63 protein-coding genes and 1 tRNA gene (2 of these 64 only partly in view) are annotated in these 53,616 nt (G+C 64.5%); 33 read left to right on the top strand and 31 right to left on the bottom strand.

Annotated elements, in window-relative coordinates; translation table 11 throughout:
- A protein-coding gene (locus F8R15_RS11660) for a YggT family protein (RefSeq protein WP_075775346.1) crosses the window boundary here: on the bottom strand, positions 1-24 show its start. Its footprint begins 276 nt before the window's first position; only the first 24 of its 300 coding nucleotides appear in the window; it begins with the start codon at positions 22-24; its stop codon lies off the left edge, out of view.
- 127 nt (positions 25-151) lie between these two features.
- On the opposite strand from F8R15_RS11660, the gene F8R15_RS11655 reads away from it, so the two are divergent.
- The 9 genes from F8R15_RS11655 (at position 152) to dxs (ending at position 8,574) form a co-directional block, all read left to right on the top strand.
- Positions 152-685, top strand: a complete 534-nt coding sequence (locus F8R15_RS11655; RefSeq protein WP_152844679.1) for an acyl-CoA thioesterase — start codon at positions 152-154, stop codon at positions 683-685.
- A gap of 103 nt (positions 686-788) precedes the next feature.
- Positions 789-2,144, top strand: a complete 1,356-nt coding sequence (locus F8R15_RS11650; protein WP_078541654.1) for an MFS transporter — start codon at positions 789-791, stop codon at positions 2,142-2,144.
- Positions 2,141-3,037: a penicillin-insensitive murein endopeptidase gene (mepA, locus tag F8R15_RS11645; protein ID WP_078550882.1), complete on the top strand. Its 897-nt coding sequence runs from the start codon at positions 2,141-2,143 to the stop codon at positions 3,035-3,037. The genes F8R15_RS11650 and mepA overlap by 4 nt, the downstream gene beginning before the upstream one ends.
- Positions 3,010-3,939: an esterase-like activity of phytase family protein gene (locus tag F8R15_RS11640; protein WP_152844678.1), complete on the top strand. Its 930-nt coding sequence runs from the start codon at positions 3,010-3,012 to the stop codon at positions 3,937-3,939. Before mepA ends, F8R15_RS11640 begins: the two co-directional genes overlap by 28 nt.
- A gap of 86 nt (positions 3,940-4,025) precedes the next feature.
- On the top strand, positions 4,026-4,658 hold the full coding sequence (locus F8R15_RS11635) for a queuosine precursor transporter (protein WP_152844677.1): 633 nt from the start codon (positions 4,026-4,028) through the stop codon (positions 4,656-4,658).
- Positions 4,659-5,007: 349 nt separating this feature from the next.
- A complete protein-coding gene (locus F8R15_RS11630) occupies positions 5,008-5,403 on the top strand; it encodes a c-type cytochrome (RefSeq protein ID WP_152844676.1) in 396 nt (131 codons plus the stop codon).
- Positions 5,404-5,528: 125 nt separating this feature from the next.
- The gene (locus F8R15_RS11625; RefSeq protein WP_078522293.1) at positions 5,529-5,765 is read left to right on the top strand and encodes an exodeoxyribonuclease VII small subunit; all 237 of its coding nucleotides are present in this window, start codon (positions 5,529-5,531) and stop codon (positions 5,763-5,765) included.
- A complete protein-coding gene (locus F8R15_RS11620; RefSeq protein ID WP_152844675.1) occupies positions 5,766-6,632 on the top strand; it encodes a polyprenyl synthetase family protein in 867 nt (288 codons plus the stop codon). It begins immediately after the preceding gene.
- Between the two features lie 19 nt (positions 6,633-6,651).
- Positions 6,652-8,574 (top strand): 1-deoxy-D-xylulose-5-phosphate synthase, encoded by a 1,923-nt coding sequence (gene dxs, locus F8R15_RS11615; RefSeq protein ID WP_152844674.1) that lies wholly within the window; start codon positions 6,652-6,654, stop codon positions 8,572-8,574.
- A gap of 42 nt (positions 8,575-8,616) precedes the next feature.
- Here dxs and F8R15_RS11610 read toward each other — a convergent pair whose 3' ends face one another.
- The 5 genes from F8R15_RS11610 to mbfA form a co-directional block, all read right to left on the bottom strand.
- Entirely contained in the window at positions 8,617-9,234 is a 618-nt protein-coding gene (locus F8R15_RS11610; RefSeq protein ID WP_152844673.1) for an HAD family phosphatase, read from the bottom strand.
- Positions 9,227-9,685, bottom strand: coding sequence for a YaiI/YqxD family protein (locus tag F8R15_RS11605; protein ID WP_078522289.1), 459 nt, complete (start codon positions 9,683-9,685; stop codon positions 9,227-9,229). The genes F8R15_RS11610 and F8R15_RS11605 overlap by 8 nt, the downstream gene beginning before the upstream one ends.
- Positions 9,682-10,512: an S-formylglutathione hydrolase gene (gene fghA / locus F8R15_RS11600; protein ID WP_098409679.1), complete on the bottom strand. Its 831-nt coding sequence runs from the start codon at positions 10,510-10,512 to the stop codon at positions 9,682-9,684. Before fghA ends, F8R15_RS11605 begins: the two co-directional genes overlap by 4 nt.
- Before the next feature lie 10 nt (positions 10,513-10,522).
- The gene (locus F8R15_RS11595; RefSeq protein WP_078550887.1) at positions 10,523-11,440 is read right to left on the bottom strand and encodes an AEC family transporter; all 918 of its coding nucleotides are present in this window, start codon (positions 11,438-11,440) and stop codon (positions 10,523-10,525) included.
- Between the two features lie 126 nt (positions 11,441-11,566).
- The gene (gene mbfA, locus F8R15_RS11590; protein ID WP_078541645.1) at positions 11,567-12,544 is read right to left on the bottom strand and encodes an iron exporter MbfA; all 978 of its coding nucleotides are present in this window, start codon (positions 12,542-12,544) and stop codon (positions 11,567-11,569) included.
- A gap of 155 nt (positions 12,545-12,699) precedes the next feature.
- Here mbfA and F8R15_RS21460 point away from each other — a divergent pair, with 155 nt between their 5' ends.
- A complete protein-coding gene (locus F8R15_RS21460) occupies positions 12,700-12,864 on the top strand; it encodes a hypothetical protein (RefSeq protein ID WP_157771528.1) in 165 nt (54 codons plus the stop codon).
- Here F8R15_RS21460 and F8R15_RS11585 read toward each other — a convergent pair.
- A complete protein-coding gene (locus F8R15_RS11585; protein ID WP_152844671.1) occupies positions 12,861-13,766 on the bottom strand; it encodes a rhodanese-related sulfurtransferase in 906 nt (301 codons plus the stop codon). The two genes, F8R15_RS21460 and F8R15_RS11585, sit on opposite strands and share 4 nt — an antisense overlap.
- A gap of 115 nt (positions 13,767-13,881) precedes the next feature.
- Here F8R15_RS11585 and pncA point away from each other — a divergent pair, with 115 nt between their 5' ends.
- The gene (pncA, locus tag F8R15_RS11580) at positions 13,882-14,481 is read left to right on the top strand and encodes a bifunctional nicotinamidase/pyrazinamidase (protein ID WP_152844670.1); all 600 of its coding nucleotides are present in this window, start codon (positions 13,882-13,884) and stop codon (positions 14,479-14,481) included.
- A gap of 3 nt (positions 14,482-14,484) precedes the next feature.
- Positions 14,485-15,792, top strand: coding sequence for a nicotinate phosphoribosyltransferase (gene pncB / locus F8R15_RS11575; protein WP_152844669.1), 1,308 nt, complete (start codon positions 14,485-14,487; stop codon positions 15,790-15,792).
- A 4-nt stretch (positions 15,793-15,796) separates the two neighbouring features.
- Here the strand turns inward: pncB and F8R15_RS11570 are convergent, their stop codons facing one another.
- The 7 genes from F8R15_RS11570 to dapF form a co-directional block, all read right to left on the bottom strand.
- A complete protein-coding gene (locus F8R15_RS11570; RefSeq protein ID WP_368731040.1) occupies positions 15,797-17,278 on the bottom strand; it encodes an inorganic phosphate transporter in 1,482 nt (493 codons plus the stop codon).
- An 87-nt stretch (positions 17,279-17,365) separates the two neighbouring features.
- Positions 17,366-17,809, bottom strand: a complete 444-nt coding sequence (locus F8R15_RS11565) for an NUDIX hydrolase (protein WP_143593872.1) — start codon at positions 17,807-17,809, stop codon at positions 17,366-17,368.
- Complete coding sequence (locus F8R15_RS11560) at positions 17,806-18,783, bottom strand: phosphotransferase enzyme family protein (protein ID WP_152844668.1); 978 nt, start codon at positions 18,781-18,783, stop codon at positions 17,806-17,808. The genes F8R15_RS11565 and F8R15_RS11560 overlap by 4 nt, the downstream gene beginning before the upstream one ends.
- A complete protein-coding gene (locus tag F8R15_RS11555) occupies positions 18,780-20,042 on the bottom strand; it encodes an aspartate aminotransferase family protein (protein WP_152844667.1) in 1,263 nt (420 codons plus the stop codon). The genes F8R15_RS11560 and F8R15_RS11555 overlap by 4 nt, the downstream gene beginning before the upstream one ends.
- The gene (gene arfB, locus F8R15_RS11550) at positions 20,032-20,454 is read right to left on the bottom strand and encodes an alternative ribosome rescue aminoacyl-tRNA hydrolase ArfB (protein ID WP_075775325.1); all 423 of its coding nucleotides are present in this window, start codon (positions 20,452-20,454) and stop codon (positions 20,032-20,034) included. Before arfB ends, F8R15_RS11555 begins: the two co-directional genes overlap by 11 nt.
- Before the next feature lie 42 nt (positions 20,455-20,496).
- Positions 20,497-21,759 (bottom strand): tRNA (N(6)-L-threonylcarbamoyladenosine(37)-C(2))-methylthiotransferase MtaB, encoded by a 1,263-nt coding sequence (gene mtaB / locus F8R15_RS11545; protein ID WP_152844666.1) that lies wholly within the window; start codon positions 21,757-21,759, stop codon positions 20,497-20,499.
- Complete coding sequence (gene dapF / locus F8R15_RS11540) at positions 21,756-22,556, bottom strand: diaminopimelate epimerase (protein WP_253732536.1); 801 nt, start codon at positions 22,554-22,556, stop codon at positions 21,756-21,758. The genes mtaB and dapF overlap by 4 nt, the downstream gene beginning before the upstream one ends.
- A gap of 142 nt (positions 22,557-22,698) precedes the next feature.
- Between dapF and F8R15_RS11535 the strand changes: the two genes are divergently transcribed.
- Positions 22,699-22,774, top strand: a tRNA-Lys gene (locus tag F8R15_RS11535).
- Positions 22,775-22,849: 75 nt separating this feature from the next.
- On the opposite strand, the gene fliP is transcribed toward F8R15_RS11535, so the two are convergent.
- The 4 genes from fliP to fliF are packed head-to-tail and all read right to left on the bottom strand — an operon-like array spanning position 22,850 to position 26,120.
- Entirely contained in the window at positions 22,850-23,590 is a 741-nt protein-coding gene (gene fliP, locus F8R15_RS11530) for a flagellar type III secretion system pore protein FliP (RefSeq protein ID WP_152844763.1), read from the bottom strand.
- 37 nt (positions 23,591-23,627) lie between these two features.
- Entirely contained in the window at positions 23,628-23,906 is a 279-nt protein-coding gene (locus F8R15_RS11525; RefSeq protein ID WP_078522277.1) for a FliM/FliN family flagellar motor C-terminal domain-containing protein, read from the bottom strand.
- Positions 23,899-24,498 (bottom strand): flagellar biosynthesis protein, encoded by a 600-nt coding sequence (locus F8R15_RS11520; RefSeq protein WP_152844664.1) that lies wholly within the window; start codon positions 24,496-24,498, stop codon positions 23,899-23,901. The genes F8R15_RS11525 and F8R15_RS11520 overlap by 8 nt, the downstream gene beginning before the upstream one ends.
- The gene (gene fliF, locus F8R15_RS11515; RefSeq protein WP_152844663.1) at positions 24,495-26,120 is read right to left on the bottom strand and encodes a flagellar basal-body MS-ring/collar protein FliF; all 1,626 of its coding nucleotides are present in this window, start codon (positions 26,118-26,120) and stop codon (positions 24,495-24,497) included. The genes F8R15_RS11520 and fliF overlap by 4 nt, the downstream gene beginning before the upstream one ends.
- Before the next feature lie 122 nt (positions 26,121-26,242).
- On the opposite strand from fliF, the gene fliL reads away from it, so the two are divergent.
- The 10 genes from fliL to F8R15_RS11465 all read left to right on the top strand — a co-directional run bounded on the left by fliL (position 26,243) and on the right by F8R15_RS11465 (position 36,095).
- Complete coding sequence (gene fliL / locus F8R15_RS11510) at positions 26,243-26,734, top strand: flagellar basal body-associated protein FliL (RefSeq protein WP_152844662.1); 492 nt, start codon at positions 26,243-26,245, stop codon at positions 26,732-26,734.
- Between the two features lie 11 nt (positions 26,735-26,745).
- Positions 26,746-27,099 (top strand): hypothetical protein, encoded by a 354-nt coding sequence (locus F8R15_RS11505; RefSeq protein ID WP_083076450.1) that lies wholly within the window; start codon positions 26,746-26,748, stop codon positions 27,097-27,099.
- Positions 27,096-27,698, top strand: coding sequence for a MotE family protein (locus F8R15_RS11500; protein ID WP_152844661.1), 603 nt, complete (start codon positions 27,096-27,098; stop codon positions 27,696-27,698). Before F8R15_RS11505 ends, F8R15_RS11500 begins: the two co-directional genes overlap by 4 nt.
- Positions 27,699-27,775: 77 nt before the next feature.
- Complete coding sequence (gene motA / locus F8R15_RS11495) at positions 27,776-28,645, top strand: flagellar motor stator protein MotA (RefSeq protein ID WP_078522271.1); 870 nt, start codon at positions 27,776-27,778, stop codon at positions 28,643-28,645.
- Complete coding sequence (locus F8R15_RS11490) at positions 28,642-30,951, top strand: hypothetical protein (RefSeq protein ID WP_152844660.1); 2,310 nt, start codon at positions 28,642-28,644, stop codon at positions 30,949-30,951. The genes motA and F8R15_RS11490 overlap by 4 nt, the downstream gene beginning before the upstream one ends.
- Before the next feature lie 219 nt (positions 30,952-31,170).
- Positions 31,171-31,782, top strand: coding sequence for a transglycosylase SLT domain-containing protein (locus F8R15_RS11485; RefSeq protein WP_253732534.1), 612 nt, complete (start codon positions 31,171-31,173; stop codon positions 31,780-31,782).
- Positions 31,782-33,866, top strand: a complete 2,085-nt coding sequence (flhA, locus tag F8R15_RS11480) for a flagellar biosynthesis protein FlhA (protein ID WP_152844658.1) — start codon at positions 31,782-31,784, stop codon at positions 33,864-33,866. Before F8R15_RS11485 ends, flhA begins: the two co-directional genes overlap by 1 nt.
- Positions 33,863-34,651 carry a flagellar biosynthetic protein FliR gene (locus F8R15_RS11475; RefSeq protein WP_152844657.1) on the top strand — a complete coding sequence of 263 codons (789 nt, stop codon included), beginning with the start codon at positions 33,863-33,865 and terminating at the stop codon, positions 34,649-34,651. Before flhA ends, F8R15_RS11475 begins: the two co-directional genes overlap by 4 nt.
- Positions 34,648-35,739: a flagellar biosynthesis protein FlhB gene (locus tag F8R15_RS11470; RefSeq protein ID WP_152844656.1), complete on the top strand. Its 1,092-nt coding sequence runs from the start codon at positions 34,648-34,650 to the stop codon at positions 35,737-35,739. Before F8R15_RS11475 ends, F8R15_RS11470 begins: the two co-directional genes overlap by 4 nt.
- Complete coding sequence (locus tag F8R15_RS11465) at positions 35,727-36,095, top strand: hypothetical protein (RefSeq protein WP_078541625.1); 369 nt, start codon at positions 35,727-35,729, stop codon at positions 36,093-36,095. Before F8R15_RS11470 ends, F8R15_RS11465 begins: the two co-directional genes overlap by 13 nt.
- Positions 36,096-36,137: 42 nt before the next feature.
- On the opposite strand, the gene F8R15_RS11460 is transcribed toward F8R15_RS11465, so the two are convergent.
- Genes F8R15_RS11460 through F8R15_RS11420 form a run of 9 tightly spaced genes read right to left on the bottom strand, consistent with a single transcriptional unit; the run spans position 36,138 to position 40,717 of the window.
- A complete protein-coding gene (locus tag F8R15_RS11460) occupies positions 36,138-36,671 on the bottom strand; it encodes a flagellar basal body-associated FliL family protein (protein WP_152844655.1) in 534 nt (177 codons plus the stop codon).
- 9 nt (positions 36,672-36,680) lie between these two features.
- Positions 36,681-37,406: a flagellar basal body L-ring protein FlgH gene (gene flgH / locus F8R15_RS11455; RefSeq protein WP_152844654.1), complete on the bottom strand. Its 726-nt coding sequence runs from the start codon at positions 37,404-37,406 to the stop codon at positions 36,681-36,683.
- Positions 37,407-37,416: 10 nt separating this feature from the next.
- A complete protein-coding gene (gene flgA, locus F8R15_RS11450; RefSeq protein ID WP_306461397.1) occupies positions 37,417-37,788 on the bottom strand; it encodes a flagellar basal body P-ring formation chaperone FlgA in 372 nt (123 codons plus the stop codon).
- Between the two features lie 53 nt (positions 37,789-37,841).
- Positions 37,842-38,627, bottom strand: a complete 786-nt coding sequence (gene flgG / locus F8R15_RS11445; RefSeq protein ID WP_078541622.1) for a flagellar basal-body rod protein FlgG — start codon at positions 38,625-38,627, stop codon at positions 37,842-37,844.
- A 15-nt stretch (positions 38,628-38,642) separates the two neighbouring features.
- On the bottom strand, positions 38,643-39,359 hold the full coding sequence (locus tag F8R15_RS11440) for a flagellar hook-basal body complex protein (protein WP_152844652.1): 717 nt from the start codon (positions 39,357-39,359) through the stop codon (positions 38,643-38,645).
- Position 39,360: 1 nt separating this feature from the next.
- On the bottom strand, positions 39,361-39,627 hold the full coding sequence (locus F8R15_RS11435) for a flagellar biosynthetic protein FliQ (protein WP_078522260.1): 267 nt from the start codon (positions 39,625-39,627) through the stop codon (positions 39,361-39,363).
- Entirely contained in the window at positions 39,627-39,917 is a 291-nt protein-coding gene (fliE, locus tag F8R15_RS11430; RefSeq protein WP_152844651.1) for a flagellar hook-basal body complex protein FliE, read from the bottom strand. Before fliE ends, F8R15_RS11435 begins: the two co-directional genes overlap by 1 nt.
- Before the next feature lie 18 nt (positions 39,918-39,935).
- Positions 39,936-40,328 carry a flagellar basal body rod protein FlgC gene (gene flgC / locus F8R15_RS11425; protein ID WP_152844650.1) on the bottom strand — a complete coding sequence of 131 codons (393 nt, stop codon included), beginning with the start codon at positions 40,326-40,328 and terminating at the stop codon, positions 39,936-39,938.
- 2 nt (positions 40,329-40,330) lie between these two features.
- On the bottom strand, positions 40,331-40,717 hold the full coding sequence (locus F8R15_RS11420; protein ID WP_152844649.1) for a FlgB family protein: 387 nt from the start codon (positions 40,715-40,717) through the stop codon (positions 40,331-40,333).
- Positions 40,718-40,797: 80 nt separating this feature from the next.
- On the opposite strand from F8R15_RS11420, the gene F8R15_RS11415 reads away from it, so the two are divergent.
- A complete protein-coding gene (locus tag F8R15_RS11415) occupies positions 40,798-42,123 on the top strand; it encodes a FliI/YscN family ATPase (protein ID WP_152844648.1) in 1,326 nt (441 codons plus the stop codon).
- Positions 42,124-42,126: 3 nt separating this feature from the next.
- Here the strand turns inward: F8R15_RS11415 and F8R15_RS11410 are convergent, their stop codons facing one another.
- A complete protein-coding gene (locus tag F8R15_RS11410; RefSeq protein WP_075775250.1) occupies positions 42,127-42,885 on the bottom strand; it encodes a TSUP family transporter in 759 nt (252 codons plus the stop codon).
- Positions 42,886-43,053: 168 nt separating this feature from the next.
- Here F8R15_RS11410 and F8R15_RS11405 point away from each other — a divergent pair, with 168 nt between their 5' ends.
- The 4 genes from F8R15_RS11405 (at position 43,054) to F8R15_RS11390 (ending at position 47,436) form a co-directional block, all read left to right on the top strand.
- Positions 43,054-43,947: a type II CAAX endopeptidase family protein gene (locus tag F8R15_RS11405; RefSeq protein WP_152844647.1), complete on the top strand. Its 894-nt coding sequence runs from the start codon at positions 43,054-43,056 to the stop codon at positions 43,945-43,947.
- A 66-nt stretch (positions 43,948-44,013) separates the two neighbouring features.
- Entirely contained in the window at positions 44,014-44,958 is a 945-nt protein-coding gene (gene accD / locus F8R15_RS11400) for an acetyl-CoA carboxylase, carboxyltransferase subunit beta (protein WP_152844646.1), read from the top strand.
- A 91-nt stretch (positions 44,959-45,049) separates the two neighbouring features.
- Positions 45,050-46,321: a folylpolyglutamate synthase/dihydrofolate synthase family protein gene (locus F8R15_RS11395; protein ID WP_152844645.1), complete on the top strand. Its 1,272-nt coding sequence runs from the start codon at positions 45,050-45,052 to the stop codon at positions 46,319-46,321.
- A 92-nt stretch (positions 46,322-46,413) separates the two neighbouring features.
- Entirely contained in the window at positions 46,414-47,436 is a 1,023-nt protein-coding gene (locus F8R15_RS11390; RefSeq protein ID WP_152844644.1) for an LLM class flavin-dependent oxidoreductase, read from the top strand.
- Here the strand turns inward: F8R15_RS11390 and zapE are convergent.
- Positions 47,433-48,524, bottom strand: a complete 1,092-nt coding sequence (gene zapE / locus F8R15_RS11385) for a cell division protein ZapE (protein ID WP_078570839.1) — start codon at positions 48,522-48,524, stop codon at positions 47,433-47,435. The two genes, F8R15_RS11390 and zapE, sit on opposite strands and share 4 nt — an antisense overlap.
- A gap of 77 nt (positions 48,525-48,601) precedes the next feature.
- On the opposite strand from zapE, the gene F8R15_RS11380 reads away from it, so the two are divergent.
- From F8R15_RS11380 to lpxK, 4 genes are all read left to right on the top strand, one after another.
- Positions 48,602-49,423, top strand: coding sequence for a sugar phosphate isomerase/epimerase (locus F8R15_RS11380; protein WP_152844643.1), 822 nt, complete (start codon positions 48,602-48,604; stop codon positions 49,421-49,423).
- Positions 49,424-49,510: 87 nt separating this feature from the next.
- Positions 49,511-49,768: a DUF4170 domain-containing protein gene (locus F8R15_RS11375; RefSeq protein WP_078522252.1), complete on the top strand. Its 258-nt coding sequence runs from the start codon at positions 49,511-49,513 to the stop codon at positions 49,766-49,768.
- A 7-nt stretch (positions 49,769-49,775) separates the two neighbouring features.
- Positions 49,776-51,014 carry a 3-deoxy-D-manno-octulosonic acid transferase gene (locus F8R15_RS11370; RefSeq protein ID WP_152844642.1) on the top strand — a complete coding sequence of 413 codons (1,239 nt, stop codon included), beginning with the start codon at positions 49,776-49,778 and terminating at the stop codon, positions 51,012-51,014.
- On the top strand, positions 51,014-52,003 hold the full coding sequence (gene lpxK / locus F8R15_RS11365; RefSeq protein WP_152844641.1) for a tetraacyldisaccharide 4'-kinase: 990 nt from the start codon (positions 51,014-51,016) through the stop codon (positions 52,001-52,003). Before F8R15_RS11370 ends, lpxK begins: the two co-directional genes overlap by 1 nt.
- Positions 52,004-52,051: 48 nt before the next feature.
- Here the strand turns inward: lpxK and F8R15_RS11360 are convergent, their stop codons facing one another.
- Positions 52,052-52,729, bottom strand: a complete 678-nt coding sequence (locus F8R15_RS11360) for a DsbA family protein (RefSeq protein ID WP_152844640.1) — start codon at positions 52,727-52,729, stop codon at positions 52,052-52,054.
- Positions 52,730-53,239, bottom strand: coding sequence for a DUF721 domain-containing protein (locus tag F8R15_RS11355; RefSeq protein ID WP_253732531.1), 510 nt, complete (start codon positions 53,237-53,239; stop codon positions 52,730-52,732).
- Between the two features lie 123 nt (positions 53,240-53,362).
- Between F8R15_RS11355 and mutY the strand changes: the two genes are divergently transcribed.
- On the top strand, positions 53,363-53,616 hold the start of the coding sequence (gene mutY, locus F8R15_RS11350) for an A/G-specific adenine glycosylase (protein WP_152844639.1). It continues 799 nt past the right edge of the window; the window shows 254 of its 1,053 coding nt (coding positions 1-254); the start codon lies at positions 53,363-53,365; the stop codon falls past the right edge of the window.

Genomic DNA, 53,616 nt, shown 5'->3' with positions numbered 1-53,616 from the left:
CAGGGCCTGAAAGAGCGTGACCATCGAAACCTCCGCTTTGGATCGCAAAGACAGGTAAGCGAGGCGCAGCCCCATTGCAACCGCAGGCTGGCGCGCATTTTCCGTAACGTCTCTCTTGACCGCCCCGCTGCGGCGCAGCACCTCTGGGCGCATGTATCCCGTTATCCGCATGGCCAAAGAGATCGTGAAGTTCCGCAACGCCCCGGCGTTGCCGATCACGGGCACCCATGTCAGCCAGCACATCTGCTGGCCGTGGGACATCGACCTGTGGATGGAGCTCAACAACGGGCGCACGCTGACGCTTTTCGATCTGGGGCGGATTCCGCTCGCGATCCGCACCGGACTCTGGGGCGCGCTCAAGCGCAACAAATGGGGCATCGTGGTCGCCGGGAACACCACGCGGTATCGCCGCCGGGTGCAGGCGTTCCAGAAATTCGAGATGCGCTCGCGTTGCCTCGGCTGGGACGATCGCTGGATCTGGCTCGAGCATGCGATGTTCACGAAGGACGGAGACTGCACCTCGCATGTGCTGATCCGCGGGGCGGTAACCTCCAAGAAAGGTATGATCCCGCCCGCGCAGGTTCTGGCCGAGATGGGGCAGGACGCGACCTCGCCACCACTTCCCGAATTCGTGACCGCCTGGGCCGAGGCCGATCACAAGCGCCCCTGGCCGCCGCAGATGTAACACTGCCGCCAGCGCGGCCTGCCTAACCCGTCGAAACCCTTGCCAGATCGTCCCTTTTCGGGCTTGATCGCCGCAATTACTGGCGCGGCGGGGAGAGGGCGACATGATCACGGCGAAGAAACGCATCTGGGGCTGGTGGTTCTTCGACTGGGCGAGCCAACCCTATAACACGCTGCTGGTCACCTTCATCTTCGCGCCCTTCGTAAAAGACCTGATGGGCTCGGGCACGGCGGCGCAGACCGTCTGGGGCTACGGCGTCGGCATCGCCGGGATCCTGATCGCGCTCGGCTCGCCCTTCCTCGGCGCGGTCGCCGACCGCTCGGGACGGCGAATGCCGTTCATCTGGGTCTTCTCGGTGATGTATGTGCTGGGCGCGTGGGGGCTGTGGTACGCGGTGCCGGGCGATTTCAAGCTGATGGCGATCATGATCAGCTTCGCCATCGGCATGATCGGCATGGAATTCGCGACCACCTTCACCAATGCGATCCTGCCTGACCTCGGGCCCCGCGAAGAGATCGGGCGCATCTCCGGCTCGGGCTGGGCGTTCGGCTATATCGGCGGGATGATCACGCTGTTCATCATGCTTCTGCTGCTGCAGGCGAGCCCGACGACCGGCAAGACGATGCTGGGGATCGACCCGCTCTTCGGCCTCGACGTCGCCACGCGCGAGGATACCCGCGCGGTCGGGCCGCTCACCGCGATCTGGTACGCTGTCTTCATGATCCCCTTCTTCTTCTGGGTGCGCGAGCCGCGCAAACCGGACGCGCTGCCCATCGGCACGGCGCTGCGCGGCGCTTGGCCGGAACTGCGCGCGACACTGAAGGCGCTGCCGCGTCGGCGTTCGCTGACCTCGTTCCTGCTCAGCTCGATGTTCTACCGCGACGCGCTCAACGGCATCTACACCTTCGGCGGGCTCTATGCGGCGGGCGTGTTGAACTGGTCGATCACGCTGATCGGCCTGTTCGGCATCCTCGGCACGATCACCGGGGCGACCTTCGCGTGGCTCGGCGGCAAGGCCGATGACCGCTGGGGCCCGCGCACGGTGATCATCACCTCGCTGGTCGTGCTGACGCTGGTGGTGATCGGCATCGTGATGATCTCGCGCGAAAGCGTCTTCGGCATGGCCGTCACCCCCGACAGCAAACTGCCCGACATCGCCTTCATGGTGCTGGGCGGGATGATCGGGGCCTGCGGCGGCGCGCTGCAATCGGCCTCGCGCACGATGATGGTCCGCCAAGCCGACCCGGAAAAGATCACCGAGCATTTCGGCCTCTACGCGCTTTCGGGCAAGGCCACCGCCTTCATCGCCCCGCTCGCGATCGGGATCACGACGCAGATAAGCGGAAATCAGTCGACGGGCATCACACCGATCATCGTTCTTTTGCTTTTGGGGCTGGTCCTGCTAGGATTCGTGAGAAGTCACGGAGACCCTGCGCCCGAAGGACCCCCCTCATCATGATCGCGAAATTTCTCGTCGCCGCTCTTTCTTTCAGCCTCATTTCTGCGCCCACATTCGCCGAACCGCTCGCCCGCCAACTTTTCGGCTCCAAGGCGAACGCGTCGGCGCAGGCGCCTTCGGCCATCGGGTTTTACTCGCGTGGCTGCGCCGCAGGCCTGCAGCGCATGCCCGAGAGCGGGCCGACTTGGCAGGCGATGCGGCTGTCGCGCAACCGCAACTGGGGTCAGCCCGCGATGCTGACCTACCTGCAGGATCTGTCGCGCTACGCGGCCTCGCTGCCGGGCTGGAACGGGCTCTATATCGGTGACATTTCACAGCCGCGCGGCGGTCCCATGACGGGCGGCCATGCGAGCCACCAGATCGGGCTGGATGCCGATATCTGGATGCTGCCCGCGACGAACCTGAATCTCAGCCGCACCCAGCGGGAGAAAATCTCCTCGATTTCGGTGCGCACCGCCGATCAGCGCCACACCAATTCCAACTGGACGCCGCAGCATCTCGCGCTGATGCGCCACGCCGCTGCCGATCCGCGCGTGGATCGCATCTTCGTCGCCGCCGCCGTGAAGATCGCGATGTGCAACACGGTGCCGCGCAACGATCGCGCATGGCTGCAGAAGATCCGCCCGATGTATGGCCACAACACGCATTTCCACGTCCGCCTGAAATGCCCGCCCGGTGCGCGCTATTGCGAGACGCAGAAGCCGACCGTGGCGCAGCTGTCGAAAGGCGGCGATGGCTGTGACGACACGCTGAACTGGTGGGTGACCGATTATCTCAACCCTCCGAAGACCGCGGCCAAGCCCAAGCCGAAAGGGCCGCCGAAGAAAAACGCCAAAACCTACGTCATGTCTGACCTTCCCAACCAATGCCGCGCCGTCCTTACCTCGCGCTGATTGCAGGAGCGGGGCTGGCCATTCTCGGAGGGCTCGCGCCCGCCGGGCCGCATCCCCGCGCGCAATTCCTGCAAAGCTATCACTGGACCATGCCGGGCGTATTCGTCTTCGGCGGGTTTTCAGGGCTTGAGCTGGGGCCGGACGGAGGCGATTTCGTCACCCAGTCGGATCGCACGACCATCTGGCGCGGGCATCTCGATCGCGACGCAGCCGGCCAGATCAAGGACGTGAGGGTCACCCAAGGGCCGAACTGGCTTCATAGCTCCAAGGGCGCGGCGTTGACCCGTCATCTGGGTGACAGCGAAGGCTTGGCGCTGGCGCCGGACGGTTCGGTCTATATCTCCTTCGAGGGGCTCGCGCGGGTGTCGCATTTTCCGACCGATGGCGGTCCCGCCGAGTTGCTGCCACGCCCGGATGCCTTTGCGAAGATGCAGAACAACTCCTCGCTCGAGGCGCTGGCGATCGACGATCAGGGCACGCTCTACACAATGCCCGAACGCTCGGGCGCGAAAGACAGGCCCTACCCGGTCTGGCGCTATCGGGACGGCAAATGGGATCAACCCTTCGCCATCCCGCGCTCCGATAACTGGCTGCCGGTCGGTGCGGATTTCGGCCCCGATGGCCGCTTCTACCTGCTGGAGCGCGACTTCTGGGGGCTTCTGGGGTTTCGGACGCGCGTTCAGGTCTTCGACATCAACGGCGACTCGATCTCGGGCGGCGAGGTTCTTCTGGAAACCGGCGCGGGGCGTCACGACAATCTCGAAGGCCTCGCGGTCTGGCGCGACGACAGCGGCGCGATCCGCCTGACGATGATCTCCGACGACAATTTCCGGTTCCTGCAGCGTACCGAGATCGTGGAATACGTCCTGCCTGAGACGCGCCGCACCGCCAAAAAGGATTGACGCAACGCGTTCGAGCGCGTATCGCGCGCCCTTGCCCGGACGGTCCGGGCCATGTCTCCGCTACCATGTAAAAACGGTTGAACATCATGACCCGCTACATTCCTGGCATCATTGCCATGGCCATCATCGTCGTGGCCTCGAACATCCTGGTGCAATTCCTCGTCGGCGACTGGCTGACCTGGGGCGCCTTCACCTACCCCTTCGCCTTCCTCGTGAATGACGTGATGAACCGCGTCTACGGCCCGGGCGCCGCGCGCCGCGTGGTCGCCGCCGGTTTCGTCGTGGGCGTGATCTGCTCGCTCATCGGCAGCCAGATCATGCTGCAGGGCGACGGCTACACCTATCCGGCCGTCACGCTGCGCATCGCACTCGGCTCCGGCGCGGCCTTCCTCGTGGCGCAGATGACCGACATCTTCGTCTTCGACAAGCTGCGCGACGGCGTGTGGTGGCGTGCCCCCGCAGTCTCGACCCTGATCGGCGCGTCGCTCGATACGCTGATCTTCTTCTCGATCGCCTTCTCGAGCGCGCTCATCTTCCTCGAGCCGTCGAATGACGTGTCCTGGGCCAATGAAACCCTGCCCCTGTTGGGCTTCGGGCCGACGGTGCCGCTCTGGGTGTCGCTGGCCACCGCAGACTGGCTTGTCAAACTTGCCCTGACTTTGATCGCACTGCTGCCTTTCAAGGCACTTGTTACGAAACTTTCTCCAAGGATTGCGTAATTTTTCTTGCCACACACAAAATCTGTGGCACGCTGTGGATAACGGCAACGCATGAAAGGAGGTGGTCCAGTGTCTAGAGTGATAGTGGAGAGAGGTGTCGGGACAGTGAGGGGGGCCGTGGCCTGAGGGCAAACCCTGGGGCAAAGAACCCTGACTGGGACGGCTGGATCCTTCGGACCCTAACCGGACCATCTCCGTAGATCTCGGAGGGCCATCTCGAACAGAGATGGCCCTTTTCGTGGGGCGTTCCTTAGCAAAAAGGGGCGCCCTTCGTCATTGACGTCGATCATCGACTCGGCTTCATTTCGCGCCCAACCTTCCTATGCGTCAACTTGTGTGGGAGGACACTATGCGCTTCACTTACCTCATCGCTGCGGCATGTCTCGCCGCGACCCCGGCCATCGCTCAGGACGGCGATGTCGGCAAAGCTCTCTACGGCCAATATTGCGCCAGTTGTCATGGCGACGATGGCACGGGCGCCGGGCCGATGGCCGAATATCTGAACGTGAAACCCGCCGATCTGACCGGTCTTGCCGCCGCCAATGACGGCGAGTTCCCGATGCTTAAGGCGATCCACATCATCGACGGACGCACAGGCGTGCGTGCGCATGGCGGGCCGATGCCGGTCTTCGGCGATGTGTTCATGGAACAGGGCGGGCATGGTGCGCCGTATTACACCGACGTCCTGGCCACGCGCGGGCGCGTCCTTTCACTCGCGACATATCTCGAGTCGCTTCAGAAATAGGCGATAAGACGTTCACGACAGCACCGGTCTCGCGGGGTGATCTCGACTCCGCGAGCCGGATATGGTTTGCAGGAACCTGGGCGTCAGAGCCTTATTGGACGACATATCACCGGGAATGCAGATTGATGAGCGATATTGACGCGTTGAGCTTCGAAGAGGCGATGAAGGCTCTCGAGGAAGTCGTGGGCAAACTGGAACATGGCGACGTGCCCCTGGACGAGTCGATCAAACTCTATGAGCGCGGCGCCAAGCTGAAAGAGCATTGCGCCAAGCTTCTGAAAGAGGCCGAGGCGCGCGTGGAGAAAATCACGCTCAATGCCGACGGCGCTCCGAAAGGCACGACCCCCGCCGAAGGTCTGTAAATGTTCACCTCCCGTTTGAAAGAGGTGCAGACGACCGTTCAGGTCGCGCTCGATGCCGCCGTGGCGCGCCAGCCCGAGGGGCCGCTGCGCGCACCGATGCATTACGCGCTGCAGGGCGGCAAACGTCTGCGCGCCTTCCTCGCAATCGAAAGCGCCGCGATCTTCGGCATCCCGGAGGCGCAGGCGATGCCCGCCGCCGCCGCGGTCGAGGCGCTGCACGCCTATAGCCTCGTGCATGACGACCTGCCCTGCATGGATGACGACGATCTGCGCCGCGGCCAGCCGACGATCCACGTGAAATGGGACGAGGCCACCGCCGTGCTGACCGGCGACGTGTTGCAGACGCTTGCCTTCGAGCTTTGCGCCGACCCCGTCCTCGGCCCGGCAGAGCGGCGCGTCGCCCTCAGCCTTGCGCTCGCGAAAGCCTCCGGCGCGGCTGGCATGGGCCACGGTCAGGCGCTCGACATCGCGGCGGAAAGTGCCACCGATCCGCTCTCGCTCAGCCAGATCACCGCGCTGCAGGCGGGCAAGACCGGGGCGCTGATCTCGTTCGCCTCGCGCACCGGCGCGATCCTCGCGGGCGAGGACGAGGGCCCCCTGAGCGATTTCGCCGATGCGGTCGGTCTGGCCTTTCAAATTCACGATGACATCCTAGATGTGACGGGTTGCGAAAAGGCCGCCGGGAAACGGGTCGGCAAGGATGCCGAGGCCGGCAAAGCCACCTTCGTCTCGCTGCTCGGCCTCGCCGGCGCGCGGCTTCGGGAGGGCGAGCTGATCGAGCAAGCCATAGACGCGCTTTCGCCTTACGGCGAGGAAGCGGAAAACTTGCGGGCCGCTGCGCGTTTCGTTATCTCCCGCGAGATGTAGCGCGCCTAGGGGGCAGCCAATGAGCGATAACCCGAACGACCAAACGGCCACGCCGCTCCTCGACAAGGTGCGACTGCCGTCCGATCTGAAAGGCCTTTCCGATCCCGAGCTGAAAACGCTCGCCACCGAATTGCGCGCCGAGACCATCTCGGCCGTTTCGCAAACCGGCGGGCATCTGGGGGCGGGTCTGGGCGTGGTCGAGCTGACGGTCGCGCTGCATGCCGTGTTCGACGCACCGCGCGACAAGATCGTCTGGGACGTGGGCCACCAGTGCTACCCGCACAAGATCCTCACCGGGCGCCGCGACCGCATCCGCACGCTGCGCACCAAGGGCGGGCTGTCGGGCTTCACCAAGCGCTCCGAGTCGCCCTACGATCCGTTCGGCGCGGGCCATAGCTCCACCTCGATCTCGGCCGCGACCGGCTTCACGATGGGCCGCGAGCTGGGCGCCGAGACCGGCGACGCGATTGCCGTGATCGGTGACGGCGCGATGTCGGGCGGCATGGCTTTCGAGGCGATGAACCACGCGGGTCATCTGGGCAAACGCATGTTCGTCGTGCTCAACGACAACGAGATGTCGATCGCCCCGCCCGTCGGCGCGCTGTCGAGCTACCTCACCCGGCTTTACTCCGAGGCCCCGCTGCAGGACCTGAAATCCGCCGCCAAAGGCGCGGTCGGCCTGCTGCCCGTTCCGTTCCAGGAAGGCGCGCGCCGGGCGAAGGAAATGCTCAAGGGTATCGCCATGGGCGGCACCCTGTTCGAAGAGCTGGGCTTCTCCTATGTCGGCCCGGTCGACGGCCACGACCTCGACCAGCTGCTGCCGCTGCTGCGCACGCTCAAAGCCCGCGCGACCGGCCCGGTCCTGATCCACGCGGTAACGAAGAAGGGCAAGGGCTACGGCCCGGCCGAGAACCGCCCCGATGGCGGCCATGCCACCGCGAAATTCGATCTCAGCACCGGCGAGCAGAAGAAATCGCCCTCCAACGCGCCGAGCTACACCAAGGTCTTCGCCGAAAGCCTGATCAAGGAAGCGGCGAAGGACGAGAAGATCGTCGGCATCACCGCCGCCATGCCCGACGGCACGGGGCTGAAGCAATTCGCGGGCGTTTATCCGCGCCGCTGTTTCGACGTGGGCATCGCCGAGCAGCATGCCGTCACCTTCTCCGCCGGGCTCGCCGCTTCGGGGATGAAGCCGTTCTGCGCGATCTACTCGACCTTCCTGCAGCGCGGCTACGACCAGATCGTCCACGACGTCGCGATCCAGCGCCTGCCCGTGCGCTTCGCCATCGACCGCGCCGGTCTGGTCGGCGCGGATGGCGCGACCCATGCGGGCTCGTTCGATGTGGGCTTCATGTCCTCGCTGCCCGGCATGGTCGTAATGGCCGCCGCCGACGAGGCCGAGCTGGTTCATATGGTCGCCACCGCCGCAGCATATAACGACGGCCCGATCGCCTTCCGCTACCCGCGCGGTGAAGGCATGGGCGTCGACATGCCCGAAGAAGGCGTGCCGCTGGAAATCGGCAAGGGCCGGATGATCGCGGAAGGCGCGCGCGTCGCGATCCTGTCCTACGGCACCCGTCTGGCCGAAGTGCTGAAAGCGCGCGAGGCGCTGCAGGCCCGCGGCCTTGCGCCGACCGTCGCCGATGCACGTTTCGTCAAACCACTCGACACCGATCTGATCGACCGGCTTGTGGCCGAGCACGAGGCGCTGATCTGCATCGAGGAAGGCGCGATCGGCGGCTTCGGCAGCCATGTCGCGCAATACCTGTCGGAGCAGGGCGTCTTCGATCACGGGTTCAAGTTCCGCTCGATGGTCCTGCCCGACACGTTCATCGACCACGCCTCGCCCGAGGACATGTATCACTCGGCAGGCATGGATGCGCCGCAGATCGAGTCGAAGGTGCTCGAGCTTCTGGGCGTCGCGGTCGCGAAACGCGCCTGAGATAAGTTTTCCTTATTTTCGCGGCGGCTGCATAAGTTTGACTTATGCGGCCTCCGCCTCCTCTAGCAGCCCTTCCTCGACCAGCCGCCGCGCCCAGCCCTCCGGCCCGTCGAACAGATGCGTCTTCCAGCCGAAGGTATGCGCCGTCGCGATATTGTCGGCGCGGTCATCGGTGAAGATCAGATCCGAGCCGGACAGCCCCGACGCGTCCTCGACCATCTGATAGATCTTCGGGTCGGGCTTCGTGACGCCCATATGGCCCGAGATGAAATCGCGGTCGAAATCGCGCAGGAACGGGTAATGCGTGGCCGCGAAATCGTAGCTTTGAATCCCGAAATTCGTCAGCGAGAAAACCGGCATCCCTTTGGCCTGCAAGGATTTCATCAAGCGCAGCGAATGCGGGATTTCGGGGGCTGCCATCTCGATCCAGTCATCGTGCCAGCGCCGTATCGCATCGCGCCAGCTCGGGTATTTCTCGGCCCATGCGTAGATCGTCTCGCGGAACGGCGCGCCGCGGTCGATCTCGTCATTCATGCCGTGCAGATCGACCTCCGCGAACATCTGCTCGCGGGTCTCGCGCGGCATGATCCGGTCGTAATGCCGCTCCGGCTGCCATTCTATCAGCACGTTACCGATATCGAAGATAACTGCCTCAACCATTCTTAACCTCTCTTGCTGCCGCCCGCGCGACCCGGTCGAGCGCATCCGAGAACCGCGCCCGGTCGGCCTTGGAAAACGGCTTGCCGCCGCCCTGCCGGAACGGATCGGCGGAGCGCAGGTCCGCCATCAAATCCCGTGTCGCCAGGACGTTACCGATATTGGCGGGGGTCAGCGCCTCGCCATCGGGGCGCAGCACCCGCGCGCCGGCCTCGACGCATTTCGCCGCCAGCGGAATGTCGTTCGTGATCACCACATCGCCGACCGTCGCCCGCTCGGCGATATACATATCGGCCACGTCCGGCCCCTGATCGACATAGACCATCTCGACCAGCGGATTGGGCGAGGGCCGCAGCCCGCCATTGGAGACAAGCATCAGCTTGACGCCGAGACGGGTCGCGACCTTCTCGGCCTCGGCCTTCACCGGGCAGGCATCCGCGTCGACCCAGATCACGCCCAGAGCGCCTCGGCGTGGAACTCGATGTGATCGGGAATGAAGGTCGAGACGAAATAGTAGCTGTGATCGTAACCTTCCTGAATCCGGAAGGTGCCGGGCTGACGGCGCGCTGCCATCGCCTCGGCCAGCGCCTCGGGCTTCAGCAGGTCGAGGAACTGGTCCGAGCCGCCCTGATCGATCAACACTTCGCCGTCGAACCCGCGTTCGCGCATCAGAAGCGTCGCGTCATGCGCGGCCCATGCGGCCTCGTTGTCGCCCAGATAGGCGCTGAATTGCTTGCGACCCCAGTCGCTTTGCGTCGGGTTCGCGATCGGCGCGAAGGCCGAGACCGAGCGGAAACGCTCGGGCAGCGACATCGCCAGCGTCAGCGCACCGTGCCCGCCCATCGAATGGCCGGTGATCGCCTGCCGCTCGGGGTCGATTTCGAAGGCGGCGTCGATAGCGTTCGGCAGTTCCTCGGCGATGTAATCCCACATCCGGAAATGCGGCGCCCACGGGTCCTGCGTCGCGTTGACATAGAAGCCCGCGCCTTGGCCCAGATCGTAATCCTCGTGGTTGGCCACGCCCTCGCCGCGCGGCGAAGTGTCGGGGAACACGAGCGCGATCCCATGCTCGGCCGCAAACGCCTGCGCGCCTGCCTTGGTCATCGCATTCTCATGGGTGCAGGTCAGCCCCGAGAGATACCACAGCACCGGCACCGGCCCGTCCTCGGCCTCGCGCGGCAGGAACAGCCCGAAGGTCATTTCGCAATCATTGACCTTCGACGCGTGCGAGTAGACGCCTTGGACGCCTCCGAAACAGCGGTTTTCCGAGATCGTTTTCATCAAAGCCTCCTTAGCCGTGAACCCAATGGATAACCGCCGGAACCGTGAGGATCGAGACAGCGGTCGAGACGAGGATGGCGGCCGAGACGCGCTGCGGCGCCACCCCGAAATGCTGCGCCAGAATATAGACATTGCCCGCGACGGGAAGGGCGGCGGCGGCGATCATCACACCCGCCGCGAAGGGGTCGACATCGAAGATCAGCAGCGACGTGATCGCGATGGCGGCCGGGTGCAGGAAGAGCTTGCCGAAGGAAAGCCAGACGGCGGGCGCGGGCTTCTCGGCCGATTTGCCGGCTAGCGACGCGCCGATGGCGAACAGCGCGCCGGGCGTGGCGGCGGCGCCGAGGATCGTCATGAACTCCGAAAGCGGGCCCGGCATCGGCAGTTTCAGCCCGGCCCAGGCGAGCCCCGCCACCATCGAGACGATCATCGGGTTCTTCACCAGCCCCAGCGCGATCGGCGCGAGCGAGACCTTCCCGTGCCGCGCTGCGGTTATGAAGATCGTGATGATCGAGGAGAACACGATCAGATCGCAGCTCAACACCATCAAGACCGGCCCCACCGCTGCCGGTCCCAGCAGCACCACCAGCATCGGCACGCCGAGAAAGCCGGTATTGCCGGTCATCGAGGTATGCGCCTCCATCGCGGAAAGCGCGGTGGGCAGCTTGCGCGCCTTGGCGACGGCGAAAGTGATCAGCCAGACCGCGCCCGATCCGGTCAGATAGGCGAGGATGAACTGCGGATCGACGAGCGCGGCCAGATCGAGATTGGCGGAGAATTTGAACAGCATCGCCGAGAGCGCGAAGTAGAAGACGAATTTCGTCAGCCACGCGGTCGCCTCGGCGGTGAAAAAGCGGATCTGTCCGGCGAACCAGCCAAGCCCGATCAGGGCGAAAAAGGGCAAGGTCTTAAGAAAGATCTCAAGCATGGCCAAGGGCTAGCATGCGGTTTTGGCAAGTGCCAGCTATGGAATGAAACGTTAGCCCTGCGGAGAGGCCGGGATGCCTCCGGCGGGGATATTTATTCCAAGCCGAAGGCAAAGCGCAGGGCGGCGTCAGCCGCCGCCGATCAAGACACCGGCTGCGAAGACCAGCGCGCCGCCGAGCACGACCTGGAAGGCCGCGCGCAGGAAGGGCGTTTCCATGAAGCGGTTCTGGATCCAGGCGATGGCCCAAAGCTCGATGAACACGACAATGATCGCGATGGTGGTCGCGGTCCAGAAATCGGGGATCAGGTAGGGCAGCGCGTGGCCAAGGCCGCCCAGCATCGTCATCACGCCCGAGGCGATGCCGCGTTTGATCGGCGAGCCGCGGCCCGAGATCACGCCGTCATCATGCGCGGCCTCGGTGAAGCCCATCGAGATGCCCGCGCCGACCGAGGCCGCGAGGCCCACGAGGAAAGTCGTCCACGGGTTTTGGGTCGCGAAGGCGGTGGCGAAGATCGGCGCGAGGGTCGAGACCGAGCCGTCCATCAGCCCGGCGAGCCCCGGTTGCACCCAGGTCAGGATGAACTGGCGATGGGCCTGGCGGTCCTCTTCTTCCTTTTCGCTCTCGGGCAGATGCGTGCCGGTCAGCTCTTCGGCCTTTTGCTCGTGACCGAGTTCGGCAGCGGCGAGATCGCCCAGCAACTCGCGCGTGCTGGCATCGGAGCTACGCTGGGCCGCGAGCGTGTAGAACTTGCCTGCCTCGCGCTCCATCGCCTCGGCCTCGCCGCGGATCGTGTCGAGCGAGAGGTTCTTCGTGAGCCAGATCGGTTTGCGATTGTAGAAGCCTGCGACATGCTCGCGGCGGATCAGCGGAATCACATCGCCGAAGCGGTCCGTGTGCCGGGCGATCAGGAGGCGGCGATGCTCGTCTTCCTCTTTCGCCATCTCGTCGAAGATCTTCGCGGAGGCCGGATATTCGGTGCGCAGATGTTCGGCATATTGGCGATAGATGCGGGCGTCGTCCTCCTCGGAGGAGATCGCGAGCGCAAGCACTTCCTGTTCAGTGAGATCGTCGAAACGGCGGCGTGACGCGAAACCGGGAAGCATGGGAGGCCCTCTTTTTTAGAACGGTTCTAAAATATGCAGAGTTGCGTCCAGCGCAAGGCAGTATTTCGAACTGTTCAGTTCATTTAGGCTTGATTTCCGAACCGAACGGTTCATATTCAATTCCGAACCAAGTAGTTCAGTTATGGAGAACCGCTATGAAACGTCTCGCTTACGCCCTTGTTCTGTCTGTGTTTGGCGCAACCGCCGCATCGGCTGGCGTCGGGGATTTCTCGCTGCCGCGTCTGGACTTCCCGACCACCGGGGCTCCGACCGTCACGCAAGGCTGCAACGATCTGACGCAGGTCTGCGCGGATAATTAATCGCGTCCGAGATGCGCTTCGCCCCGCTCGGCGGCGAGGCGCATCTGACGTTCGCGCTCGCGGAAGCGGTCGCGATCGGCATCGGAATACTCGCCGACGCAGCGGTGACAGGAGACGCCTTCCTCGTAATCGGGATGGCGCTTGTCTTCCGCGGAGACCGGGCGGCGACAGGCGTGACAGCTGTCGTAATCGCCCTGTTTCAGCCCGTGGCGCAGGCTCACGCGCTGATCAAAGACGAAGCAGTCGCCCTGCCAGAGCGAGCCGTCTTCAGGCATGTCCTCGAGATATTTCAGGATGCCGCCTTTGAGGTGATAGACCTCGGGCACCCCTTCCGAGAGCAGGAAATTCGTCGATTTCTCGCAGCGGATACCGCCGGTGCAGAACATCGCGACGCGCTTGTTGTGGAAGCGATGCGCATTGTCGCGCCACCATTGCGGAAATTCGCGGAAAGATTTCGTGCCGGGGTCGATGGCCCCCTCGAAAGTGCCGATCTCGATCTCGTAATCGTTGCGCGTATCGATCACGACCGTGTCGGGCGAGGAGATCAGCGCGTTCCAGTCCTGCGGCTCGACGTAATGGCCGACGCGGGCTTTCGGGTCGATATCGGGCTCGCCCATCGTGACGATCTCGCGCTTGAGCCGCACCTTCATCTTGCCGAAGGGCATCTCCTCGGCCGCGCTTCCCTTCCATTCCAGATCGGCACAGCCCGGCAAGCTGCGGATATGCGCCAGCACCGCGTCGATCCCTTCACGGGTGCCTGCAATGGTGCCGTTGATCCCTTCGCGCGCGATCAGGAGCGAGCCTTTCACGCCATGCGCGCAGGCGATCTTCGCCAGCGGGGCCTTCAGGGCCTCGGGGGACTCGAACCGGGTGAAATGGTAAAGCGCGGCAACGGTGAACATGGGCCCCGCATTAGCGCCGTGCGGGGGCGTTAGGCAAGAGCCGTTACGCATCCATGCCGTTGACCACAGGGGGTGCGCGGCCTACCCATGGGAAAACCCTGCGGGAGGTAAAGTGATGACCAAAGCCCTGATCGTGATCGACGTGCAAAACGATTTCTGCCCCGGCGGCGCGCTGGCGGTATCGGGGGGCGACGAGATCGTGGCGCGCGTGAACACGCTGATGACCGAGTTCGACAGCGTGGTTCTGACGCAGGATTGGCACCCCGCGGATCACGCCTCTTTCGCGAGCCAGCACGAGGGGGCCGCCCCCTTCACGCAGGTGCATATGGAGTACGGGCTGCAGACGCTCTGGCCCGATCATTGCGTGCAAGGTTCCAAAGGGGCGGAGTTCCATCCCGATCTCGCCGTGGACCGGGCGCAGCTGATCATCCGCAAGGGGTTCCGGCGCGGCGTCGACAGCTATTCGGCCTTCTTCGAGAACGACCACAAGACGCCGACCGGGCTTGCGGGCTACCTGCGTGACCGGGGCGTCGAGGATTTGACCTTCGTGGGGCTCGCCACCGATTTCTGCGTCGCGTGGTCGGCGCTGGATGCGGCGAAGCTGGGTTTCCGCGCGACCGTGATCGAAAGCGCCTGCCGAGCGATCGCCCTCGATGGGTCGCTGCAGGAGGCGCATAGCGAGATGCGCTCTGCCGGTGTGAAGCTGGAGGCCTGATCCATGGTCGACATCGCGAGCCGCGTCTATAACCACAAGTGGAAGATCGACCCGATCGTGCGGTCTCTGATCGACACGGATTTCTACAAGCTTTTGATGTGTCAGTCGATTTTCCGCAACAAGCCGGAGACGAGGGTCAAGTTCAGCCTGATCAATCGCAGCAAGTCGATCCGGCTGGCGGAGTTGATCGACGAGGCGGAACTGCGCGAGCAACTGGACTATGCGCGCTCGCTGAAACTGTCGCGCGGGGAGAGCACCTGGCTGCGCGGCAACACGTTCTACGGCAAGCGGCAGATGTTCCGCTCGGATTTCATGGAGTGGTTCGAGGGCTATCAACTGCCGCCCTACCACTTGGAGAAGCGCGACGGGCAATATGAGCTGACCTTCGAGGGCAAGTGGCACGAGGTGATGCTCTGGGAGATCCCGGCGCTCGCGATCCTGATGGAGCTGCGCGGCCGCGCGGTGCTGAACACGATGGGGCGTTTCGAGCTGCAGGTGCTCTATGCGCGCGCGATGACGAAGGTCTGGGAGAAGATCGAGGCACTGCGCGAGCTGGACAATCTGCGGATCGCGGATTTCGGCACCCGGCGGCGGCACAGCTTCCTGTGGCAGGACTGGTGCGTGCAGGCGATGCTCGAAGGGCTGGGTGACATCTCCGAAGGCGGCGCGTTCACCGGCACTTCGAACTGCCTGATCGCGATGCGGCGCGACATCGAAGCGGTGGGCACCAACGCGCATGAGATGCCGATGGTCTATGCGGCGCTGACCAATAGCGACACGGAGCTGGCGAAGGCGCCTTACAAGGTGCTGGCCGACTGGCACGAAGAGCATGACGGCAATCTGCGCATCATTCTGCCCGACACCTATGGCACGAAGGGTTTCCTCGACCACGCGCCGGATTGGCTGGCGGGCTGGACCGGTATCCGCATCGATTCGGGCGACCCGGCGACGGGCGCGGAGATCGCGATCGACTGGTGGAAAGCGCGCGGCGAAGACCCGCGCCAGAAGCTGGTGATCTTCTCGGACGGGCTGACCGTCGACAAGATCCGCGAGTTGCACGCGCAGTTCGCCGGTCGGGTGAAGGTCAGCTTCGGCTGGGGCACGCTGCTGACCAACGATTTCCGCGGGCTGGTGCCGAATGACGCGCTCGCGCCGTTCAGCCTTGTGTGCAAAGCGGTCGAGGCCGATGGGCGCCCGACGGTGAAGCTGTCGGACAATCCCGCGAAGGCGATGGGCCCGGAGGACGAGATCGCCCGCTACAAGCGCGTCTTCGAGGTCGGCCAGCAGCAGGCGATGAAGGTCATGGTCTGAGCGGTCAGGTGATCGCGTTCAGGATCAGGTAGACCACCGCCGAGAGCGCGGCCGAGGCCGGCACCGTGACGATCCACGCCGTGGCCACCGTCATCATATGCGAGCGGCGCACCAGCAGGCGGCGCTTGCGCTCTTCCGGCGGGACGGGCTTGCCCTTGCGGATGCCCAGCTCGCGGGCGCGTTTCTCGGCATGCCATTCGCGGTAGAAGCCGACGCCGAAGATGCCGCCGACCGCGATATGGGTCGAGGAGACCGGCAGGCCCAGCCACGACGCCACGATCACCGTGATCGCCGCCGAGAGCGCCACGCAATAGGCGCGCATCGGGTTGAGCTTGGTGATCTCGTTGCCGACGAGGCGGATCAGCTTGGGTCCGAACAGGAGCAGGCCGACGGAAATCCCCAGCGCGCCCACGGCCATCACCCAGAACGGGATGCCGACCTGCGCCGCGATATCGCCCTGCTCGACCGTGTGCACGATGGCCGCGAGCGGGCCGACCGCATTGGCGACGTCATTCGCGCCATGGGCGAAGCTCAGCAGCGCGGCAGAGACGACGAGCGGCAGGCCGAACAGCGTCTTGAGCGACTTCTTGCGGTTCTCCATCCCCTCGGACTGGCGGCGGATCATCGGGATCGTGACGAGCCATCCTATGACACCGACGACGAGGCCGATCAGGACCGCTTCAACAATCGTGATCTTGAACAGGTGCTTGAGGCCCTTGAGCGCGAGATAGGCAGCGAAGGCCCCCGACATGATCCCGATCAGGATCGGCACCCAGCGGCGCGCGGCGGCGATCTTGTCGTCGACATAGATCACCTTCGTCTTGATCAGCGCGAGGAAGGCGGCCGCGATCACGCCGCCCATCACCGGAGAGATCACCCAGCTTGCCGCGATCTTCGCCATCGAGACCCAATCGACAGCCCCGAAGCCCGCGGCCACGATGCCCGCGCCGACGACACCGCCGACGATGGAATGGGTGGTCGAGACCGGCGCGCCGAGCCATGTCGCGAGGTTCAGCCACAGGGCCGCTGCCAGCAGGGCCGCCATCATCGCCCAGACGAAATGCCCGGAATCGGGCAAGGCGGTCGGATCGATGATGCCCTTTGCGACGGTTTTGACGACATCACCGCCCGCGACGAGCGCGCCGAGGCTTTCGAAGATGGCCGCGACGATCAGCGCCCCGATCAGCGTCATCGCGCGCGAGCCCACGGCGGGGCCCATGTTGTTGGCGACGTCATTGGCGCCAATGTTCAGCGCCATATAGGCCCCGATCGCGGCGGCGGCGATCACCACTAACTGGCCGGGCTGCCCGCCCACCAACACGGCGGCCACCAGACCGACGAGCACGATGAAGGCCAGCGCGATCCCCGGCGCGACCATGCCGCGCGCCACGAATTGCCCGGCACTTTCGACGCGCCCGATCCGCTTGAGATCCTTGTCGAGCGTTTTCCACTGATTGACGCGGGACTCGTTGTCTTGATTGGCCACCGTCACGAACCTGTCATCTAATTGTCAGAACCCGCGCGGGGTAACGGGTTTGACCCGTTGTGACAAGGCGTTCGACGGCTTTCGGGCTCAGAGCTTGCGCAAAAGCTTCTGCAGGCCCTCTTCCGCGACCAGCTTCGCGGCCTGCTTCGGCGCGAACCATTTGCGCTTGCGCTGATGCTCTTCGGGAAAGGACTTCATCAGGGTCTCGACCCGCATCGGGAAGACCACGACATCGGTGGGCGTCGCCAAGCCGCTATCGAGAACCTTGTCGTAGCGGAACGCCCCAGCGGGCTCCTTGTCGATCTTGCCGACCGCCCCGGCTTCTTCCCATGCCTCCTGCTTGGCCGCGCCGGACAGCGAGCGGCCGCGCATCGGCCAGCCTTTCGGGATCACCCAGCGCCCGGTGTCGCGCGAGGTGATCAGAAGGACCTGGGTCTTGCCGTCTCGGATTCGCAGACAGAGCGCCCCCACCTGCAAAGAGGCGGGGCGATACCCCAGCAAGCCCTTCGCGACGGATTTCGCCCATTTCATCGACTGGTCTCCCATGGCGGCGTACGGTTCTCCAAATGCTGTGCGAGTTCAAGCGCACGCTCTAAATATAGTCTTTGGCGCGGATCGGAACCCGATGCCCGGGTCACAATCCAGCCAGCAGACGCAAAGGCTCTCAGCGCCACGAAAAGCGGCAGAAGTGCCTCCTGATCGGGCGGAAGCGAGCGCAGGCTGCGATAGCCCTCGACGAGCCCCGCCGCCTGTTCGCCCCAAAGCGGGTCGCCCCAGCCCTGCACCAGCGCCGTCGCAAGGTCGTAAAGCCGATAGCCCGGCCCACAATCGTCGAAGTCGATCAGCGCCAGCCCATCCGGGGTCGACAACACGTTCTCACGCAAGCAATCGGCGTGGATCGGACCGTAATCCTGCGCCTGCGCCAAGAGCGCACGCGCAAGATCGCGGCCCGAAGACAGCGTTGCGGCCTCAACTTCCGAAAGCTGAGGATGTTCCCAGAAACGTCCCCAAAGCGGACGCTCCCCCAGAAACCCCTCGCCATCCCACGGGTTCCGGTCGAACCCATCGGGCGGCGCGGCATCGCTGCTGATGTGCAGCTGCGCGATAAGGCGGCCCAGCGCATGAGCCTCGGCGCGCACCGCCTCGGGCGAGCCGGAAAGCGGCTGATCGCCCGCGCCGATCGGCGCGCCATCCAGCCATTCCACGCAGGAGGTGACGCGGTTGCGCACGCTGCCCGTCAGCGCCCCGTTCAGCGCACGCACCGGGCGCGGCACCGGCATCCCCTGATCGGCGAGGCTTTCGCACCAGCGCAACTCGGCCTCGATCCCTTCGCGGCCCTGATAGCCGGGACGGTGCAGCCGCAGCGCGACGTGGCGGCCATCCTTCAGATGCGCCTCGAAGACGATATTCTCGCGGTTCTTCACCAGACGCGGGGGCGCGCTCGTCTGCCCCCAGGAATAGAGGGCGGAGTCCGCCAACGCCTGTGCGGTCTCGTCCGAAATCATGCCGGAAGCTCCTCGAAACTTTGCGCAAGTTTCTCCAGCATTTCATCGGCATCGCTGCGGGTGAAGACCATCGGCGGGCGGATCTTGAGAATGTGTTGTGCCCGGCCCACCCGGCCCATCAAGACATGGCGCTCGCGCATCGCTTCGACGATCCGGCCCGCGGCTTCGCTGGCGGGTTCGCCGTCCTGCGCAAGCTCGATCCCGAGGAAAAAACCCAAGCCGCGCGCCTCAGCAATCAGCGGATGGGACAGCTCGCGCAGCCCTTGCAGAAGGTAGTCGCCGACCTGCGCCGCGTTCTCCTGCAGACCTTCGTCTTCGATCACAAGCAAGGTCTCCATCGCGGCTGCGACCGAGACGGGATTGCCGCCGAACGTGTTGAAATAGCCGAAGGCCTCGCGGAACGCGGCCATCACATCGGGCTTCGCCACCAAGCCCGCGACCGGATGACCATTGCCCATCGGCTTGCCCATCGTGACCACGTCGGGCGTGAAGCCCAGCCATTCGTGGCCCCAGAAATGCGAACCGATCCGGCCGAAACCAGGCTGCACCTCGTCGCACAGGATCAGCCCGCCCGCGCGGCGGATCACCTCGACCGTCGGGTCGAGGAAACCGGGCGCGATGCCGGGCATCCCTTCATTGGCGAAGATCGGGCAGAGCATGAACCCCGCGAAGCCGTGGCCGCTCTCTTCCAGCTCGGCAATTGCTTGGGCCACATTCGCCGCAAAGGCCTCGGGCTGCGCCTCAAGCGATCCGCCCAGAGGCGCGAGGCTGTCGGGCGCAGGCACCCGGCGGATATGGTCCGGCCAGCCCCCGATCGGCGGGCGCCGCGTCGAGAGATGCGCCACGGCGGTGGTGTTGCCGTGATAGGTGTTGTCGGTCGCGATGAAGCCGCGCTTGCCGGTCACCGCCTGCGCCATGCGCAGCGCAACGTCGTTGGCCTCGGACCCGGTGCAGGTCATCAGAAGCTGGCCGTCAAAGCCGAACTTGCCCAGCAGCGCCTCGGCATAATCGAGGATACCCTCATGCAGATAGCGGGTGTGGGTGTTGAGCGTGGCGGCCTGCTCGCAGATCGCCTTCACGATGCGCGGATGGCAATGGCCGCAATGGGCAACGTTGTTATAGGCATCGAGGTAGCGCTGGCCGTCGGTGTCGAAAAGCGAGCTGCCCTGCCCCCGCACGATCTCGACCGGGCGTGCATAGAAGGTCGGCACGTTCGGCCCCAGAAGCCGTTCGCGCCGCGCCAAAAGATCATTCCCCATCCGAGACCTTCCCGCGCAGCGCTTTCTTCTCGCCGTGAATCGCCTTCGCCTTCAGCCGCCGCTTCTTCGAGCCGAGCGTGGGCCGGGTCGGGATGCGCTTCTTGGGCTTTTCGCAGGCCTTGCGGATCATCTCGGCGAGGCGGTCGCGCGCGATCTCGCGGTTGCGCGCCTGACTGCGCGTGTCCTGCACCAGAAGCAGAAGCGCGCCGTCGCTGGTCCATCTGCGGCCCGCGATCCGGCGCAGGCGGTTCTTCACCGGTTGCGGCAGGTGCGGCGAGCGTTCGGCCTCGAAGCGCAGCTCCACCGCGGTCGAGACCTTGTTCACATTCTGCCCCCCCGGACCTTGCGCCCGGGTGAAGGTTTCGGTGATTTCCCAATCCTCGATGGTTATCTGATCGTTGATCCGCAGCATGGGCCACAAGCTAGCTCACGCTGCGAAAAACGAAAGCCCCCTTTACCCCGCCAGCAACCGCGCCCCGTCATGGCCAGTGATGGGCACGCTCATCAGCGTGCCCTCGGGCTGGTCATTCTCGAACGCCACCTCGGTAAAGCCTTCGGTACGCGCGACGCGGGGGGTTTCGGTCAGTACGAGCTGTTCGGTGCCGACCTGCGCGTCGAGATGGGCGGCCAGCGCGGCCTCGCCCTTCGCGCGCAGCCGGGCCGCGCGCTCCTTGACGACCGGGCCCTTCACGGCGGGCATCCGCGCGGCGGGCGTGCCCTTGCGCGCGGAATAGGGGAAGACATGCAGGAAGGTCAGCCCGCAATCATCGACGAGCCGCAGGGAGTTCTCGAACATCTCCTCGGTCTCGGTCGGGAAACCCGCGATGATGTCCGCGCCGAAGACGATCCCGGGGCGCAGCTTGCGCGCTTCCTCGGTGAAGGCGATGGCATCGTCGCGCAGGTGGCGGCGCTTCATCCGCTTGAGGATCATGTCGTCGCCCGCCTGAAGGCTGAGATGCAGATGCGGCATCAGGCGCGGCTCGGTGGCGATCGCCAGCATCAGGTTCTCGTCGGCCTCGATCGAGTCGATGGAAGAGATGCGCAGGCGCGGCAGGTCCGGCACGAGGCGCAGGATCCGCATCACCAGATCGCCCAGACGCGGCTCGCCGGGCAGGTCAGCGCCCCACGACGTCAGATCGACCCCGGTGAGGACGACCTCGTTGAAGCCGCGATCCACGAGGCGCTTGATCTGCTCGACCACGACGCCTGCCGGGACGGAGCGCGAATTGCCGCGGCCGAAGGGAATGATGCAGAAGGTGCAGCGGTGATCGCAGCCGTTTTGCACCTGCACATAGGCGCGATGGCGGCCGAACCCGTCGATCAGGTGACCGGCAGTCTCCTTCACCGACATGATGTCGTCGACCATCACGCGCTCGGTCTCGCCGATGAAATCGGGGCCTTGCGGGGCGAGCTGCGCCCAGGTGTCGGCCTGCATCTTCTCGTGATTGCCGATGATCTTGGTGACCTCGGGCATCGCCGCGAATGTCTCGGGCTCGGTCTGCGCAGCGCAGCCGGTCACAATCACCGGCACATCCGGGTTCTCGCGCGAGAGACGGCGAATCTCCTGCTTGGCCTTGCGCACCGCCTCGGCGGTCACGGCGCAGGTATTGACGACCACGGCCCCTTCGAGCCCGGCGCCTGCAGCCAATTCCTTCATCGCCTCCGTCTCATAGGCATTGAGACGGCAGCCGAGGGTCGAGAAAACGGGCGGTTTCATATCGCGTCCAGAAAATCTTGGGTGAGGGTCGCATCGAAGACATGCGCGGTGGGGCCGGTCATCCAGACGCCATCGTCGCACCAGTCGATCTCCAGCTGGCCGCCATCGACATCGACGAGAACGCGCTTGCCGGTGAGCCCACGCAGATGCGCGGCGACGGCGGTGGCACAGGTGCCCGAGCCGCAGGCCAGCGTGATGCCCGTGCCGCGCTCCCAGACGCGCATCCGCAGATGGTCGGGGCCGATCACGCTGGCGAATTCGACATTGGTGCGCTCGGGGAACAGGGGATCATGCTCGATCACCGGGCCTTGGCGATCCACTTCGACCGCCTCGGCATCGTCCACGAAGAAGACGCAATGCGGGTTACCCATGCCGACCGCGATCGGGTCGCCGCCCAGCGGCAGATGCGCGGGATCGATGCCGGGCAGAATCGGAATTTGCGCCGCCTCGAGAATCGGCGCGCCCATATTGACCGAGACCATCCCGTCATCGCGCCGCACTGCGCTGAGTTGCCCGCGTTCGGTCAGAAGCGTGACATCGGTCCGGTCGAGCTGACGCATCATGTAATCGCTCACGCAGCGAGTCGCATTCCCGCAAGCGCCGGCCCGCGTGCCGTCGGAATTCCAGAATTCGAGCGTGAAATCAGCCCCTTGCGCCGGGCGGATCACGGCAAGCTGGTCGAATCCCACACCGCGATGCCGATCCCCGAGCGCACGCGCGAGCGCAGGCGTAACCGGATCGTCGCCCTCGCGGGCGTCGATCACGACGAAGTCATTGCCGAGCCCATGCATCTTCATGAAGGGCAGTCCGCTCTGTGTGCGCTTTGTATTCATGGCGCGCGATATACGCCCGCGCCAAGGTTTTTTCCAGATGTGCAATTTTTGTGAATTTTATGCCTTGACCCCCCCGGCGGGGGTTTGTAGAGACGCGCCCTGTGATGGGCCGTTAGCTCAGTTGGTAGAGCAACTGACTTTTAATCAGTGGGTCGCAGGTTCGAATCCTGCACGGCTCACCATCACCCTCAGAAACCCGGGCTTCGGCCCGGGTTTTTGCGTTTTCGGGTCTGCAGTTACGCAAGCCGCCCTCGGCGTCAGAAATAACTGCGCACCAAGGCCCCCGAGAGCAGCACCCAGCCGTCGGCCACCACGAAAAAGGCGAGCTTGAACGGAAGCGCCACGACCGCGGGCGGCACCATCATCATCCCCATCGACATCAGAACCGCCGAGACGACGAGGTCGATGATCAGAAACGGCAGGTAAACGAGGAAGCCGATCTGGAAGGCGCGGGTGACTTCGGACAGCATGAAGGACGGCACGAGGGTCGAGAGCGGCGCGCCCTCCAGGCTTTCCGGTGCGGGCGTGCCGCTGCGCAGCTCCGCCAAAGCTGCGAAGGTGTCGGGATTCGTGCGCCCGGCCATGAAGGCGCGGAAAGGCTCGATCCCCTTGGTGAACGCCTCCTGCCAGTCGATCGCGCCGTCGATCAGAGGCTGGCCCGCGACGCGCCAACTCTCGAAGAAGACCGGCTCCATGATGAACCATGTAAGGAACAGCGCGAGGCTGATGATCAGCATATTCGGCGGCGATTGCTGCAACCCGAGGGCTTGGCGCAGAATCGACAGCACCGTGACGATGAACGGAAAGGCCGTGACCATGATCGCGAGCCCGGGCGCGAGGCTGAGCAGGGTGATCGCCGCAATGATCAGCAAGGAGCGGCCCGCGAGGCTGTCGCCCTCCCCCACAGAAAGCATAATGTCCTGAGCCTGCGCGGGGAGCGCCGCGAGCGTTAAGGTTAACGCCGCGAGCGGGACGAGCCAAAGCGCAGGCAGGCACATCTTGGTGGCGCCGGGAGAGATCGGGCGGGGGCGCATCTCACAACCCGTTTTGCAGATCGGCTACCTCGGTAAGCCGCACCGCAAGCTGTCCGTCGCTGCCATCGATCTCTGTCAGCTCGCCGCGCGCGATCAGCTTGTCCCCGACATACAGCTCCACCGGGTCCTCCACTTTCCGGTCGAGCGGCAGCACGGCGTCGCGCTTCAGGCGCAGCAAATCGCGCACCAGCGGGCGGGCCTTGCCAACCGAGATGGTGATCTCGATTGGGACCTGCGTGAAGGGATTGGCTGTCGAAGCGTCCGGCGCGGTCTCATTCATCGGGCTTGTCCTTCGCGGTGGCGGTGAAATAGGTCGTGACCGCGCGCGAAATGGCGGCGGTGACGGCGTCGAGATCGACGCGGGTCTCGGTATCGGCGAAGCGCAGATAGACCTGGCCCTCGCCAAGGCTGGGCTCTGCCGCGAAAACGAGCGGCAAGTCTGCACGTGGCGCGAGCGCCTCTTGAACCTGCGGCAATGCGGACGGATTGCCGACCACCGTGATCGGCGTCGCGCAGAGATCCTCGGCAACCGGCATCAACTGCTCGGCCACGACGGGGCCAAGCGACGCACGCGCAAGCTCGGGCAACAGCTTGCCACAGACCTCGACCAGAAGCGGCTCGAGCGCGTCGAGCATGTGCTGGCGCGCTTCGTGATAGGTGAAGCCCAGCGCCTGCAGGTTGCGCCCGAGATCGGCGTGGAGCCGCGCGGTTTCCGCATTCTGCGCGGCAACGGCATCGTCCCACCCGGCCTGATATCCGGTCTCGAAGGCGGCCAGCTTGGTCTCTTCCAACTCGGCCGGCGCGAGCGCGATTTCACGCGCCTCTGTCGAGTTGGGCTCAAACGATTCGAGTTTCAGCCTTTGCCCCATCATGTTTTCTCCGACGACTCTTCCATCCAGCTACGCAGGATTTCGACGGTTTCCGCCTGCCGCTCCTCAATCATCTTCTTCAATCGGTCGACGGGGTCGGCGGGACGGTCCAGATCGAAATCCGCCTGTGACGCCATCGGCAGGTCACCGAGGTCGAAATCGGACACCAGCTGCATGTTCATGTCGGGCATCTCCCCGTCGTCAATTTCACCGGTGAGCGCCGTCGACGCCGTGGTGCCCTCCTCCGAGGCGCTGGGCGCGGGCAACTCCGCCGCGCCTGCACGCGATTTCTGCAGCAGGATCGGGCGCGCGACGAAAAGACCAAGCACGAGCGCGACGATCGCAAGGACCGCGATCTGGATGATCTGCGTCAGGTCGAGCGCCATGCTGTCGATGAAGCCGGGCCCTGCGACGGTTCCCGCCTCCGGCAACGCCTCGAACTGCATCGACCGCAGGGTAATCACGTCCCCACGCGCCTCGTCGAACCCGACCGCCGAGGCGACGAGTTCGCGCAGATCGGCCAGTTCGGCATCGCTGCGTGGCTCCCAGCTTGGCGTTCCATCCGGGTTGGTCCCGCGCACCCCATCGACGAGCACGGCCACGCTGAGCCGCTTGAGTGCGCCGGGCGCGCGCAGCAATTCGCGCCGGGTCTCCGACACCTCGAAATTGGTGCGCGCGCGGGTCTCGCTCGTGCGGCTTTGCGATTTTCCGGTCTCGCCGGTGCCGTTATCGGGCAGATTCGAGGCCACGGTCGTTGCCGGCGGCGTGGTCGAGTCGGAGGTCTTCGAGGTCTCCGACGTATCGGTGGAAATCGCCACGCGCCCCTCCGGATCGAAGCGCCTTTCGGTGATCGCCTCGCGCTCTGTCGCGGTGTCCAACGCCACTTCGACCACGACGTTTCCGGGCCCCACACGCGCCTCGAGCAGCCGTTCGACATTCTGCTTCAACGCTTGCGCGCGATCTTCCCCGCTGCCGGGCAGCGCGGGATTGTCGTTAAAGGGGATGAGCCCGCGCGCCGAGTCGATCACCGAGACATCTTCGGGCGTCATGCCCGTCACCGCCGAGGCCACGAGATAGCGCACCGCCTTCGCCTGCGCGCCGCTCAAGCCCCCGAGCGTCGGCGTGATCGTCACCGAGGCGGTCGGCTCGGGCCTCCCGCGAAACGGCGTATTCGTCGGATGCGCGATATGCACCCGTGCCGATCGGATCGACGGCACGGCGGCGATCGTTCGCGCCAATTCCCCCTCTTTCGCGCGCCAATAGGCCGCGTCGAACATCTGCGAGGTCGTGCCGAAACCCGACAGCGAATCGAGCAGTTCATAGCCCGCCCCGCCGCTTGCGGGCAGACCTTGCGAGGCAAGCGTCATCCGCAATTCGTCGCGCTGCGGTGCGGCCACGAAAATCGAGTCGCCACGCACCTCATAGACTACGCCGCGCTGTTCGAGCGCCGAGATCACCTCCCCCGATTCCGCGCTGCCAAGCCCCGCGTAAAGCAGCGCAAACGTAGGCTTCGACGCGATCGACCCGATGGCGAAAACCGTGGCGATCATGGCGATCACCCCAAAAACTGCGGCGAGTTTCCTGCGCATATCCAAGCCGGCCCAAGTGTCGATGAGTTGCTGCAAGACGAACCTCCAACGAGCGGGCGTTCTACCCGAGCGTCGCAGGCACCTTCCCTTAATGCGATTAACAATCGGTTAGTCCGACTCGGGTATTCCAAGTCTCGAACCGCAACAGCGAGGCCCCTATGACGGACGCCACTGCCGAGGCCGAAGAGCCACCGAAGAAAAAGTCCAAGCTAATGCTCCTGATCGGTCTGGTGCTCATGCTTCTTCTGGGCGGCGGGGGGTTCTACACGGTCTATTCGGGGCTGATTCTCGCGCCTCCGGACACGGCGCACAGCGCCGCCGGACCGGAGGCGCCCACGCCCGAGGCGCTTCCCGATATCGCCTATGTCGCACTCGAACCGCTCGCGATCACGCTGAGCGGGGCTTCCGCGCGCCACCTGCGGTTCGCGGCAGAGCTTGAGGTGCCCAGCGCCTATCAACATGACGTGGAGCTTTTGAAGCCGCGCGTGATGGATGTGCTGAATGGGTATTTGCGCGCGGTCGATGTCAGCCTTCTGGAGGATCCAAGCGCAATGATGCGCCTGCGCGCGCAGATGTTGCGGCGGGTGCAACTGGTCACCGGAGACGGGCGCGTGCGCGACCTTCTGGTCATCGAATTCGTGCTGAACTGAGGGAGAGAGCAATGCAATTCCTTGCCGAAATCACATCCGGACTCGCGGCCTTGGCGGCGGCGATTTATTGCTTCGTGCTCGCGCGCAGACTCAAGCGGTTCAATCAGCTGGAGACCGGGATGGGCGGGGCGATCGCCGTGCTGTCCGCACAGGTCGATGACATGACGCGCGCGCTCGAGCGGGCGCAGGCGACCGCGGGCACATCCGAGCGGCAATTGCGTGCCCTGACGGAACGTGCAGAAGCAGGTGCGGAGAAGCTCGAACTGCTTCTGGCTTCCCTGCACGATCTGCCCGAAGACGGCGAACCGCGCCGCCGTGTGCTGCGCCGACGCCATCGGGAAACGGATATGGAGGCGGCGCAATGAGCCGTCTGCCCAAGCGCAAACCTGGCCGTCGCAAATCCCGCCCGGGCCGCGGTGCGCTCTGGATCATCGCCGCGCTTTTCGTCCTGTCCGGCGGATCGCAGCTTGTGCAATTCGGAGCCTGGGCGCGCGAGGCGACCGGCCCCGCGCATGAGACCGAAGCGGCGAAACCGGAAGACGATTGCATCGACGACGCGGGGTTCATGGCAATGCTTGCAGATCTCAAGGTGCGTGAGGCGAAACTCGTCGAACAGGAGGGGCTGCTCAGCGACCGCCGCAATGCGCTCGCTCTCGCGGAAACCCGGTTGGAAGCGCGTCTGAATGATCTCGTCGCGGCGGAAGAGGCGCTGTCCAAGACCGTGGCCGTGGCAGATGGCGCGGCCGAAAAAGATGTCGGAAAGCTCGTCGCCCTTTACGAGAACATGAAGCCGAAACAGGCCGCCCCGCTTTTCGCCGAAATGGACCCGAATTTCGCCGCAGGTTTTCTCGCACGGATGCGCCCCGCCTCTGCAGCCGCGGTTATGGAAAGCCTCGAGCCGAAAACGGCCTACGCGATCAGCGTCCTGATGGCGGGTCGCAACGCAGGCGCGCCTCGCGACTGAGGCAGACGCTAAGGGCCTTGGGCATTTCTTAAACCGAATCATTCAAAGTCGCCCAAGAGAAACGGAAGGGGCTTTCCATGATCGGCATCATCGGCATCGTGATCATCTTCGCGATGGTTTTCGGCGGCTATGTCGCGGCGGGCGGGAAGATGGGGATCATCCTGAAATCGTTGCCCTTCGAGATGATCATGATCGGCGGCGCCGCCGTCGGCGCCTTCGTTCTGTCGAACGACATGGCCTCAATCAAGCACACGCTGAAGGATGTCGGAAAGGTTTTCAAAGGACCGAAATGGAAGCCCGACGACTACCGCGATCTTCTTTGCCTGTTGTTCGAATTGATCCGGCTAGCCCGTCAGAATCCCGTTGCGATCGAAGAGCATATCGAAGACCCGGAGAGTTCTTCGATTTTCGGGAAGTATCCGAAAATCCTGCACGATCACGAGGCGATCGACATCATCTGCGATACGATGCGATCGGCCTCGATGAATTACGACGACCCCATGCAAGTGGAAGAGGTGCTCGATAAGCAGCTCGAGGCGAATTACCACCACGCCATGCATTCGAGCCACGCGATGCAGTCGGTTGCCGACGCAATGCCCGCGCTCGGGATCGTCGCGGCGGTGCTCGGGGTCATCAAGACCATGGGGTCGATCGACCAGCCCCCCGAAATTCTCGGCAAGATGATCGGCGGCGCGCTTGTCGGAACCTTTCTCGGCGTGTTCCTCGCCTACGGGTTCATCGCCCCCTTTGCGAGCCGGATGAAGGGGGTGATCGACGAAGACAGCCACTTCTACAAACTGATCCGCGAGGTGTTGATCGCCAACCTGCACAATCACGCAACCAATATCTGCATTGAGGTCGGTCGCCAGAACACGCCCCACCACATTCGCCCAAGCTTCTCCGACCTCGAGGAGGCCTTGAAGTCGGTGAAATCGGAGGCGGCATGAGGTTCTGGATCGCGCTTCTTTTGCTGCTGCCCTTCACCCTGGCTTATGCCACGCCAATTACGGTCAAATCGGGCGAACATGACGGCTTTTCCCGCCTCGTGGTCTATCTGCCCGCATCGGCCAGTCGGGCTCTTGCACCCGTAGATGGAGGTTTTCGCCTCGCGACCGACGCATCAGATCCGCAATATGCGATTCAGAACGTGTTCGAGTTGATCCCGCGTGAGAGGTTGAAAGCACTTATTGCTGAACCGGATGGCACGCTTCGTCTGAAACTCGCTCCCGAGGTCGTTCCCGAAACCTTTACTCTCGAAAGCGGTGCATTCGTCATCGACCTCAAGGATGCCCCCCCAGCTCAAGCCGCGCTGGCGCCAGCTGGGGCCGTGCGCGATCGGGCCAAATCTTCGCCAACGAATGCGCCGCGGCCATCCTCCCCGCCCCGGCTTAGAACCGTTCAGCCCGTCGCGATTGGACGGGACTATCTCGACCTCTTCTGGCAGCCGCCGCATATGCGCGAAACCACCGCTGCGCCGGTGACGATCTCGGATAGCGCGCCTAAACCGCAAATCCCGCCGAAACCGGATCCGCGACTTGATGGCATTGAAGAGAGCCTCTTACGCCAGATTTCGCGGGCGGCATCGCAGGGGCTCGTCTCGGCTCAGGTGAAGCCTTCGAAGGCCCAGCCCTCTAGGAGCGGGCAACAAGCAAACTCTCCGGCAAGCGAGACGCCCACGGAGAGCGCCGACGATCCTATGGGTCCACCCGCGCCGACACTGCCGCCGCATCTCGCCGTCGACTCGATGACTGTGATCGATCGCGATCATCTCGTCACGCCACCCCAGACGCAGCTGGAGGTATCCGAGTGCCCTCCCGATCGATATTTCGACCTCGCGAGCTGGATCGACGAGCGCCCGGCCTTCGCGCAGATCAGCGATGCACGCCGTGATCTTTTGGGCGAATTCGACGTCCCCAACCCGCGTAAGGTGATGGCTTTGGCAAGGCTATACATCGCCTTCGGCTTCGGGACGGAGTCCCGCGCGCTTTTGCGCGACATGGCCAAGGATGGTCCTAGCAAAGATGCTCTGCTCTTTGTCGGATCGGTTCTCGATCAGGACCCTGCCGCCGCCGCATCGCCGCTCGCGCGGCTCACAGATTGCGATGGTGCGGTCGCGCTTTGGGCTTTCCTTGCATCAGACCCGCCGCCCGAAAAACGAGATGTCGCATTCGCCGCGCTTCGCCGAAATTTCGAAGCACTTCCGGCGGATCTGCGACGGTCTCTGGCGCCAAAACTTGTGGCTCGGCTCACGCAGATTCGGGCAGCGGATGTGGCGCGGTCTCTCGAACCTGCAGTCAGCCGAGTAACCACGGAGGATCGAACTGCGCTTGATACAGTGGAGGCGGAAATCCAAGCGAAAGAAGCGGATCCACAAGCTTTGGGTAACCTTGAGGCGCTTTCGAAGACGAATTCAGAGCAAGGGTTGCGCGCGTTGATCTTATGGCTCAACGGCCAGATCGATGCGGGAGGAGAGGTCGATCCGGCAGCTCTCGCCAATGCTGAGGCGCTCGCATTCGAACTCGCCAAAGCGCCAGAGGCACCGGAGCTGCGGCGCATCGCTGCGATCGGGCACGCCGCGAATTCCGAATTTCCTAAAGCTTTTGAGATTTATGCCGATGCGACCACGATCGCGGACCCAAACGGCACGCTCGCGGCAATATTCACACGGTTGGTTGGTCAAGCCAGCGACGCGGTTTTCCTTCGCACCCTCTACGACGAATTGCCACTCGCCGAGGAAGTCGCAGAGATACCGGACCTGCGACAAGAATTGGCCGGACGCGCAATCTCTCTGGGAATGCCGGCCGTCGCCGTGCGCCTCCTCGGCAAGGCCGCGCCATTAACGGAGCAGGACAAAACGCTGCTCGCTCGGGCTGCGCTTCTTGAAATGGACCCTGCAGCTGCCCTCGCCCATCTGAAAGACCTCGGCGGCCAGCAAGTCGAGCGACTCCGGGCGGAGGTTTTATCCCGGCTTGGTCGACACGACGACGCGCGCGCCGCCTACCTTCGCGCGGGCAATCCAGAAGATGCGCGCGCACAGTCCTGGCATAAGGGCGACTGGTCAAACCTGGAGACCTCGACCGATGCGGTGGAGAAGCAGTTTTTGGAAACCTTCGGTGCGGCGCCTTCGCCTGGGACGGAGGTCCAAGGCGGCCCGATCACTCAGGCGCGCAGCCTCTTGGAGCGAAGCCAAGCCGAGCGAGAGACTTTGTCGAAAATGCTCGACCGTCTTGCCTTGCCGTCCGCACAGGAATGACGCGCAGAAACGGCGCAAACGGATTCCAAATCTTTGGCCGCTAGGTCTGGGTTTGCAAGAATTGCACTGCAAAGGGAAAACCCCATGCCTTGGTTTCGGCGGGCTCTGTATGTTCTCTGTCTAACCCTCGTTCCGCTATCCGCGGCGGGGCAACCCCAGCTATGCGAGGCCGCCGCGAAGCAAGCCTCGCGCGAAAGCGGCGTTCCTTATGCGGTGCTCATGGCGATCTCGCTAAATGAGACCGGACGAAAAGGCGCGAGTGGCTTCGAGCCGTGGCCGTGGACCGTGAATATGGAAGGCGCTGGGCATTGGTTCGACCGCCGGAATTTGGCGCTCGCTTACGCTTTCAAGGAATTCAAACGCGGCGCTCGAAGCTTCGACGTCGGCTGTTTCCAGATCAATTTCAAATGGCACGGGCAACATTTTTCATCGATCGAAGACATGATCGACCCGTTGGAAAACGCCCGATATGCGGCACAGTTTCTGAAATCGCTCTACGCAGAAAGCGGTGACTGGAAGACGGCGGCGGGCGCCTATCACTCGCGCACGCCGGAGCATGCGAACAGTTATTCGACACGCTTTGCCCGGTTTTTCGCGAAACTCGAAGGCAGAAGCGGCCCGAAAGACGTGATGACAACTTCCGCCGCCGCGGCCAGTCCATTGCCTGATATTCCCGACATCGTGCTGGCACAAAGCGCGTCCCAAGCACAACGCCGAGAAAACGGCTACCCGCTTCTGCTCAGGTCAAAAGACGCGGAGCCGCCCCGAGCGGGCGGTGCCCCCGGCGCCTCCCTGTTCGCGCGTGCCGCGCGGAAAGCGCGAGGGATGTGATGGCGACCCCGCTCGTGCAACGCGCGTTTCAGCCAACGATCCTGCTGGCGCTCGCGCTGATGGCGGTCATCGCGATGATGATCCTGCCGGTGCCCTCCTGGATCCTCGACATCGGTCTCGCCACCTCTTTCGCCCTCGCGATCCTGATCTTCACCGTCACCCTCTTCATCGAACGTCCGCTCGATTTCTCCGCCTTTCCCACCATCCTCCTTGCGACGCTCATGCTGCGGCTGTCGCTCAACGTTACTTCGACCAAACTCATCATCGGAAACGGACACACGGGCACGGGTGCGGCGGGCGGCGTTATCGAAGGGTTCGCGAATTTCATCATGAGCGGCTCGGTCCTGATCGGGCTGGTCGTGTTCTGCGTGATCCTGATCGTGAATTTCATCGTCATCACCAAAGGTGCGGGGCGCATGGCCGAGGTCGGCGCGCGCTTCGCGCTCGACGCGATGCCGGGTAAGCAACTCGCGATCGACAGCGACATGAATGCGGGCGCCATCGACCATGCCGAAGCGCGAGAGCGGCGCGAACGCGAGCAGGCGGAAACCACCTTTTTCGGCTCGCTCGACGGGGCATCCAAATTCGTCAAAGGGGACGCGGTTGCCGGCCTGTTAATCACGATGCTCAACCTCGTGGTCGGGCTGCTTATCGGCACCGTCGTGCATGGAATGCCGCTCGATCGCGCGCTCGAGACCTATGCGATTCTTACGGTCGGCGACGGCCTCGTCAGCCAGATTCCGGCGGTCATCATCTCGATCGCAGCGGCCATTCTGCTCTCGCGCGGCGGGGCGAAAGGCTCCACCGATCTGGAGTTGTTCCGCCAGCTTGGTAAATACCCGGCCGCCCTGACAACCGTTGCGGTCTTGATGGCGCTTTTCGGTCTCGTGCCGGGCCTCCCCTTCGTGCCGTTCACCGCAGGGGCCGTCATCCTCGGCACAGCGGCCTATATGCTGCGGCGCGCCGAAAGGGCGCGTGCACGGCGCGAAGCGATGAAAATGCCCGCGCCAGAGACCGGGCCGAAGCAGAAATCGATGGGTGACGTGCTCGACATCGACGATATCCATGTCGAATTCGCCCCGGATCTGGTCAAGATGGCGCTCGATCCGGCGACGGGTCTGGACGCCCGCATCTCCAACATGCGCAATCACGTCGCGACGAATTTCGGATTGATCCTCCCCGAAATTCGCCTGACCGACGACGCAACCTTGCCGCCCGGTCATTACCGCATCCGCGTTCAGGGTGTGGAGCAGGCACGCGATCGGCTGATGCCGGAGCATGTTCTTGCGCTGATCGCGGACAATCGCGATTTTCTGCCCGACGGCGAGGAGGTCCGCGAACCGGTGTTCCACGCGCCCGCGCTTTGGGTGCCCGCCCATCAGCAGGAAGACGCGGCGCTCGCCGGCTCGACGGTGGTCGGGCCGACGGAGGTGCTCGCGACGCATCTTCTCGAAGTGATCAAGGCGAACTTCTCGCGGCTGATGACGTTGCGGGCGCTGCGGCGGCTGCTCGACGAAGTCGCGAACCTCTCCGATCCGACACGCGCGCAGGCCAATCGACGCGTTCTCGACGAGCTCATCCCCGACAAGGTGCCGGTCGATCTGCTGCTTTCGGTGTTAAGGCTACTGCTCGATGAACGAGTCTCGATCCGCAACCTTCTGCTGATCGTCGAGGCGATCTCGGAGGCGCGTCACCTGCAAAGCCCCGAGCAGATCTGCGAACATGTGCGGCAGCGCCTCGGCTTCCAGCTCGTTGCCGATCTGCGTCGCGAGGACGGCACGATTCCCCTGATCCAACTGGCGCCCGATTGGGAGGAACGCTTCGGAAAATACACGATCGGGGGCGAGGCGGGCAGCGATGTCGCCCTGCCACCTGACCTGTTCAACAAGCTGGCGGCGAATATCGCCGAGAAACTCGCCGGGGCGGCGCAAGCGGGGACCTTCCCGGCACTGGTCTCTTCAGGGCGCAGGCGGCGGTTTTTGCGTACGGTCATCAACGCGAAAGGGCTGAACGCGCCGGTCCTGAGCTACGAAGAAATCGGCCTGGAGGCGCGACCCGCGATGGTCGGACAGGTCCCCGCATGAGCCCGTCGCTTCTCGATCTGCTCAGCGAGATCCTGCAACAGGCACGCAGCTTTTTGTTCATAGGTTTCATCATCCTGCTGCGGGTGGGCGGGATTGTCGCCATGGCCCCGGGCTTTGGCGAGACGAGCCTGCCGGCGCGGATCAAGACGGGGGTCGCACTCGCGATAACCCTGGTGACGGTTCCAGCCCTCGCACCGACGCTCGCCAGTTTCGACCAAGAGACGGCTTTGCCGCTCTGGCTGGCCTCGGAAATCGCGATCGGCCTCTTTCTTGGCTTCGGATTGCGCGCCTTTGTCTTCGCGCTGCAAATCGCAGGCACAATGGCGGCGCAGTCGAGTTCGCTCTCGCAGCTGCTCGGCGGAATGGGCGGGGAACCGCAACCCGCAATCGGGAACCTCCTGCTGATCGCCGGTATCGCGGTGCTGATGAGCCTCGGGTTTCATGTCCAGCTCATCGAGTTTCTGATCGGCACCTATCAGGTGTTGCCGGTGGGCGAATGGCCCGATCCGGATGCGCTGCGGCGCTGGGGCGTCTCGGGTGTCGCGCAGGCGTTTTCGCTCGCCTTCAAGCTCGCCGCCCCCTTCGCGGTCACCGGGCTGATCTACAACGTCGCGCTTGGCGCGATTAACCGAGCCATGCCGCAGCTGATGGTGGCGTTCGTCGGTGCCCCGGCACTCACGGCAGGCGGTCTGATTCTGCTTGCCCTATGTGCGCCCACTGCCATCGCGATCTGGCGCGAGGCGGTCATGACCTTCCTCGGCAACCCGTTCGGAGTGGTACGATGAGCGAAGACGAAGCCGGCGAAAAGGAATTCGACCCGACACCGCATAAGCTGGACGGGGCACGGCGCAAGGGCGATCTGGTGCGCTCGACCGAGATTTCCGTGGCCGCCGTCTATGGCAGTTTTCTCGCGACGCTGCTCGGCCTGGGTATCTACAGCGTGACGCGGTTCGGCAGTGGGGCGATGGCGATGCTGGATCGCGCCGATGAGATGGCCGCGCAGTTTCTCGGTGGCGGGACGGCCTTGGGCGGGCGGATCATCGGCACGCTGCTCCTGCCGCTCGCGCCGTTTTTCGTGGTGCCGATGATCGCCGCGCTCGTCGCCTACTGGGCACAGCGCGCGATCGTGGTCGCGCCCGACAAGCTCCAGCCAAAGCTCAGCCGGATCAATCCGCTGAAAAATGCTGCGCAGAAATTCGGACGCAGCGGGCTGTTCGAATTCGCCAAGAGCGCGACGAAACTCGCCGTGATCGCGACGATTCTTTTCATTTACCTCAGGGCGCGCGCCGATCTGATTTTGCTCACGCAGCGTCTCGAATCGGTGCAGATCGTGGGGCTGCTGTTTCGGATGATTGCCGAGTTTCTGATGATCGTCACCGCCCTCGCCGCCACGATGGGCGCGATCGATTATCTTTGGCAGCGGTCCGAATTCCTGCGCCGCAACCGGATGACGCGTAAGGAATTGACCGACGAAATGAAGCAATCCGAAGGCGATCCGCATCTGAAGGCACAGCGACGTCAGAAGGGGGTGGAGCTTGCGACGCGGCAATCTGTTCCCGACACCGCCAAGGCCGATGTCGTGATCGTCAACCCGACCCATTACGCGGTCGCGCTGAAATGGGATCGCGCCTCGGGGCGTGCGCCGGTCTGCCTGTCGAAAGGGGTCGATGCGATCGCGGCGCGGATCTGCGAGATCGCGGCGGAAAACGCGGTGCCCGTTCATTCGGACCCGCCGACCGCGCGGGCGCTATTCGCGGCGATCGAGATTGGCGAAGAAATCCGGCCGGAGCATTACAAACCCGTCGCCGCCGCGATCCGCTTTGCGGAGAAAATGCGCAAGGCGGCCCGCGGAGGTGCGGCATGGCGCAAATGAGCAAATTGCAGGTAAAGCGGCTGGCGGCGCTCGCCCGATTGACCCGTATGCAGCGGGAGGCGGAGTTGGCTGCACTCGCACGGCTTAACGCCCGGGCACGCGCGCTCGATGCGCGAATTGCCAGCCTTCAGGCAGAGGAGCGGTCGACCCGGGAGACGCTCGCGCAGGAACCAGCCTCCGGGCAGAACACCCTCGCCTATCTGCGCTACCTGTCGCTGGAAGACACGCGGCTACGTGCCGCGCGGACGGATCTCGACCCCGCGCTTGCTGCGCAGCATGGCGCAACCGCGCGCGCGGTGGGCCGCCATGACGTTGTCACGAAACTCGGTCACCCGAAACGAGGTGCGCCGCGCTGAGGCGCGGGACTTCTCGTCTGTCGCAGAGATTACGGATCTGACCTAACTGTCCTGACGCACGATATCGGAGACCAGAACCGCAAGGACACCGGGACCTAGAATGCTACGCGCGGTCTCGGTCAGGGCCCGGCGCAGGCGCGACATGTTCGCGGAGTCCGTGAACAGGCCCTGAAATCCCCCCGTATTCGCGTGATCAAACAGCACCTGCAGGAACGCATCGCGCAGTTTTGGCTCAGCGCGGTAGACGGTTTCTGTTTCGCCGACCTTCACCTCGAGGCTGAGCGACAGGATGACCATGCCAGAGATGCGCGACTCGGTTACCAGCGGCACGATGAACTGGTTGTTGAGCTTCACGAATTCGGAGGTGACATCGCCCTCGGCCCCATGGTCGGCAGCGGCCGGGGCCCCATGAGCCTCTGGTGCGGCGCCGTGATCTCCTTCCGCTGCCCCCTCCGCACCGGCCGGATCGGTGAGATGTTCTGCGGGCGGCGGGGCGGGGCGCAGGAAATATCCGACCGCGCCGCCACCGGCGAGACCGATCAGACCGAGGAGAAGCGGGAGGAGTTTACCAAGCATTGCGGAACCTCAGAAGGGCAGGAGAATATCGGCGATCTGTTGGCCATAGCGCGGCTGCTGCACATCGGTGATCTGCCCGCGCCCGCCATAGGAAATCCGCGCGCCAGCGATCTTGTCATAGGTGATCTCGTTCTGGCGGCTCACATCGGCGGGGCGCACGAAACCGGTGACGATCAGCTCGCGCACCTCGAAATTCACCCGCACCTCCTGGCTGCCCTGAATGCGCAACACGCCATTCGGGAGCGTCTCGATGATCGTTGCGGCCACGCGCAGGGTCAGTTTCTCATTGCGCGATACCTGCCCGTCGCCGGAATAGGTCGAATTCGAATTGGTCGAGACGGCGTCGGCCATGCTCGCCCCGTCTGGCAGACGCCTGTCGAAGCGCTGGGGAATGCCGAGCATGGAGGTCACCCCCATCGTATCCGATCCGCTGCGCGAGCGACCCGTCGAATTCGAGATTTCGGCCTTATCGTTAATCTCAATCACGACGGTGAGGATATCGCCGCGTTTGGCGGCGCGTGGGTCGCCCAACAGGGAATTGCGCGCACCGGACCAAAGAGAGGCTTCTTGTTCAGGGCTGCGCGACTCTGTCGTGACGGGCAGCGGCGAGGAGGCCATGGCGTAGAATTCGTTGCCGCCTTCGACCGGCGTAAATCCGGGCGCCTTACCGACCTGCTCGAGCCGCCCGCAGGCGATGAGCGTGATCGACAAAAGCAACAGGGCAGGAGATTTCATCGCAAATTCCTCATGGGGCAACATGGGCAGTTCCGTCAGCGCCAAGCGTCGCGGAGACCACGGTTTTCGAAGCGGCGTTCATCACGCGGATCGTCTCTCCGATGCCGGCGCGATCGAGCGCGCGGCCTTCGGTTCGAATCTCCAACGAGCCGCGGCGGAACAGGAGCGGGATGATCTGATTGCGCTCGACAATGGCGGGCTGCCCCAGATCGCGGGCTCGGATCGGGCGACCGGCATAGATCACCCCGCGCGTCTCGAGGCCGATCGCCTCCTCCGGCCCGGTCAACGCCCCGACCACCTCGCCCGGTTGCAGCCCGACATCTGCGGGAGCGACGATCGTCCGGGCACGCATGGTGTGCAGCGCGATGAGCGTCTCCGCCAAGGCGTGGCCCGGTAAAAGACCGGTTGCCGCAATCAAAATCGCCCGCCGCAGCATCAGCGCACCTGCGTCGTCGCGCCAAGCATCTGATCGGCGGCGGAAATGACCTTCGCGTTCAACTCGTAGCCGCGCTGCGCCTTGATCAGCTCGGTGATCTCGCGCACCGGATCGACCGAGCTCTCCTCCAGATAGCCCTGCCGCAGCGTGCCCAACTCATCCGCGCCGGGCGTATTCACATTGGGCGGCCCCGAGGCCCCGGTTTCGAGAAACAGGTTCGAGCCGATCGCCTCCAGCCCCTTCTGGTTCGAGAAATTCGCCAAAGTGAACTGCCCCAGAAGCTGCGGCGCGACCTGATCGGCGAAATAGGCATAGACCTCGCCCTCCGCGTTGATCGCAACGGCGCGCGCGTCGTTCGGAATGGTCATATCGGGCACGACCGGATAGCCGTCAGAGGTCACGATCTGTCCGGTGCCGTTGCGCTTGAGCCCACCGTCGCGCGTGTAGGCGGAGATGCCAGAGGGCAGTGTCACCTCGAGATAGCCATTGCCGTCGATCGCGACGTCCAGATCACCGCCCGTCGCGCTGAGCGAACCCTGCGCGATGTTGACCGTCACGGCGGTCGGACGCACGCCAAGGCCAAGCTGCACCCCGGCGGGAATGGTCGTCCCGTCGGTCGCGTTGATCGTGCCGGGGCGGGTCATCTGCTGGTAATGCAGATCAGCAAACTCGGCGCGGCGCGCGTTGTAGCCAGTGGTCGACATGTTCGCGAGGTTGTTGGAAATCACCTCGACGCGCATCTGCTGCGCGCTCATGCCGGTGGCTGCGATCTGAAGAGCTCTCATGTCATGGGCCTCCTGTTAGCGGGCGAGCGTCTGGATGACGCCGCGGATTCGTTCGTCTTCGCGTTCGAGAAAGGCCTGGCCCATCTCATAGGCGCGCTGGACCTCGATCATGCGGGCGATCTCGGTGATCGGATCGACGTTGCTGTCTTCTAGGAAACCCTGCATCAGAACCGCGCCCTCCACCGGTTCAGCCCCGGCCTCTGCGGTGAAGCGAGTGCCGCCGACATGGCGCAATTCGTTGGGATCGGTAGGAAGGTAAACGCCGACCTGCGCGATCGGCTGGCCGTTGTCTGAGAGCGTGCCATCGGCGGCGAGCGCGACCGAAGTCGCCCCCGAGGGGATTGCGACCGGCGTACCGCCGGAATCGAGCAGCCGGAACCCGTCAGGCGTGAGCAACTCACCTTCAGCCGACGGGATAAAACTGCCAGCCCGCGTGAGCTGATTGCCCTGCGGGGTCTCGATCATGAAGAACCCCTCGCCCTCGATTGCGAAATCGAAGGTGCCGCCTGTCTGGGTCAGCCCGCCTTGGCTTCGATCGATCAGACGACCATGCGCCCGCGCCATCGACAGCGAAGGTTCATTGCCCTCCAGCCCCGAGAGATATTCGGAGAAGATCACGCCCTCGCGCCGGAAGCCTGTGGTCGAGACATTCGCGATATTATTCGCAACGATCCGCATTTCGCGCATCAAGCCGGATTGCCGCGTGAGGGTGGTATAGATTGCGTTATCCATCTTAGCCCCCGGCGACGATCGGCAGGATGGTGCGGGTAAAGAACTCCACCAGTTTCTCCGACATGAAGCTCATCGACACCCAGAACACGACGAGCATCGCCCCCACTTTGGGCACAAAGGTCAGCGTCATTTCCTGCACCGAGGTCAGCGCCTGAAAGAGACCGATCGTGACCCCGGCGACCAGCGCGACCGACAGAAGCGGCGCCGCGATCAGCACGGCAATCCACAAGCCCTGCCGGAGCGTGTCGAAGAAAATCGCGTCCTGCATCAGACCGGCATCCTGAGAATTTCCTGATAGGCCTCGACGACCTTGTTGCGGACGGTCACCGCCGCCTCGATCGCGAGTTCCGTCTGGGCGAGCGCCTGCACCAGCGCATGCGGATCGGCCTGTCCCGCCATCGCGGCTTTGGCAGTGTCTTCGCCCGCCTTGACCGCATCGACGAATGAGTTCGCCGCCTGTTCGAAAAGGGAGCCCGGCCCGGATCCGCCCGCTTCCGGCGGGACAGCTGCCCGGGCCTGGGCGTAGCTTTGCGTTGCAAGGGAGGTGTTAAAATCCATTCTAGATCTCCTCGGTCCTTAGCGGCGAAGCAGTTCGAGCAGGGAGGCCGACATTTGCCGGGCCTGATCGAACATGCGCAAATTCGCCTCGTAGCTGCGCTGCGCTTCGCGCGCGTCAGCGATTTCGACCACCAGATCGACATTCGAGCCGTCGTGATAGCCGTTCTCGTCGGCCATCGGATGGCCAGGTTCGTAGATTTGAGTGAGTTCGGATCGGTCGAGCCGCACCGGGCCAAGGGTGACCTCTCCGGTCGGGGCGCCATCTGAGACCACCTTCTCGAAAGGCGCGATCTTGCGGTGATATCCGGGCGTATCGGCATTCGCGATATTCTCGGAACTGTGCCGAAGCCGCATCGCCTGCGCCTTCATGCCCGAGGCGGACAGCGCCATGGATTGGGTAAAATCGCTCATCTTCAGCCCCTCCCGAGCGAACTGCGCAGGATGTTGAGCGAAGAGCGATAGATCGCGAGCGACAGGTCATGCTCGCGTTTCACCTCGACCGAGCGGACCATATCTTCTTCGAGCGAGACCGAATTGCCATCGGGCGAGGTGACACCGGGGGAGGCGATCACCTCGGGTGCGGTGGTGATCGTCGCCGAGGCGTCGATGTGACCGGATCGCGTCGCCCGCAGAGCGCCGCTACCCTCGCTGCGATAGAGGTCTTCGAAAGCCGGCAGGTCACGCGCCGCATAGCCGGGCGTGTCCGCATTGGCGATATTCTCCGCAACCGCGTTCTGGCGGGCTGCGGCGTGGGTGGCCATCGCACTGGCCATTTTCATGATCTCAATCTTCTCGAACATCGGGGCTTCTCCTCCGAGCTATCAACCAAGCTTTAAGAGCGAATCGTTTAGAAAACGTTTCGAGAACATCGGAGGCCAGAATGGCATTTGCGGGATTCGACCTGTTGCGCGCCGAAATGCGCGGTATCGCCAGCGCCCATGCGGTCGGGCGCGTGCGCGAGGTGCGGCGCGGGATGATCGAGGTCAGCGGTCTGGCCCGTTCGGCGGCCCTCGGCGACCGCGCGACGATTCGCTGCCAAAGCGGGCGCGAAATCGGCGCGGAAGTTCTTTCGCTGACGCGCGGGGAGGTCACGGTGCTGCCCGATGGAGCCGCCGATGGCGTGGCGATCGACGACGAGGTGGAGCTGCTCGGTCAGGGCGGGATCGCCCCGCATGACAGCTGGGTCGGACGGATCATCGACCCGTTCGGAAAACCGCTCGACGGGCAACCGCTGATCCACGGCGCGCGCGAGCGCGAATTGCGCGCAAGCCCTCCGCCTGCCGCCCAGCGCAAGCGGTTGGGCGGCAGGTTGGAGACGTCACTCGCCGCCTTCGATACGATGCTACCTTTGGTCCAAGGCCAAAGGGTCGGCCTTTTCGCGGGATCGGGCGTCGGGAAATCCTCGCTATTGGCGAGTTTCGCGCGCGGGGTCTCTGCCGATATCGTCGTCATCGCGCTGATCGGCGAACGCGGCCGGGAGTTGCGGGAATTCGTCGAAAAAACGCTTGGCCCGGAGGGGATGGCCCGCGCGGTGATCGTCGCCGCAACCTCGGATCAGTCGCCGCTGGTGCGCCGTCGCTGCGCCTGGGCCGCGATGGCCGTGGCCGAGCATTTCCGCGATGCGGGCCAGCATGTGCTGTTCCTCGCCGACTCGATCACGCGCTTTGCCGAAGCCCATCGTGAGGTCGCTTTGGCGGGGGGCGAGCCCGCCTCGCTGCGCGGCTATCCGCCCTCGACCTCCTATCAGATCATGGCCTTGGGAGAGCGCGCGGGCCCCGGCGCGGAGGGTCAGGGCGACATCACCGGCGTCTTCTCGGTTCTGGTGGCCGGTTCCGATATGGACGAGCCGATCGCCGATATCCTGCGCGGCGTGCTCGACGGGCATGTGGTGCTGGAGCGCGAGATCGCGGAGCGTGGGCGCTTCCCGGCGATCAATATGCTGCGCTCGGTCTCGCGCTCGCTGCCCGACGCGGCGGCTCCCGAGGAAAACCGACTGATCGGCAAGGCGCGCAGCCTGCTTGGCGCCTATGACCGGGCCGAGATGATGATTCAGGCGGGGCTCTATGCGGAAGGCTCGGACCAGCGCATCGACGCGGCGATCAAGGTTTGGCCCGAACTGGATGCCTTCGTTGCCGAACCCGCCCCCGACGGCATCGCGGGCAGTTTCGCGCAGCTGCGCACGATCCTGTCACAGGTGCCGGGATAGTGCTTACATCAGGTCCCAAAGCAGCTTCGCAGCCAGCAGCGTCGAGGTCGTCACCAGAAGCGGCTTGATCAGTCGCGCGCCCACCCGCATCGCAAGCCGCGAGCCCAGCCGCGCTCCGGCGATCTGCGCCAGCCCCATCGCGATGCCGAGCACCCAGAGCGGCGAGCCGACCAGCAGAAACCCCGTCAGCCCCCCGATATTCGACGAGAAGTTCAGCAGCTTCGTATGCGCCGTCGCCTTCAGCACGCCGTAGCCCGCCAGCGTCACGAAACCGATCATGAAGAACGACCCCGTCCCCGGCCCGATCAGCCCGTCGTAAAAACCGATCACCGGCACGAAGGCGGCGGTGAACAGGCCGGGCCGAATGCGCTGCACCCGATCCGTGTCATCCAGACCGGGCCGCAACGCGAAAAACGCGGCGATCGCGACGAGGATGAACGGCAGGGCGATCTCGATCTTGTCGGTCGGGATGCGTGACACGAGAAGCGCCCCCGCCAGCCCGCCAAGGAACCCGATCACCGCGGCCAGTAGCTGTTTTCGTAGCACCACATGGCCCGAGGCCGCGTAGGAAATCGCCGCCGTCGCCGCGCCGAACGTGCCCTGAATCTTGTTCGTCGCGAGCGACTGAACCGGCGGCACGCCCGCCAGCAAAAGCGCCGGCACCGTGATCAGCCCTCCGCCGCCCGCGATGGAATCGACTACCCCCGCCGCGAAGGCCGCGCCGATCAGCATCACCACCAGATCGAGAGGAAGTTCAAACATTTGCACCCCGGTCAGAAGACAGCCGCCTCTTGTCCTGCCCGCGCCGCGAAAAGTAAAGCCGTTGCCTCACCGGGGCCGCAGCCGCTATCACCGAAGCTCAGCCTTGCGGAAGACCCAGATGACCCAATCGCCCCTTGCAGCCGCCCCGCTTTTTGCGAGCCCCGCCCGGTGATCGCGCGCACGAACCGATATGCGCCGCTCGAGGCGTTCGCGGCCCCCGCGAAACCCTATGCGCAGATCTGGCGCGGGATGCTGGGTCTGGGCGTGATCGTCGCCTTCTACCTGCTCAGCGGCTGGGCGATGATCCTGTTCTTCTCTTCGATGCTCGACGATTTCTCGATGCTTCGGCTGTTTCAGGAAATCGCCCATGGCTCGACCCCGCGCGGCCTCGCCATTCTGCTGGCAAGTTTCGCGCCGCTTCTGATCGCGACTTTCGTCGTCAGCCGCCACCTGCATCACCGCGCGCCCGCGACGCTGTTCGGACAGCGGAACCTCTCCACCTTCACGAAGGTGCTGCCGGTTCTGCTGCTCTTCGCTCTTTTCTCCTTCGGGCTGACCCAGCTCAGCGAGTCCACGGCGCGCTCCAACCCGCTGCTGCATGTGCTGAGCTGGGCGCCGATCGCGCTGCCGCTTCTGGGGGTGCAGATCGCGACCGAAGAAGTTCTGTTTCGCGGCTATCTCCTGCAGCAGCTCGCGGCGCGCTGGCGCAGCCCCCTGGTCTGGATGGTTCTGCCCTCGGCGCTGTTCGGGGCGCTGCATTATTCGCCCGGCGCCTATGGCAGCAACGCGATCTGGCCCGCGCTCTGGGCTTTCGGCTTCGGCTGCCTCGCGAGCGACCTGACCGCGCGGACCGGCAATCTCGGCGCAGCCCTTGCGCTGCATTTCGCCAACAACTTCGGCTCACTTTTCCTCGTTGGCTTCTACGGCCAGCTCGACGGGCTGGCGCTCTACACGATCGTGATCAACACACGCGACCTGTGGGACCTCTTGCCGTGGCTTCTGCTGGACATGCTGCACCTGCTGATCGCGTGGTTGTTGATCCGCCTCACCCTGCGCGTCTGATTGCAATTCGTGCAGGGGCGGCGTATTTCAAGCCAAACCGACCCGCCCCAGCGAGAGGCTCATACGATGAACTGGATCACCAATTACGTCCGTCCTCGGATTAACTCGCTGTTTTCGCGCCGCGAAGTGCCCGAGAACCTTTGGACGAAATGCCCCGAATGCGGGACGATGCTGTTCCACCGGGAGCTGTCGGACAATCTCAACGTCTGCACCAATTGCGACCATCACCTCGCGATCACGCCCCGCGTGCGCTTCGAGGCGCTGTTCGACGGCGGCATCTTCTCCGAAGTGAAAGTGCCCGAACCGATCACCGACCCGCTGCATTTCAAGGATCAGAAACGCTATCCGGACCGGATGAAGGCGGCGCAGAAATCGACCGGCGAGAAAGAGGCGATGCTGGTGGCCGAGGGCGAGATCGGGCGCACGCCGATCGTCGCGGCCGCGCAGGACTTCACCTTCATGGGCGGCTCGATGGGCATGTATGTCGGCAACGCGATCATCGCGGCGGCCGAACGCGCGGTGAAGCTCAAGCGTCCGCTGGTGCTGTTCTCGGCGGCTGGCGGCGCACGGATGCAAGAAGGCATCCTGTCGCTGATGCAGATGCCGCGCACGACCGTCGCCGTGCAAATGCTCAAGGAAGCGGGCCTTCCCTATATCGTCGTGCTGACCCATCCGACGACCGGCGGCGTGACCGCCTCCTACGCGATGCTGGGCGACGTGCATATCGCAGAGCCCAACGCGCTGATCTGCTTCGCGGGCCCGCGCGTGATCGAACAGACCATCCGCGAGAAGCTGCCCGAGGGCTTCCAGCGCGCCGAATATCTGCTCGATCACGGGATGCTCGACCGCGTGACGCATCGCATGAAGATGCGCGACGAGCTGATCACCATCCTGCGCATGCTGATGAACCTGCCGCCGGCGGTGAAGGGCGATCTGCCCGCGCCGGAGAAGGTGCCCGAGGAAGCGGTCGCCGAGGCGGCTCCCGAGGCCGAGGCGAAGCCCAAGACCTGATCTTCGTATTGGCTGAAATATCCCGGGGGGCGGCATCAGCCGCGGGGGCAGCGCCCCCTCCCCGGTCCGCCATCTAAGGCCGGAGGGGCCAATGACGCAAAGCTCCGATGATATTCTCGACCGCCTGATGGCGCTGCATCCCAAGGTCATCGACCTGTCGCTCGACCGGATGGAGCGGCTGCTGGCCGATCTCGACCATCCCGAGCGCGACCTGCCGCCGGTGATCCATATCGCGGGCACCAATGGCAAGGGCTCGACCCAGGCGATGATCCGGGCCGGGCTGGAGGCTGCGGGCAAGCGCGTCCACGCCTATACCTCGCCGCATCTGGCACGCTTCCACGAACGCATCCGGATCGCTGGAGAGCTGATCTCCGAGGCCGATCTGGCCGCGCTTCTCGACGAAGTCGAGGCGGCGAATGGCGGCAAGCCGATCACCTTCTTCGAGGTGACGACGGCAGCGGCGCTTCTGGCCTTCGCGCGGACACCTGCGGATTACACGCTGCTGGAAGTGGGGCTTGGCGGACGGCTCGACGCGACCAATGTTGTCGATAAACCCGCGCTGAGCATCATCACCCCGGTCTCGATCGACCATCAGCAATTCCTCGGCGAGACGCTGGCCGAGATCGCAGGCGAGAAGGCCGGGATCATCAAGCGCGACGTGGCCTGCGTGGTCGGTCCCCAGCAGGAGGCCGCGCTCGAGGTGATCGAGGCGCGGGCGGAAAAGCTCGGCGCGCCGCTTCTGGTGCATGGCCAGCATTGGCAGGTCTGGGAAGAGCGCGACCGGCTGATCTTCCAGGACGAGAACGGGCTTCTCGATCTGCCGCTGCCGAACCTGCCCGGCCCGCATCAGATCGCGAATGCCGGGGCCGCGCTCGCGGCGTTGCGGCATCTGGGCTTTGACGAGGCTGCCTGCGAGGCGGCGGTGACGAAAGCCGAATGGCCCGCGCGGATGCAACGGCTGCGCCACGGACCGCTGGTGGACGGTGCGCCCGAGGCCGAGGTCTGGCTCGACGGCGGGCATAACCCGGCGGCGGGCGACATGATCGCCAAGACGCTCGGCGCGCTTCCGAAACGTCCGACCCATCTGATCTGCGGCATGCTCAACACCAAGGACGTGACCGGCTATCTGCGTCCGCTGGCGGATCACGCGGCGAGCCTGCTCGCGGTGTCGATCCCCGGCGAGGCGAACACGCTGCCCGCCGAAGACACCGCCGCAGCCGCACGCGTGGTCGGCATCGAAGCCCGCCCTGCGGCCTCGGTCGGCTCGGCGATCGCGGGGATCGTCGCGATCCATCCCCATGCCCGCATCCTGATCTGCGGCTCGCTCTACCTCGCGGGCCGGGTGCTGCGCGACAACGCCTGAGGCTGCGGTCTCGCACGGAGTCTGTGCGAGGATACCAGTGGCTGACCTGCGCCCGCGCCCCTATCTTCGCGTGAACAGGAAAGGAGACCACCATGCAGCTTGAGCTTGGGATCGACACGTTTGGCGATGTGACGCGCGGGGAGGACGGCCTGCTGCGCAGCCATGCCGAGGTTATCCGCGACACGTTGGCCGAAGGCGAACTCGCCGATCAGGTCGGGCTCGACTATATCGGTCTGGGCGAACATCACCGGCCCGATTTCGCGATCTCCTCGACCGAGCCGATCCTCTCGGCGATCCTTGCGCGCACCGAGAAGATCAAGGCGGGCACCTCCGTGACGGTGCTGTCCTCGGACGATCCGATCCGCGTTTTCCAGCGTTTCGCGACGCTGAACGCGCTGGCGCCGGGGCGGGCCGAGATCACCATCGGGCGTGGATCTTTCACCGAGAGCTTCCCGCTCTTCGGGCTCGACTTGAACGATTACGAGGCGCTGTTCACCGAGAAGTCGCAGATCCTGCACCTGCTCGCGACGCAGGAGAAGGTCAGTTTCGACGCCCAGATGCGCCCGCCGCTTAAGAACGTCACCGTCTATCCGCGCCCCGAGGCGCCGCTGCAGATCTGGCGCGGGGTCGGCGGGTCGCCGCAATCGGTGGTCGAGACCGCCGCGATGCAGATGGATCTGATGCTGGCGATCATCGGCGGGGATTCGACCCGGTTCAAACCGCATGTCGATCTTTACCACCGCGCGCATGAGCAAATGGGCACCACGCCCGGCAAGATCGGCGTCCATTCGCCCGGTCATATCGCCGAGACCGACGAGATCGCGCAGGAAGAATTCTACGAAGGCTATGCGCGGATGCATGACATGATCGGGCGCTCGCGCGGTTGGCCGCCCTTCCGGCGCGAGGCCTACCTGTCCGAGATCGAGCATGGCTCGCTCTATGTCGGCAGTCCGGAAACCGTGGCGCGCAAGATCGCGCGGACGGTGACGGCTCTGGGCCTGTCGCGGTTCACGCTGAAATATAGCGGCGGGCCGCAGAACCCCGCGCATCTGCGCAAGACGATCGAGCTTTACGGCACCAAGGTCCGCCCGCTTCTGGCGGAGATGCTGGCTTAAGCCTCAGCCGCCCAGCCGTCTGCCTGCATCTCGCGCAGGCGGCTGGCGGTGCGCTCGAATTCGAACGTGCCTTCGCCTTCGACGTAAAGCCGCTCGGGCTCGTCCGCGGCCGAGCATATCAGCCGGACCTTGCCCTCGTAGAGCGAGTCGATGAGCGTGACGAAGCGCTTCGCCTCGTTGAAGTTCGAGGCCGAGAGCAGCGGAATATCGTCGAGCAGCAGCACCTTCACCGCATCCGCGATGGCGAGGTAATCGGCCGGACCCAGCGGCTGCGCGCAGAGATCCCAGAAGCTCGCACGTCCGACCCCATTGTGGAAATGCGGGATTTCGACCGTGCGGCCCTTCACCGGGATGTCGAGCTTGCCGTGATGATCGCCCCCGGTCAGCTCATCCCAAAGCGCATCCATCTTAGCGCGCGCCTCACGACCCGCCGGGGTGAAATAGACCTGTTGGCCTGCCAGACGGTTCTGCCGGTAATCGTTTTCGGAGGCCAGTTCGTAGATGTCGAGCTTCTCGCGGATCAGCCCGATGAAGGGTAGGAAAAGCTGGCGGTTGAGCCCGTTCTTGTAGAGGTCCTCGGGCACCCGGTTCGAGGTGGTGACGATGGTCACGCCCCGCTCGAACAGGGCCTCGAACAGGCGGCCCACGATCATCGCGTCGGCAATATCTGTGATCTGCATCTCATCAAAGCACAGCAGCCGCAGCGAGCCCGCCACCTCTTCGGCCACGGGGCGCATCGCATCCACCGTGTTGGCGCGGCGCGCATCGTCGAGCTTGCCTTGGACTTCCTGCATGAAAGCGTGGAAATGCACCCGGCGTTTCGGCACGTCGGTCTGGCCGAAGAACAGGTCCATCAGCATGGATTTCCCGCGCCCGACACCGCCCCAGATATAGAGGCCGCGCACGCCTTCGACCGGCTTTATCTTGCGCTTGAAGAGCCCGCGTTTCACCGGCTCGGGCGCAGGCGCCTCTTCCAGCGCGCGGCGTACACGCTCCAGTTCGGGCAGAATGGCGCGTTGGGCGGGATCGGGGTTGAGGTCCCCGTTCTCCACCATGGACTCGTAAAACTCGGGCAGACTGCGTTTCATGACGTTCCGATATAGCGCGCTCACGGGATTGAAAAGCCCCGCGGCTTGCGCGAGCATCCGATCCGGAGGAGGACCCCATGGCCAAGGAATTACCGCTGCTCGGCGCTGCGCTGAGCCTCGATATGCTCGCGCATCATCGCGACTGGATTCTGAACGACCAGCGCGATCTGGAATTGCAGAGCTTCTGCTGGCCGAACGCCACGGATGCGGATCTGCGCAAGATGGTCGCGCGGACGAAGGAATTGCTCGACGGCTATACCGGGCGGCTGGGGCTGCACGGGCCCTTCACCTCGTTCAATATCGACTGCGCCGATTCCGAGATCATCGAGGTCATCCGCGCCCGGATGCTGCGGGTGCTGGAGATCACGGCGGAGCTGGGCGGCGATCAGATGGTGATCCATTCGCCCTACACGCTCTGGAAGGAAGCCGATCTGGAGCAGAACCCCGCCAACGGGTTCATTCAGATCGAACGCGTGCGCTATGTCCTCACCCCGGTGATCGAACGCGCCGAGGAGTTGGGCGTGACGCTGGTCATCGAGAATTGCGAAGACATCACGCCGAGCCTGCGCGTAGAACTGGCCGCGAAGATGAAGAGCACGGCGGTGAAGGTCTCGCTCGATACGGGCCATGCACAGTTCATGCATCGCCGCTGCGGCGCGCCGCCGGTCGATGTGTTCGTCCATGCGGCAGGCGCGGCGCTGGAGCATGTCCACCTGCAGGATATCGACGGCTATGGCGACCGGCACTGGCACCCCGGCGAAGGCACGATCGCGTGGCACTCGGTCTTCAAGGCGCTTGGCAAGCTACCCAAGATGCCGCGCCTGATTTTGGAAGTGAACGACGAGATTGGCGTGCGAAAAGGCGCGGAATATCTGGAGTCTCTGGGACTGGCGCGGTAACGGCTACGTGCGGCCCCGGCCCTCTCCTTGTGAAGCGTGGGGGCAAAGCGTAATCTCTGCGCCGCAGAAAAGCCGACAGGAGTTCTTATGGCCAAACCGACCCCGCAACGTCTTCACCTCGTCTTCGGCGGCGAGCTGGTGACCCCGAGCCGCACCGAGTTCAAGAATGTCGACGATATCCATATCGTCGGGATGTACCCGAACTACGCCTCCGCCTATGCCGCGTGGAAGGCCGAGGCGCAGCGCACCGTCGACGACGCCCATACCCGTTACTTCATCGCGCACCTGCATCGCCTGCGCGACGAAGAGCTCGAGGTGTCGACCACCGAAGAGCTCGGCAACTAAGGCTGGCATGGCGCGCTCTCTTCCTCTCTGGCTCAGACTGCAACTCTCTGCCTTGCGTCCTGCGGGACCCAAGGCGAAAGCCGCGGTCGAGGCCGGTCAGGGGGAGGAGCGCGCCGACGCCCCGCTGCTGTGGATTTGGGCTGCGGGGAAATGCGCGGAAGCCGCCGGGCTGGTCGCGCGCAGGGTGGCCGCGCGGATGCCCGATATCCGCATCGCGATGACGGTGCGCGGCGTGGAAGATCCGCCGGACGGTCTGCCCGAAGAGGTCTATTTCCGGCCCACCCCCGAGGATCGTCCGGCGTCTGTCCGTCTAGTCTTGGATGCGTGGCGCCCCGATCTCGTGCTCATCATGGACGACTTGCTGCCCGCCGCCCTGATCGCGGAGACGCAGAAACGCGGCATCGCCAGCGTTCTGGCCGATGCGAAACTCGGCGGTCAGGATGGGCTGCGCCTCGATGACGTATCGCTGACGCTGCTGGGCCGGATCGATCGCATCTACCTGCGCGACGAGGCGAGCCTCGAACGGGTGGGCGACCGGCTGAACGGGCCGGTCATCGTTGTCAATGACGGCGCGCTCGGCGAGCCGCCGCAGCCGCTTTACGGCTCAGAGGCAGAGCGCGCCTCGATGGCCGAGTCGATGGGCGCGCGCCCGGTCTGGCTGGCCGCCGCCGTACCGGAGGCCGAGGTCGGCCCGGTGACGGCCGCCCATCGCTACGCCCAGCGCCACGCGCATCGGCTGCTCCTTCTGCTTGCGCCGGATGACGAATCCCAGGGCGAGGCCCTCGCCGCGCAGCTGACCGCCGAGGGCTGGTCGGTCGCGCGCCGGTCGCTCGAGGGCGAACCGGAACTGACGACCGAGATTTTCATCGCCGACGACGCGATGGAATACGGGCTTTGGTACCGGCTGGCCGCGCTCAGCTATATGGGCGGCACCTTGTCGGGGACGGCGCGGGCTCCGCGTTCCCCGGTTGAGGCGGCGGCGTTGGGATCGGCGATCTTGCATGGTCCCAAGCTCGTCCCGTTCCGCGAAGATTACCTGCGGCTGGAGGCTGCGAAAGCCTGCCGCGGCGTCGTGGTGCCTGAGGATCTGCCCGAAGTGGTCGCAGACCTGATCGCGCCGGAACGCTCCGCGCAGTTGGCCCATAACGCCTGGGCGGTGACCTCGGGCGGCGCGGGGGCGGTGGAGACCATCGCCCGCGATCTGGCCGAGATTCTCTCGGGCACCCAGCCCGCACGGGTGGCGTGATGGGCGCGCCCGGCTTCTGGTTCAACGCCCCCGCCGCGCCGGGCCTGCGGGCGCGCCTGCTGTCGCCGCTCGGCGCGATTTACGCGGCGATGACGAAGCGGCGCGTGGCACAGCCGGGACTGCGGCTGGGCGTGCCGGTGATCTCGGTCGGCAATATCAACGCGGGGGGGACCGGCAAGACGCCGACGGTGATCTGGCTGGTGCAACGGCTGGCCGCACGCGGCGTGACCGCCCATGTGGTCACGCGCGGCTATGGCGGGTCGCTCGAAGGGCCGGTGCAGGTCGATGAGCGCAGCCATCGCGCCGAAGAGACCGGAGACGAGCCGCTGCTGCTCTCGGCCTTCGCGCCGGCCTGGGTCGCGCGCGACCGCGCGGCGGGGGCGAGCGCCGCAGTTGCCGCCGGAGCGCAGGTGATCGTGCTCGACGACGCCCATCAAAACCCCGCATTGCACAAAGACCTCTCCATCGTGGTGGTCGACGCGCATAAGGGCTTCGGCAACGGGCGCTGCCTGCCTGCCGGGCCGCTGCGCGAACCGATCGAGGCCGGAATGGCCCGCGCAGACTTTCTGCTGTCAATCGGGCCGGAGGCTGCACAGGGTGAATTCTCTAATTTCTGGAGTTCCAGAATTTCGAAGCCACATTTGACAGGTCAGCTCGCCCCGCTGCAGACGGGCATGGATTGGGAAGGCCTTCCCGTCCTCGCCTTCGCAGGTATCGGCCATCCCGAGAAATTCTTCGCCACCCTGCGCAACCTCGGGGCAAACCTGCTGCGCGGCGAGGCGCTAGAAGACCACCAGCCTTTCACGACCCGCCTGTTGCAGCGCATCGAGGCGGAGGCCGACATGCTTGGAGCGCAGATGGTGACGACCGAAAAGGACGCGGTGCGCCTGCCGGAAAGCTTCCGCCCGAAGGTGCTCGCCCTGCCGGTGCGGCTCGAGATCGACGACCCTACAGCGCTCGACGCAGCGCTCGACCGGCTCGGGATATGAAAAAGGCCGGCCCCGCGGGACCGGCCTTCGCAACATCTGTCGCCGAGATCAGTTGGCTTTCTGCGCCAGCTCGTCGTCGAGGATTTTCTTGAAGTCGTCCCAAGCCATGTTGGAATGCTTCTCGCCGTCGATGATGAAGGTCGGCGTCGCGTCGATCTTGTCATCGCCCGCGTTCTTCTGGAAGGTCGCGACCATCCGCTCGGCGCGCTTCTCGTCGTTCATGCAGGCGGTGACCTGATCGTTGCTCAGCCCGGCTTGCAGGCCGATCTTGCGCAGGTTGTCCGCGATGGTCTGCGGCTTGCCGTCGCCGATCCAGTCCTTCTGCTTGTTATAGATCATGTCCGAGATCGCATAATATTTCGGATCGCCGCCACATTGCGCGATCAGACCGGCCCAGACACCGAACTTGTCGAAATAGACCTCGCGCTGGATGAACTTCACCTTGCCGGTGTCGATGTAGTTCTTCTTCAGCTGCGGATACTCGACCTTGTGCCACTCGGCACAGTGCGGGCAGGTGTAGGAGGCGTACTCGATCACGGTGACCGGCGCGTCTTCCTGACCCAGAACCACGTCGGGCAGGGTCTCGACATCTTTGTTCGCCGTGGCTTCCTGGGCTTGGGCCGCAGTGATCAGGCTCGCCTCGCTATGTTGGCTGGCATACCAGCCGCCCGTCGCGAGAAGCCCCATGACAGCCGCGCCGCCGAGGATCGAAAGAGTTTTGCTCATCTATCTGCCTTTCTTGTGTGCAGCCCGCTCTGCGGACTTCGATAGAACGTTTCTTGCCAGTTCTTCCAGCGCCGATTTGAGATCGGCATCGCCACAATCGGCCACCTGCGCCTTCGCCGCTTCGGCGACGCGGGGGTCCGGCTTGCGGGGTTCGGGTTTGGGTTTTGGTGCGAATTGCGCCTGACCTTCAGCAAAGCCGGTCGGCGCGGTCTGCGTCAGCGAAATGCGCGAGATCGCGTTATAGCCGTAGCAGGCATTCACCTTGTCGCGGATTTGCGGCAACTGCATCTGCAGCATCGGTGCCGCCGCTCCGGTCGTCAGGAGGGTAAGGGTCGCGCCGAAGCCGCCTTTGGTGTAGCCGATCTTCACCGGGCGGCATTGCGCGGCCGTCTCAGGCCCCACCACTTCCGCCCAATGGGTCAGCAGGCGCGAGACCGCAAAACCTCGTGCTTCACCCGCGGCGCGGATACGGTTGCGCAGCAGTCCGCCCGCGGCTTCAAAGCCACGCATTCGCCGCGAAGGCGTCTTTTGCGGGTCGCTTTTTTTCATTCGTGGGCGGTTCCTCTTGATCCATCCCATTCTAGGAAGCACATCGGGCCGGGCCAACCGGTCGGCAAGAGGGGAGCATAAACATTGCGTGACGGTAAAGGGGCAATCGGCGAAACCCTGCTCACTTGGTACGATAGCCATGCCCGCGTCATGCCGTGGCGCGTGTCGCCTGCGGATCGTGCAGAGGGCGAACGGCCCGATCCCTATCGCGTCTGGCTCTCCGAGGTAATGCTGCAGCAGACCACGGTCGCCGCCGTGCGCGATTATTTCCGCCGCTTCACCGAGCGCTGGCCCGATGTGGGTGCACTCGCGGCAGCCGAGGATGGCGACGTGATGGC

The sequence above is a fragment of the Thioclava sp. JE_KL1 genome (genome assembly GCF_009296265.1).
GTDB lineage: Bacteria > Pseudomonadota > Alphaproteobacteria > Rhodobacterales > Rhodobacteraceae > Thioclava.
The sequence above is the reverse complement of the archived record's forward strand: the minus strand, read 5'-3'. Positions and strand labels throughout refer to the sequence as shown.

Bases quoted from the DNA above. Each gene is read 5' to 3' on its own strand.
- flhA (WP_152844658.1), top strand. From the start codon at position 31,782: ATGGCGACCCCGCTCGTGCAACGCGCGTTTCAGCCAACGATCCTGCTG.
- F8R15_RS11370 (WP_152844642.1), top strand. From the start codon at position 49,776: ATGGCGCGCTCTCTTCCTCTCTGGCTCAGACTGCAACTCTCTGCCTTG.
- accD (WP_152844646.1), top strand. From the start codon at position 44,014: ATGAACTGGATCACCAATTACGTCCGTCCTCGGATTAACTCGCTGTTT.
- F8R15_RS11470 (WP_152844656.1), top strand. From the start codon at position 34,648: ATGAGCGAAGACGAAGCCGGCGAAAAGGAATTCGACCCGACACCGCAT.
- F8R15_RS11465 (WP_078541625.1), top strand. From the start codon at position 35,727: ATGGCGCAAATGAGCAAATTGCAGGTAAAGCGGCTGGCGGCGCTCGCC.
- F8R15_RS11650 (WP_078541654.1), top strand. From the start codon at position 789: ATGATCACGGCGAAGAAACGCATCTGGGGCTGGTGGTTCTTCGACTGG.
- F8R15_RS21460 (WP_157771528.1), top strand. From the start codon at position 12,700: ATGAAACGTCTCGCTTACGCCCTTGTTCTGTCTGTGTTTGGCGCAACC.
- pncB (WP_152844669.1), top strand. From the start codon at position 14,485: ATGGTCGACATCGCGAGCCGCGTCTATAACCACAAGTGGAAGATCGAC.
- pncA (WP_152844670.1), top strand. From the start codon at position 13,882: ATGACCAAAGCCCTGATCGTGATCGACGTGCAAAACGATTTCTGCCCC.
- lpxK (WP_152844641.1), top strand. From the start codon at position 51,014: ATGGGCGCGCCCGGCTTCTGGTTCAACGCCCCCGCCGCGCCGGGCCTG.
- F8R15_RS11610 (WP_152844673.1), bottom strand. From the start codon at position 9,234: ATGGTTGAGGCAGTTATCTTCGATATCGGTAACGTGCTGATAGAATGG.
- mepA (WP_078550882.1), top strand. From the start codon at position 2,141: ATGATCGCGAAATTTCTCGTCGCCGCTCTTTCTTTCAGCCTCATTTCT.
- F8R15_RS11375 (WP_078522252.1), top strand. From the start codon at position 49,511: ATGGCCAAACCGACCCCGCAACGTCTTCACCTCGTCTTCGGCGGCGAG.
- F8R15_RS11505 (WP_083076450.1), top strand. From the start codon at position 26,746: ATGCAATTCCTTGCCGAAATCACATCCGGACTCGCGGCCTTGGCGGCG.
- F8R15_RS11410 (WP_075775250.1), bottom strand. From the start codon at position 42,885: ATGTTTGAACTTCCTCTCGATCTGGTGGTGATGCTGATCGGCGCGGCC.
- F8R15_RS11420 (WP_152844649.1), bottom strand. From the start codon at position 40,717: ATGTTCGAGAAGATTGAGATCATGAAAATGGCCAGTGCGATGGCCACC.
- F8R15_RS11625 (WP_078522293.1), top strand. From the start codon at position 5,529: ATGAGCGATATTGACGCGTTGAGCTTCGAAGAGGCGATGAAGGCTCTC.
- arfB (WP_075775325.1), bottom strand. From the start codon at position 20,454: ATGCTGCGGATCAACGATCAGATAACCATCGAGGATTGGGAAATCACC.
- F8R15_RS11520 (WP_152844664.1), bottom strand. From the start codon at position 24,498: ATGATGGGGCAAAGGCTGAAACTCGAATCGTTTGAGCCCAACTCGACA.
- F8R15_RS11380 (WP_152844643.1), top strand. From the start codon at position 48,602: ATGGCCAAGGAATTACCGCTGCTCGGCGCTGCGCTGAGCCTCGATATG.
- F8R15_RS11440 (WP_152844652.1), bottom strand. From the start codon at position 39,359: ATGGATAACGCAATCTATACCACCCTCACGCGGCAATCCGGCTTGATG.
- mtaB (WP_152844666.1), bottom strand. From the start codon at position 21,759: ATGAAACCGCCCGTTTTCTCGACCCTCGGCTGCCGTCTCAATGCCTAT.
- zapE (WP_078570839.1), bottom strand. From the start codon at position 48,524: ATGAAACGCAGTCTGCCCGAGTTTTACGAGTCCATGGTGGAGAACGGG.
- F8R15_RS11555 (WP_152844667.1), bottom strand. From the start codon at position 20,042: ATGGGGAATGATCTTTTGGCGCGGCGCGAACGGCTTCTGGGGCCGAAC.
- F8R15_RS11390 (WP_152844644.1), top strand. From the start codon at position 46,414: ATGCAGCTTGAGCTTGGGATCGACACGTTTGGCGATGTGACGCGCGGG.
- F8R15_RS11525 (WP_078522277.1), bottom strand. From the start codon at position 23,906: ATGAATGAGACCGCGCCGGACGCTTCGACAGCCAATCCCTTCACGCAG.
- F8R15_RS11415 (WP_152844648.1), top strand. From the start codon at position 40,798: ATGGCATTTGCGGGATTCGACCTGTTGCGCGCCGAAATGCGCGGTATC.
- fliL (WP_152844662.1), top strand. From the start codon at position 26,243: ATGACGGACGCCACTGCCGAGGCCGAAGAGCCACCGAAGAAAAAGTCC.
- fghA (WP_098409679.1), bottom strand. From the start codon at position 10,512: ATGAAAACGATCTCGGAAAACCGCTGTTTCGGAGGCGTCCAAGGCGTC.
- F8R15_RS11360 (WP_152844640.1), bottom strand. From the start codon at position 52,729: ATGAGCAAAACTCTTTCGATCCTCGGCGGCGCGGCTGTCATGGGGCTT.
- F8R15_RS11620 (WP_152844675.1), top strand. From the start codon at position 5,766: ATGTTCACCTCCCGTTTGAAAGAGGTGCAGACGACCGTTCAGGTCGCG.
- F8R15_RS11585 (WP_152844671.1), bottom strand. From the start codon at position 13,766: ATGTTCACCGTTGCCGCGCTTTACCATTTCACCCGGTTCGAGTCCCCC.
- F8R15_RS11355 (WP_253732531.1), bottom strand. From the start codon at position 53,239: ATGCGTGGCTTTGAAGCCGCGGGCGGACTGCTGCGCAACCGTATCCGC.
- flgG (WP_078541622.1), bottom strand. From the start codon at position 38,627: ATGAGAGCTCTTCAGATCGCAGCCACCGGCATGAGCGCGCAGCAGATG.
- F8R15_RS11655 (WP_152844679.1), top strand. From the start codon at position 152: ATGTATCCCGTTATCCGCATGGCCAAAGAGATCGTGAAGTTCCGCAAC.
- F8R15_RS11435 (WP_078522260.1), bottom strand. From the start codon at position 39,627: ATGCAGGACGCGATTTTCTTCGACACGCTCCGGCAGGGCTTGTGGATT.
- F8R15_RS11560 (WP_152844668.1), bottom strand. From the start codon at position 18,783: ATGATTTCGGACGAGACCGCACAGGCGTTGGCGGACTCCGCCCTCTAT.
- F8R15_RS11635 (WP_152844677.1), top strand. From the start codon at position 4,026: ATGACCCGCTACATTCCTGGCATCATTGCCATGGCCATCATCGTCGTG.
- flgH (WP_152844654.1), bottom strand. From the start codon at position 37,406: ATGAAATCTCCTGCCCTGTTGCTTTTGTCGATCACGCTCATCGCCTGC.
- F8R15_RS11490 (WP_152844660.1), top strand. From the start codon at position 28,642: ATGAGGTTCTGGATCGCGCTTCTTTTGCTGCTGCCCTTCACCCTGGCT.
- motA (WP_078522271.1), top strand. From the start codon at position 27,776: ATGATCGGCATCATCGGCATCGTGATCATCTTCGCGATGGTTTTCGGC.
- F8R15_RS11640 (WP_152844678.1), top strand. From the start codon at position 3,010: ATGCCGCGCCGTCCTTACCTCGCGCTGATTGCAGGAGCGGGGCTGGCC.
- F8R15_RS11565 (WP_143593872.1), bottom strand. From the start codon at position 17,809: ATGAAATGGGCGAAATCCGTCGCGAAGGGCTTGCTGGGGTATCGCCCC.
- flgC (WP_152844650.1), bottom strand. From the start codon at position 40,328: ATGAGCGATTTTACCCAATCCATGGCGCTGTCCGCCTCGGGCATGAAG.
- dapF (WP_253732536.1), bottom strand. From the start codon at position 22,556: ATGAAGATGCATGGGCTCGGCAATGACTTCGTCGTGATCGACGCCCGC.
- fliP (WP_152844763.1), bottom strand. From the start codon at position 23,590: ATGTGCCTGCCTGCGCTTTGGCTCGTCCCGCTCGCGGCGTTAACCTTA.
- mbfA (WP_078541645.1), bottom strand. From the start codon at position 12,544: ATGCTTCCCGGTTTCGCGTCACGCCGCCGTTTCGACGATCTCACTGAA.
- F8R15_RS11485 (WP_253732534.1), top strand. From the start codon at position 31,171: ATGGCGATCTCGCTAAATGAGACCGGACGAAAAGGCGCGAGTGGCTTC.
- F8R15_RS11460 (WP_152844655.1), bottom strand. From the start codon at position 36,671: ATGCTTGGTAAACTCCTCCCGCTTCTCCTCGGTCTGATCGGTCTCGCC.
- F8R15_RS11595 (WP_078550887.1), bottom strand. From the start codon at position 11,440: ATGCTTGAGATCTTTCTTAAGACCTTGCCCTTTTTCGCCCTGATCGGG.
- F8R15_RS11395 (WP_152844645.1), top strand. From the start codon at position 45,050: ATGACGCAAAGCTCCGATGATATTCTCGACCGCCTGATGGCGCTGCAT.
- F8R15_RS11475 (WP_152844657.1), top strand. From the start codon at position 33,863: ATGAGCCCGTCGCTTCTCGATCTGCTCAGCGAGATCCTGCAACAGGCA.
- F8R15_RS11630 (WP_152844676.1), top strand. From the start codon at position 5,008: ATGCGCTTCACTTACCTCATCGCTGCGGCATGTCTCGCCGCGACCCCG.
- F8R15_RS11500 (WP_152844661.1), top strand. From the start codon at position 27,096: ATGAGCCGTCTGCCCAAGCGCAAACCTGGCCGTCGCAAATCCCGCCCG.
- dxs (WP_152844674.1), top strand. From the start codon at position 6,652: ATGAGCGATAACCCGAACGACCAAACGGCCACGCCGCTCCTCGACAAG.
- fliE (WP_152844651.1), bottom strand. From the start codon at position 39,917: ATGGATTTTAACACCTCCCTTGCAACGCAAAGCTACGCCCAGGCCCGG.